The sequence below is a fragment of the Ilumatobacter sp. genome, from assembly GCF_039969435.1.
Lineage (GTDB): Bacteria > Actinomycetota > Acidimicrobiia > Acidimicrobiales > Ilumatobacteraceae > Ilumatobacter_A.
Genome location: NZ_JBDVNU010000006.1, coordinates 115343 through 173013, shown reverse-complemented (window position 1 = coordinate 173013; position 57671 = coordinate 115343). Strand labels below are relative to the sequence as shown.

General features: G+C 68.0%; 51 protein-coding genes and 1 pseudogene (2 of these 52 running past the window's edge). 20 read left to right on the top strand and 32 right to left on the bottom strand.

Features of this window, described 5'->3' with window-relative positions; genetic code table 11:
* Positions 1-1447: the 5' end (the start) of an adenylate/guanylate cyclase domain-containing protein gene (locus tag ABJK40_RS01705; RefSeq protein ID WP_348478593.1), read on the bottom strand. It extends 1997 nt beyond the left edge of the window; only the first 1447 of its 3444 coding nucleotides appear in the window; the start codon lies at positions 1445-1447; its stop codon lies off the left edge, out of view.
* A gap of 260 nt (positions 1448-1707) precedes the next feature.
* Between ABJK40_RS01705 and ABJK40_RS01700 the strand changes: the two genes are divergently transcribed.
* The 3 genes from ABJK40_RS01700 to ABJK40_RS01690 are packed head-to-tail and all read left to right on the top strand — an operon-like array spanning position 1708 to position 5535.
* Positions 1708-2499 carry an ABC transporter ATP-binding protein gene (locus tag ABJK40_RS01700; RefSeq protein ID WP_348478595.1) on the top strand — a complete coding sequence of 264 codons (792 nt, stop codon included), beginning with the start codon at positions 1708-1710 and terminating at the stop codon, positions 2497-2499.
* Between the two features lie 4 nt (positions 2500-2503).
* Positions 2504-5080 carry an FtsX-like permease family protein gene (locus tag ABJK40_RS01695; RefSeq protein ID WP_348478596.1) on the top strand — a complete coding sequence of 859 codons (2577 nt, stop codon included), beginning with the start codon at positions 2504-2506 and terminating at the stop codon, positions 5078-5080.
* A 53-nt stretch (positions 5081-5133) separates the two neighbouring features.
* A complete protein-coding gene (locus ABJK40_RS01690; protein ID WP_348478597.1) occupies positions 5134-5535 on the top strand; it encodes a pyridoxamine 5'-phosphate oxidase family protein in 402 nt (133 codons plus the stop codon).
* Positions 5536-5624: 89 nt separating this feature from the next.
* Here the strand turns inward: ABJK40_RS01690 and ABJK40_RS01685 are convergent, their stop codons facing one another.
* Positions 5625-6617: a 2-oxoglutarate and iron-dependent oxygenase domain-containing protein gene (locus tag ABJK40_RS01685; RefSeq protein ID WP_348478598.1), complete on the bottom strand. Its 993-nt coding sequence runs from the start codon at positions 6615-6617 to the stop codon at positions 5625-5627.
* A gap of 158 nt (positions 6618-6775) precedes the next feature.
* A complete protein-coding gene (locus tag ABJK40_RS01680; RefSeq protein WP_348478599.1) occupies positions 6776-7774 on the bottom strand; it encodes a pyridoxal-phosphate dependent enzyme in 999 nt (332 codons plus the stop codon).
* Between the two features lie 106 nt (positions 7775-7880).
* Here ABJK40_RS01680 and ung point away from each other — a divergent pair, with 106 nt between their 5' ends.
* Complete coding sequence (ung, locus tag ABJK40_RS01675; protein WP_348478600.1) at positions 7881-8603, top strand: uracil-DNA glycosylase; 723 nt, start codon at positions 7881-7883, stop codon at positions 8601-8603.
* Between the two features lie 28 nt (positions 8604-8631).
* Positions 8632-9507, top strand: a complete 876-nt coding sequence (locus ABJK40_RS01670; protein ID WP_348478601.1) for a YihY/virulence factor BrkB family protein — start codon at positions 8632-8634, stop codon at positions 9505-9507.
* Positions 9508-9561: 54 nt separating this feature from the next.
* On the opposite strand, the gene ABJK40_RS01665 is transcribed toward ABJK40_RS01670, so the two are convergent.
* From ABJK40_RS01665 to ABJK40_RS01655, 3 genes are all read right to left on the bottom strand, one after another.
* On the bottom strand, positions 9562-10083 hold the full coding sequence (locus ABJK40_RS01665) for an SRPBCC domain-containing protein (protein ID WP_348478602.1): 522 nt from the start codon (positions 10081-10083) through the stop codon (positions 9562-9564).
* Complete coding sequence (locus tag ABJK40_RS01660) at positions 10080-10451, bottom strand: metalloregulator ArsR/SmtB family transcription factor (RefSeq protein WP_348478603.1); 372 nt, start codon at positions 10449-10451, stop codon at positions 10080-10082. The genes ABJK40_RS01665 and ABJK40_RS01660 overlap by 4 nt, the downstream gene beginning before the upstream one ends.
* 175 nt (positions 10452-10626) lie before the next feature.
* A complete protein-coding gene (locus ABJK40_RS01655) occupies positions 10627-11880 on the bottom strand; it encodes a bifunctional alpha/beta hydrolase/OsmC family protein (RefSeq protein WP_348478604.1) in 1254 nt (417 codons plus the stop codon).
* 56 nt (positions 11881-11936) lie between these two features.
* On the opposite strand from ABJK40_RS01655, the gene ABJK40_RS01650 reads away from it, so the two are divergent.
* The 3 genes from ABJK40_RS01650 (at position 11937) to ABJK40_RS01640 (ending at position 15228) form a co-directional block, all read left to right on the top strand.
* Positions 11937-13793: a sodium:proton antiporter gene (locus ABJK40_RS01650; RefSeq protein WP_348478605.1), complete on the top strand. Its 1857-nt coding sequence runs from the start codon at positions 11937-11939 to the stop codon at positions 13791-13793.
* A gap of 120 nt (positions 13794-13913) precedes the next feature.
* Complete coding sequence (locus tag ABJK40_RS01645) at positions 13914-14300, top strand: gamma-glutamylcyclotransferase (RefSeq protein ID WP_348478606.1); 387 nt, start codon at positions 13914-13916, stop codon at positions 14298-14300.
* Between the two features lie 46 nt (positions 14301-14346).
* Complete coding sequence (locus tag ABJK40_RS01640) at positions 14347-15228, top strand: TIGR03620 family F420-dependent LLM class oxidoreductase (protein WP_348478607.1); 882 nt, start codon at positions 14347-14349, stop codon at positions 15226-15228.
* Between the two features lie 8 nt (positions 15229-15236).
* Here ABJK40_RS01640 and ABJK40_RS01635 read toward each other — a convergent pair whose 3' ends face one another.
* Positions 15237-17420 carry a hypothetical protein gene (locus tag ABJK40_RS01635; protein ID WP_348478609.1) on the bottom strand — a complete coding sequence of 728 codons (2184 nt, stop codon included), beginning with the start codon at positions 17418-17420 and terminating at the stop codon, positions 15237-15239.
* Between the two features lie 226 nt (positions 17421-17646).
* Here ABJK40_RS01635 and ABJK40_RS01630 point away from each other — a divergent pair, with 226 nt between their 5' ends.
* Genes ABJK40_RS01630 through ABJK40_RS01610 form a run of 5 tightly spaced genes read left to right on the top strand, consistent with a single transcriptional unit; the run spans position 17647 to position 22456 of the window.
* Positions 17647-18738, top strand: coding sequence for an iron-siderophore ABC transporter substrate-binding protein (locus tag ABJK40_RS01630; protein ID WP_348478610.1), 1092 nt, complete (start codon positions 17647-17649; stop codon positions 18736-18738).
* A complete protein-coding gene (locus ABJK40_RS01625; protein WP_348478611.1) occupies positions 18735-19862 on the top strand; it encodes an iron ABC transporter permease in 1128 nt (375 codons plus the stop codon). Before ABJK40_RS01630 ends, ABJK40_RS01625 begins: the two co-directional genes overlap by 4 nt.
* Before the next feature lie 29 nt (positions 19863-19891).
* A complete protein-coding gene (locus ABJK40_RS01620) occupies positions 19892-20947 on the top strand; it encodes an iron chelate uptake ABC transporter family permease subunit (RefSeq protein WP_348478758.1) in 1056 nt (351 codons plus the stop codon).
* Positions 20944-21801, top strand: a complete 858-nt coding sequence (locus tag ABJK40_RS01615) for an ABC transporter ATP-binding protein (protein WP_348478612.1) — start codon at positions 20944-20946, stop codon at positions 21799-21801. The genes ABJK40_RS01620 and ABJK40_RS01615 overlap by 4 nt, the downstream gene beginning before the upstream one ends.
* Before the next feature lie 13 nt (positions 21802-21814).
* Positions 21815-22456, top strand: a complete 642-nt coding sequence (locus tag ABJK40_RS01610) for an MSMEG_1061 family FMN-dependent PPOX-type flavoprotein (RefSeq protein WP_348478613.1) — start codon at positions 21815-21817, stop codon at positions 22454-22456.
* Position 22457: 1 nt separating this feature from the next.
* On the opposite strand, the pseudogene ABJK40_RS01605 reads toward ABJK40_RS01610, so the two are convergent.
* The 18 genes and pseudogenes from ABJK40_RS01605 to ABJK40_RS01520 all read right to left on the bottom strand — a co-directional run.
* Positions 22458-22562, bottom strand: a pseudogene (locus tag ABJK40_RS01605) (pyridoxamine 5'-phosphate oxidase family protein); the annotation flags it as partial.
* Positions 22563-22602: 40 nt separating this feature from the next.
* Positions 22603-23241: a disulfide bond formation protein B gene (locus tag ABJK40_RS01600; RefSeq protein ID WP_348510127.1), complete on the bottom strand. Its 639-nt coding sequence runs from the start codon at positions 23239-23241 to the stop codon at positions 22603-22605.
* A 49-nt stretch (positions 23242-23290) separates the two neighbouring features.
* Entirely contained in the window at positions 23291-25246 is a 1956-nt protein-coding gene (gene acs / locus ABJK40_RS01595) for an acetate--CoA ligase (RefSeq protein WP_348478615.1), read from the bottom strand.
* Between the two features lie 96 nt (positions 25247-25342).
* Positions 25343-27148 (bottom strand): hypothetical protein, encoded by a 1806-nt coding sequence (locus tag ABJK40_RS01590; protein WP_348478617.1) that lies wholly within the window; start codon positions 27146-27148, stop codon positions 25343-25345.
* Between the two features lie 5 nt (positions 27149-27153).
* The gene (locus tag ABJK40_RS01585) at positions 27154-29199 is read right to left on the bottom strand and encodes a hypothetical protein (protein ID WP_348478618.1); all 2046 of its coding nucleotides are present in this window, start codon (positions 29197-29199) and stop codon (positions 27154-27156) included.
* A 78-nt stretch (positions 29200-29277) separates the two neighbouring features.
* On the bottom strand, positions 29278-30261 hold the full coding sequence (locus ABJK40_RS01580) for an SAM-dependent methyltransferase (RefSeq protein ID WP_348510126.1): 984 nt from the start codon (positions 30259-30261) through the stop codon (positions 29278-29280).
* Positions 30262-30374: 113 nt separating this feature from the next.
* Complete coding sequence (locus tag ABJK40_RS01575; protein ID WP_348478620.1) at positions 30375-31904, bottom strand: NADH-quinone oxidoreductase subunit N; 1530 nt, start codon at positions 31902-31904, stop codon at positions 30375-30377.
* Between the two features lie 7 nt (positions 31905-31911).
* The gene (locus ABJK40_RS01570) at positions 31912-33546 is read right to left on the bottom strand and encodes an NADH-quinone oxidoreductase subunit M (RefSeq protein ID WP_348478621.1); all 1635 of its coding nucleotides are present in this window, start codon (positions 33544-33546) and stop codon (positions 31912-31914) included.
* 45 nt (positions 33547-33591) lie between these two features.
* A complete protein-coding gene (locus ABJK40_RS01565) occupies positions 33592-36249 on the bottom strand; it encodes an NADH-quinone oxidoreductase subunit L (protein WP_348478622.1) in 2658 nt (885 codons plus the stop codon).
* 4 nt (positions 36250-36253) lie between these two features.
* The gene (nuoK, locus tag ABJK40_RS01560; protein ID WP_348478624.1) at positions 36254-36553 is read right to left on the bottom strand and encodes an NADH-quinone oxidoreductase subunit NuoK; all 300 of its coding nucleotides are present in this window, start codon (positions 36551-36553) and stop codon (positions 36254-36256) included.
* Positions 36554-36559: 6 nt separating this feature from the next.
* Positions 36560-37165: an NADH-quinone oxidoreductase subunit J gene (locus ABJK40_RS01555; RefSeq protein WP_348478625.1), complete on the bottom strand. Its 606-nt coding sequence runs from the start codon at positions 37163-37165 to the stop codon at positions 36560-36562.
* Between the two features lie 70 nt (positions 37166-37235).
* Positions 37236-37715 (bottom strand): 4Fe-4S binding protein, encoded by a 480-nt coding sequence (locus ABJK40_RS01550; RefSeq protein WP_348478627.1) that lies wholly within the window; start codon positions 37713-37715, stop codon positions 37236-37238.
* Positions 37715-38770, bottom strand: a complete 1056-nt coding sequence (locus tag ABJK40_RS01545; protein ID WP_348478628.1) for a complex I subunit 1 family protein — start codon at positions 38768-38770, stop codon at positions 37715-37717. The genes ABJK40_RS01550 and ABJK40_RS01545 overlap by 1 nt, the downstream gene beginning before the upstream one ends.
* Positions 38767-39930, bottom strand: a complete 1164-nt coding sequence (locus ABJK40_RS01540; protein WP_348478629.1) for an NADH-quinone oxidoreductase subunit D 1 — start codon at positions 39928-39930, stop codon at positions 38767-38769. Before ABJK40_RS01540 ends, ABJK40_RS01545 begins: the two co-directional genes overlap by 4 nt.
* Positions 39931-39935: 5 nt before the next feature.
* Complete coding sequence (locus ABJK40_RS01535; protein ID WP_348478631.1) at positions 39936-40955, bottom strand: NADH-quinone oxidoreductase subunit C; 1020 nt, start codon at positions 40953-40955, stop codon at positions 39936-39938.
* The gene (locus ABJK40_RS01530; protein WP_348478632.1) at positions 40948-41592 is read right to left on the bottom strand and encodes an NADH-quinone oxidoreductase subunit B family protein; all 645 of its coding nucleotides are present in this window, start codon (positions 41590-41592) and stop codon (positions 40948-40950) included. Before ABJK40_RS01530 ends, ABJK40_RS01535 begins: the two co-directional genes overlap by 8 nt.
* Positions 41593-41628: 36 nt before the next feature.
* Positions 41629-41994 (bottom strand): NADH-quinone oxidoreductase subunit A, encoded by a 366-nt coding sequence (locus ABJK40_RS01525; RefSeq protein ID WP_348478633.1) that lies wholly within the window; start codon positions 41992-41994, stop codon positions 41629-41631.
* Positions 41995-42242: 248 nt separating this feature from the next.
* Positions 42243-42992 carry an IclR family transcriptional regulator gene (locus ABJK40_RS01520; protein ID WP_348478634.1) on the bottom strand — a complete coding sequence of 250 codons (750 nt, stop codon included), beginning with the start codon at positions 42990-42992 and terminating at the stop codon, positions 42243-42245.
* A gap of 166 nt (positions 42993-43158) precedes the next feature.
* Here ABJK40_RS01520 and ABJK40_RS01515 point away from each other — a divergent pair, with 166 nt between their 5' ends.
* The 6 genes from ABJK40_RS01515 to ABJK40_RS01490 all read left to right on the top strand — a co-directional run bounded on the left by ABJK40_RS01515 (position 43159) and on the right by ABJK40_RS01490 (position 50088).
* A complete protein-coding gene (locus ABJK40_RS01515) occupies positions 43159-43908 on the top strand; it encodes a B12-binding domain-containing protein (RefSeq protein ID WP_348478759.1) in 750 nt (249 codons plus the stop codon).
* 16 nt (positions 43909-43924) lie between these two features.
* A complete protein-coding gene (locus ABJK40_RS01510) occupies positions 43925-44752 on the top strand; it encodes a DUF1638 domain-containing protein (protein WP_348478635.1) in 828 nt (275 codons plus the stop codon).
* A complete protein-coding gene (locus ABJK40_RS01505; protein ID WP_348478636.1) occupies positions 44749-45348 on the top strand; it encodes a virulence factor in 600 nt (199 codons plus the stop codon). Before ABJK40_RS01510 ends, ABJK40_RS01505 begins: the two co-directional genes overlap by 4 nt.
* The gene (locus ABJK40_RS01500) at positions 45345-46274 is read left to right on the top strand and encodes a dihydropteroate synthase (RefSeq protein ID WP_348478637.1); all 930 of its coding nucleotides are present in this window, start codon (positions 45345-45347) and stop codon (positions 46272-46274) included. Before ABJK40_RS01505 ends, ABJK40_RS01500 begins: the two co-directional genes overlap by 4 nt.
* The gene (locus tag ABJK40_RS01495; protein WP_348478638.1) at positions 46271-48349 is read left to right on the top strand and encodes an ASKHA domain-containing protein; all 2079 of its coding nucleotides are present in this window, start codon (positions 46271-46273) and stop codon (positions 48347-48349) included. The genes ABJK40_RS01500 and ABJK40_RS01495 overlap by 4 nt, the downstream gene beginning before the upstream one ends.
* A gap of 170 nt (positions 48350-48519) precedes the next feature.
* The gene (locus ABJK40_RS01490; RefSeq protein WP_348478639.1) at positions 48520-50088 is read left to right on the top strand and encodes a trimethylamine methyltransferase family protein; all 1569 of its coding nucleotides are present in this window, start codon (positions 48520-48522) and stop codon (positions 50086-50088) included.
* 25 nt (positions 50089-50113) lie between these two features.
* Here ABJK40_RS01490 and ABJK40_RS01485 read toward each other — a convergent pair whose 3' ends face one another.
* Together ABJK40_RS01485 and ABJK40_RS01480 are read right to left on the bottom strand one after the other, a co-directional pair.
* Positions 50114-50245, bottom strand: a complete 132-nt coding sequence (locus ABJK40_RS01485; protein WP_348478640.1) for a hypothetical protein — start codon at positions 50243-50245, stop codon at positions 50114-50116.
* 153 nt (positions 50246-50398) lie between these two features.
* On the bottom strand, positions 50399-50641 hold the full coding sequence (locus tag ABJK40_RS01480) for a hypothetical protein (RefSeq protein ID WP_348478641.1): 243 nt from the start codon (positions 50639-50641) through the stop codon (positions 50399-50401).
* Positions 50642-50803: 162 nt separating this feature from the next.
* Between ABJK40_RS01480 and udp the strand changes: the two genes are divergently transcribed.
* Positions 50804-51565, top strand: coding sequence for a uridine phosphorylase (gene udp / locus ABJK40_RS01475; RefSeq protein ID WP_348478642.1), 762 nt, complete (start codon positions 50804-50806; stop codon positions 51563-51565).
* A 124-nt stretch (positions 51566-51689) separates the two neighbouring features.
* Here udp and ABJK40_RS01470 read toward each other — a convergent pair whose 3' ends face one another.
* The 5 genes from ABJK40_RS01470 to ABJK40_RS01450 all read right to left on the bottom strand — a co-directional run.
* Complete coding sequence (locus tag ABJK40_RS01470) at positions 51690-52955, bottom strand: hypothetical protein (RefSeq protein ID WP_348478643.1); 1266 nt, start codon at positions 52953-52955, stop codon at positions 51690-51692.
* A 30-nt stretch (positions 52956-52985) separates the two neighbouring features.
* Complete coding sequence (locus tag ABJK40_RS01465; RefSeq protein ID WP_348478644.1) at positions 52986-53930, bottom strand: hypothetical protein; 945 nt, start codon at positions 53928-53930, stop codon at positions 52986-52988.
* Entirely contained in the window at positions 53927-56002 is a 2076-nt protein-coding gene (locus ABJK40_RS01460) for a hypothetical protein (RefSeq protein ID WP_348478645.1), read from the bottom strand. The genes ABJK40_RS01465 and ABJK40_RS01460 overlap by 4 nt, the downstream gene beginning before the upstream one ends.
* 73 nt (positions 56003-56075) lie before the next feature.
* Positions 56076-56525: a hypothetical protein gene (locus tag ABJK40_RS01455; protein ID WP_348510125.1), complete on the bottom strand. Its 450-nt coding sequence runs from the start codon at positions 56523-56525 to the stop codon at positions 56076-56078.
* Positions 56506-57671: the 3' portion of an FHA domain-containing protein gene (locus tag ABJK40_RS01450; protein ID WP_348478649.1), read on the bottom strand. It continues 1039 nt past the right edge of the window; the window shows 1166 of its 2205 coding nt (coding positions 1040-2205); the start codon falls outside the window, past its right edge; it ends in the stop codon at positions 56506-56508. The genes ABJK40_RS01455 and ABJK40_RS01450 overlap by 20 nt, the downstream gene beginning before the upstream one ends.

Sequence of the window (57671 nt, the reverse complement as noted above, 5' to 3'; positions counted from 1 at the left end):
GTTGGGTGAGGAAGAGCGGGTTGCCGCCGCTGCGCTCGAAGAGTTGATCGTTGAGCGCCGGTGTCACGTCGTCGCCGAGCACCGAGGCGAGCAGGGCGTCGGACTCGGTGCGGGTGAGCGGGTCGAGCGGCATCCGGACGGTGATCGGGTGGTCGTTCGGGAGCGGCCAGTCGATCTCGGCGTCGTCGCGCTGCGCCGTGATCAACAGCACCGGTCGGTCCATGAGCGATCGCGACAGCCGGCCGAGCAGTTCGAGCAGTAGCGGGTCGGCCCACTGCAGGTCGTCGATCCACACCACGACCGGCGCTCCGGCCGAGCGACGATGGAGTCCCTCGACGACGACCTGCATCAGGATCTCGCGCGCCTGGCCGGGAGCGACTCGATCGAGTTCGGACGGATGACCGAACAGGTGCATCGCCCCTTCGACGAACCGACGCAGCCGTGGGTCGGCGGGATCGAATCCGTAGAGCTCGAGCCCCTTCTCCTCGACGATCTGGCGAAGCACGGGCGCCGGGGCAGCGTGGTCCGAGCCCATCAGCTTGAACAGCGCGTGGGCGATCGGCGCCCACACGTTGTTCTCGCCGTACGGTGCGCAGACGCCCGCGAACACCACGGCGTGATGACTGGGGAATCGTGCCAGCGCTTCGTTGACGAGGCGGGTCTTGCCGCTCCCGGCCTCGCCGGACACCGACACCACGGCGCCGCTCCCGTCGGCGACCAAGCCCATCACGGACGACAGCAGCTCACGCTGGGAGTTGCGCCCGACGAACGGCAGGACGTGGCGTGACGACATCGGCATCGACCGGTCGAGGCGGCCGGTGATCCGCCAGATCCGCTCGGTCTGTTCACGACCCCGGAGATCCGCCTCGGCGACCATGACGCGTTCGATCGCCGGTGACAGTTGCGCCTCGGTGCTCGAACCCACGTAGATCCCGCCGGGGGGCGCCATCGACTGGAGACGGGCGGCCACGTTCACGACGTCGCCCATCGCCGTGTAGTCGTCGCCACCCGACACGCGGCCCACCACGACCTCGCCCGTGTTCACCCCGATCCGCAGTCGGACCTGGTGTTCGAGGTCGGTCTGATCGTCGATGAACTCGGCGAGGCGATGATGCATCTCGATCGCGGCACGGACCGCTCGATCGGGGTCGTCCTCGTGCGCGACGGGGGCACCGAACAGAGCGAGGATCCCGTCACCGAGCACCTTGTCCACGGCGCCGCCGAAGCGTTCGATCTCGACGATCAGTTGCGCGAACGCCCCGTCGACCAGACGCTTCACTCGCTCGGGGTCGAGGTGCTCGGACAGCGTGGTGTACCCCACGAGGTCGGCGAACACCATCGTGACGACGCGTCGCTCCTCGACCGCGTACGGGCGGACCTCGTGACCACAGAACGAACAGAAACGCGCACCCTCGGCGAGGGGCTGGGAGCACGCGACGCAGCTCATCACCGGGTGAGCGTAGGCGACGTCACCCGAACGGGGGACGTCCGACACCGCCCGTCGGCGGTCGTCGACGGACCGTCGTCCCCATCCGGCCCAGGGATGTCGCGACCCGCCGACGTCGATGTGACATCGGGCCCACCAGTCCGTCGGAGGCCGGTCGATCACGTGCCCGACCTGGACAATCGTTCGCCCGGCGGATCGCTCGGGATCAAATCGTCGCAATGGTGGATGACGCGCGACTCCGCAGCGGGCAAGCTGTGGCGATGAACACCGAACTCGCGCCCCCGCCTCCTCCTGCCGACGCCTCGGCATCGCCCGCCGGACCGTCCGGCACGGCAGCCGCCGGAGCCGTCGACGCCACCAAGATCTACGGCATCGGCGATGCCGAGGTGCGCGCCCTCGACGGAGTGACCGTGTCGTTCGAGACCGGCAGGTTCACCGCCATCATGGGTCCGTCGGGCTCGGGCAAGTCGACGCTGCTGCACTGCCTCGCCGGGCTCGATTCGCTCACCTCCGGGGCGACCTTCGTCGGCGACACCTATCTCGCCTCCCTCGACGACAAGGCCCTCACCGAACTGCGTCGCACCAAGGTCGGCTTCGTGTTCCAGGCCTACAACCTGATCCCCACGCTCACCGCCGAGGAGAACATCCTGCTGCCGATGATGCTCGGCGGCGACGACGGCGACGCCGAGTGGATCGACAACGTGATCACCACCGTCGGGCTGAAGGACCGCATCCACCACCGGCCCAGCCAGTTGTCGGGCGGGCAGCAGCAGCGGGTCGCCGTCGCTCGGGCGCTCGCGTCGAGACCCCAGATCATCTTCGCCGACGAGCCGACCGGCAACCTCGACTCCACCACCGGCGCCGAGATCCTCGACTTCATGCGACGCGCCGTCAAGGAGTTCGGCCAGACCATCGTGATGGTCACCCACGACCCCGTCGCCGCCTCGTACGCGGATCGCGTGATCTTCGTCGCCGACGGCCAGATCGACGGCGAGCTGCTCGATCCGACCGCCGAGCAGATCCTCGAACGCATGATCCAGATCGGGAACTGAACGAATGGCCGGCTCCACCTCGCTCATCGCACGCAAGAGCATCCGAGCTCGCCTCGGGCGGACCATCGCCATCGTCTTCGCCGTCGTGGCCGGCGTGTCCTTCGTGTCGGGATCGTTCGTCCTCGCGGACAGCCTGACGCGATCGTTCGACGGCCTGATCGAGGACCTCGTCCAGGACGTCGACCTCCAGGTCCGTGGCACCAACGCGTTCGAAGGTGACTCCTTCGGCGGCGACCAGACCTCACCGCCGATCCCCATCGACCTGGCCGACGAGATCCGAGGCATCGACGGGATTGCCGTGATCGAGCCCGATTTCACCGCGAACGCCCAGATCCTGGACGACGAGGGCGATCCGATCGTGGTCACCGGCCCGATGTTCGGCACGCAGTACCAGCCCGACACGCTCGCGGGGATCGAACTCAAGAGCGGCGTGGCGCCCGAGGGGCCCGACAAGTTGGTGCTCGACAAGGCCACCGCGGACCGTGAGGGGTTCGCGCTGGGCGACGACGTCAGCTACTCGACCGACACCGGGATCTACACCGGCGAGCTGGTCGGCACCGTGGGCACACCCGACAGCGACAGTTTCCTCGGCGCATCGATCGTCGCGCTCGACCTCGAGACGGCGCTCGATCACTTCGGTGCTCAGGGCCTCGTGGATCAGATCAACGTCGGGCTCGCCGAAGGAGCCGACATCGACTCCGTCCAGGCCGCCATCTCCGCCACGATCGGCGACGAGTACGAGATCGTCGACCGGAACTTCCTGATCGAGGAGTTCCAGGACCAGATCGGCGAGTTCATCGGCTTCTTCCAGACCGGGCTGCTGATCTTCGCCTTCATCACGGCGTTCGTCGCTGCGTTCATCATCAACAACGTGTTCCAGATCACCATCGGTCAGCGTCTACGCGAACTTGCGCTCCTCCGTGCCATCGGGGCCTCCGGCAAGCAGGTCCGCCGGATGATCACGATCGAGGCGTTCGGCATCGGCGTGGTCGGCACGATCATCGGCATCGTCGCCGGGATCGGCGTCGCGCAACTGATCGTCGCAGCCTTCAACGCGATCGGGGCGGGCTTCCCATCGCCGGGCATCGTGATGAAGCCGCGCACCATCGTCATCTGCGCCGTCGTCGGCATCGGGGTCACGATGCTCTCCGTGATCGTCCCGTCGCGGCGCGCTGCGAAGATTCCGCCGGTCGCCGCCATGCGCCCCGAGATCGGGTTCGCCGCGATCCGTTCGCGACGCCTCGTCGTGGGCACGGTGATGACCGTGGTCGGCGTGGTCGGCCTCCTCGTCGGGCTGTTCGTGTCGCCCGGCGGCACGTTCGGGTTGATCGTTCTCGCCGGCGGCGGCGCCCTGTTGCTGTTCCTCGGTGTCGCGAGCGTCTCGGCGACCGTCGCCACACCCGTCACCCGCGTGATCGGCTGGCCGATCGCCAAGCTGTTCAAGACCCCGGGACGGCTCGCTCGGGACAACGTCGCACGGGCGCCGCGCCGCACGTCGTCGAGTGCGGCAGCGCTGATGATCGGCGTCGCACTCGTGAGTGCCGCGGCCGTGTTCGCGTCGTCGCTCCGTGAGACACTCTCGGCGACTCTCGAGAGCTCCGTCACGTCGGACTACATCGTCACCTCGTCGGGTGGAGGCGGTGGCGGTCCGGGTGGGGGCGGCTTCCCGCCCGCCGTGGTCGAAGCGCTCGCCGCGCTGCCCGAGATCGACGCGGCGACACCGTTCCGCAGTCTCGATGCGTCCGTCGACGGCGATCCGAAGAGCCTCATCGCCGTCGACCCCCAAGCGGCTTCGAGGCTGGTCGACTTCGGCAACGTGGAGGGCGACTTCGCCGACCTCACGGTCGATTCGCTCGCCGTCCAGGAGGAAGCGGCCGACACCGCCGGTTTGGCGTTCGGTGACACCGTCCCCGTCACGTTCCAGAGCGGCGAGACGCGTGACCTGCGGATCGACTTCATCTTCGCCGACAGCGCTCTCGGTTCGAACTGGTTCGTCGGACTCGACCTGTTCGACGAGGTGAGCACCGACCGTCCGAGCGATCAGTTCGCGTTCGCCGCCCTCGCCGACGGCGTCGACCCGGAGGTCGGAGACGAGGCGGTCCGAGCCGTCGCCGAGGAGTTCCCGCAGGTCAGCATCCAGTCCAACGCCGAGTTCCTGCAGGACCAGGAGGACCAGATCAACCAGTTGCTGTTCATCATCGCGATCCTGCTGTTCTTCGCGATCGTCATCGCCGTGATCGGAATCTCGATCACGTTGGCCCTCGGTGTGTTCGAGCGGACGCGCGAGATCGGGCTCCTCCGCGCCGTCGGGATGAATCGTCGTCAGGTGCGCCGATCGGTGCGCTGGGAGGCGGTGATCGTGTCGGTGTTCGGCGCGCTGATCGGGGTGGTCCTCGGCACGTTCCTCGGCGTCGTGCTCAGCTCCGCGGTTCCCGACAACGTGATCAGCGAACTCGCGTTCAGTCCGGGGATCATCGTGCTGATCCTCGTCGGCGCCGTCATCGCCGGGCTCCTCGCCGCCTTGTACCCGATGATCAAGGCCTCGAACATGAACGTCCTCGAAGCGATCTCCACCGAGTAGTCCGTCTCGATCCTCTCCGGCGTGTCTCGTCCGTGCTCGGGTAGACAGGGAGAATGGCTCTGGACCCCGACCGACTCGACGACGACGTGATCACCTTCCTGCGCGAGCGCCACCTCGCGACACTGACGACCTTGCGAGACGACGGCTCCCCGCACGTGGTGGCCGTCGGGTTCAGCTACGACGTCGACGCCAAGGTCGCCCGGGTGATCACCTGGGCCGCCTCCCAGAAGGCCGTCAACGCCGGTCGCATGCAGGAAGCCGGGCAGCGGGCGGTGGTGTGCCAGGTCGACGGCGGCCGCTGGTTGGCCCTCGAGGGACCCGTGCGATTGGTGACCGATCCCGACGGCGTGCAGCCGGGCGTCGACGGCTACGCCGAGCGGTATCAGCAACCCAAGGAGCGCGACGATCGCGCCGTCGTGGAGATCGACGTCGACCGCATCCTCGGCCGCGGCTGAGCCTGGTGTCGGTCAACCGGCGTGACAGACGCGGGGCGAACGGTGTCAGACACCGAATGCAACGCCGTTCGACAGACGCGGTGTGGTGATCAGCCGACTCGGCGGGCGGTTTCGACGAGGTTGATCTCGTAGAGGACCTCGTCGAGCGCGTCGGCGGCCGAGATCGCGCTGTAGCGCTGCGGGGTCTCGGGCGTGCAGCAGGTGGACACCGGGTTGAGGATGGTCCACGGGCGTGGGTGGCAGAACTGGACGACGCTGTACCTCTCGCCCTCGTAGCCGGGTGCGGCGACGACGCGGTGCCAGCCACTCGGGATCGTGCCGTTCGTGAGGCGCTCGAGCATCAGACCCGTGTTGACGATCACTCCGCCGTCCGGCGGGATCGCGTCCTGCCACTCCCCGTTGACCTCGACCTGGAGGCCGGGGGCGGTCGACCGCGGCAGGGCGGTGATCAGGTTGATGTCGGCATGGGCGCCTGCCCAGACGTGACCGGGTTCGCCGTCGGCGCCGAGGGCCACGTCGAGTTCGCTCATCGCCGGGTAGCGGATCGCCCGCGTGAGCGTGGGGCCGTCCTGCACCATGTCGTCGAAGAACGTCTCGTGGCAGCCGATCCCCTCGGCGATCACGCGCAGGAAGCGACGCTGCAGGTCGGCGATCGTGTCGTGGAACGTGTACAGGACCTGGGTGATGCCGGGCACGATCGCCTCGGGCAGCACCTGGTCGGGATAGGCCGCGGTGAACTTGCGCTTGAGCGGATGCCCCTCCACGATCGGCGTGGACCAGTTGAGCATCTCCTTCCAGTCCGGCTTGTCGCTCGACGCAGCAGTCTCCACGAGCAGACCCGTGTAGCCGGTCTGCCCACTCGCACCGGCGGCGGTGGCCGTCTGCTTCTCCTCGGCCGACTTCTCGAAGAATTCGCGGAGCATGGCGTAGGCGGTGTCGAGCAGGTCGTCGGACACGTCGTGGCTCGTGTACACGAAGCCGGTGGCCAGGCTGCGGGTGACGCCGTCGACGACGGCACGTCGTTGCGCTCCCGACCCGGTCTCGAAGGCCAACAGGTCGACATCGAGGATCTCGTCAGTCATGGTTCTGAGCCTACGAGTCCTGTGGCCCCTCGCTCGGCGCGACCACGCCGACCGCCACATCGCTTCCCCCGCGACCCTGCGTCTGCGGCGTCGGTCGTCCAGACGTGAGCGACACCCCGTCCCAGAGCGGGGCGATCCTCACGGCGCAGCGGCGCTGGTCAGGCGAAGAGGGCGGGCCAACCGCCGGTGTGGATGAACACGACGTCGTCGTCGGCCCCCCACCGATCGGAGGCGACGAGTCCCAACAGGCCGGACAGACCCTTGCCGGAGTACACCGCATCCATCAACCAACCGCCCGTGGTGGCGGCCCAGGCGATCGCCGCCGTTCCCGCCTCGGTCGGTACGGCGTAGTCGTCGCCCATCCAGTTCGGGTCGACCTCGACGTCGTCGGGGTCGACGGTCGCATCGAGGTCCATCAGTGCGAGCGCATCGTTCGCGAGCGACGCCACGTCGGGCAGGCCGAGGTTCACTCCTTTGGCCACGCCGATCGCGACGACGTCGGGCGCCGAGTCAAGCGTGAGTCGACCCGAGGCGATCAACGCCGCGCGACCCGCGAGCAGACCAGCGTGCGTCCCTCCGGAGGACGACGTGAACACGATCGCCCGGGGCATCGACCCCTGTGCCTCGAACTGGTCGATCAGTTCCTCGAACGCCAGCGCGTACCCGAGCGCACCGACGGCGGTACTGCCGCCGATCGGGATCGAATACGGAGCGAGGCCCTCGGCGGCGAGCGAATCGGTCAGCGCCTCGCGCACCACCTCGAGCTCACCCCAGTGACTCTCGGCGGCGCCGGTGTGGTGCATCTGCGCACCGAACATCTCCGACAGCAACTGGTTCCCACGTCGGGGTTCGCCGACCGCGGGGGCGTCACCGGACAACACGAGGTGGACCTCGAGCCCCAGGCGAGCACCCGCCGCCGCGGTCATCCGACAGTGGTTCGACTGCGACGCCCCGACGGTGAGCAGCGCCTTGGACCCTCGCGCGACGGCATCGCCGCACAGGAACTCCAGCTTGCGCGCCTTGTTGCCCCCACCGCCGAGTCCGGTGAGATCGTCGCGTTTGATCCACACTCGCGGACCGCCAACGGTCGGCCGACCGGCATCCTCGATGGGAGTGGGCAGCGTGGCGAGGCGGGCTCGTTCCAGGTGGTCGAACACGCCGTCATCGTAGAAGCAGTGCGGCGACGCTCCGACAGCGTCCGTGGACAATGGCCGGATCCGGCGTCATGGTGCTCCGACGATGGTCGTGGCAGGCTGGTCCACGATGACGACGACGGACTGGAACCCGGTGTTGCGCGGAGAGTTCGACGAGCCGTACTGGCGCGAACTGCAGGCCTTCGTGACGAGTGAGCGAGCCGCACACACCGTCTACCCGCCACGCGACGAAGTGTTCGCGGCGCTGCATCTCACGCCACTGGCCGACGTGCGGGTGGTCATCCTCGGACAGGACCCGTACCACGGTCCCCGCCAGGCACACGGACTCGCGTTCTCGGTCCGTCGCGGTGTCCGGATCCCTCCATCGCTGCGCAACATCCATCAGGAACTCCGCGACGACGTCGGTGTCGAGCCACCCGACCACGGCAACCTCGAGGCGTGGGCCCGACGCGGGGTGCTGCTGCTCAACACGTCGCTCACCGTGCGCGCCGGTCAGGCCGCCTCGCACTCCGGCAAGGGGTGGGAGACGTTCACGGACCGCGTCATCTCGACCGTCGCCTCCAGTGACCAGTCGATGGTGTTCATCCTGTGGGGCAACCACGCACGCCAGAAGAAGTCGCTGATCGTCGCGTCGGCAGCCGGCGACGATCCCGACCGACACTCGGTCATCGAGTCGACGCATCCATCGCCGTTCGCCGCTCGCAACGGCTTCTTCGGCAGCCGACCGTTCAGTCGGGCCAACGAGGCGCTCGTCGCCGCCGGGCGCACACCGGTCGACTGGAGCCTCGACGCCGACCCGGCCAGCGGGTCCGAGTCGAACCCGGTGGCGTGACCCGCCCCGTGTCGGGTACACACTGACCATGGCGTGGACGACGAGCGACACCGTGATGACCTACCGCGAGCGGTATCGAGCCGTCGATGTGTTCGCCGAGATGATGGACGGGTGGCGCCGGCACCTCTCGGGTCGGAACGCATCCCTGCTGGCCTTCTTCACGTTCCTCTCGATCTTCCCGCTGATGCTCGCGGCGGTCACGATCCTCGGCTATCTGCTGGAAGGTGACCCCGAACTACGCCAGCGCATCGTCGACAGCGCCGCATCGGAGATCCCGGTCATCGGTGACGACTTCAAGGAGGTCGGCGCGATCCAGGGCAGTGTGCTCGGACTCGCGGTCGGGCTCGGCGGCGCACTGTGGTCGTCGACGAAGGCGTTCGTCGGCCTCCAGGGCGCGCTCGACGACACGTGGGAGATCCCGGTCGACGACCGTGCAGGAATGCCTGCCCAGCGAGGCAAGGCGTTGCTCGGCCTGGCGATCATCAGCGCCTCACAGATCGGCAGCCTCGTGGTCGCCAGCATCATCAGCGAAGCCGGACTCCCCGTGATCGGCACGATCGCTCTGATCGCCGTGACGGTCGTGATCAACATCCTGGTGATCGCCTCGATGTACCGCTTCCTCACGTCCTACACCCCGACCTGGAGCGACGTCTGGCTCGGCGCGATCATCGCCGGCATCGTCTTCACCGTGCTCCAGCAGTTCGGCCCGCGACTCGTCAAGCAGTTCGCCGAGGGTCCGGATGCGTTCGCCGTGATCAACACCGTGATCGGATTGATCACGTGGCTCAGCCTGGTCGGCATCACCGTGATCATGTGCGCCGAGTTGAACGCCGCCCGCAAACGACTCGGTGACGGCACCCACGTGCAACGTGGAGCGGAGATGAACATCGCGATCCGCAACTGACGGGTCGCGCGTGTCCGCGACATCCGCGATTCCCGGGGGACGTCGCGCGACGACTCAGGAGTCGGCGAGCAGCTCGCGGTATTCGTCGACGTGGCCACCCGGCTCGTGCGAGACGAAGGGTTCCGGATCGTCGGTGTCGACGAGTGCGACCAGGAGGTCGAGGCACGCGTGGTAGCCGTCGGCGGTGAGCTCGACCCCTGCGGTCGTGTCCACGACCCAGGTGGTGAACACGAGCCGCGTCGCGTCGTCGCCATCGGGATGCAACTCGAAGATCAGCGTGTCGCGGTCCCACTGCCACGAGAACGTGTGCGGTGGGTCCCACGTGAGGATCCGACCGGGCATCGTCCGATCGACGATCTCGTACTTCTCGGCCACATCGGGCCAGAATCGGACCTCGACCTCGGCACCCTCGCGTCGTGCGCCGACGATGTCGGCCGGCATCCAGTGGCGAAGCTGGTCGGAGTCGGTCAGCGCACGCCACACCCGGTCCGGTGGATGGGCCAGGCGGCGCTCGAATCTCAGACCGACCGTGTCGCCGTCGTGCAGGATCTCGCCGAGGGGATGTGCGGATGTCATGGCTGGTCTCCATCGTGGTCGGGGTGGTCGGGGTGGTCGGGGTGATGAAGGTCGGCGGACCGATCGTCGGGATTCTGGTCGAGGAACGCTTCCAGTGCGTCGAGCCGGGACGCCCAGACCCGACGGAACGGCAGGAGCCAGACCTCGAGCTCGGCCAATGGCTCGGGGAGGAGGTGGTAGATCCGCCGATTCGCGTCGACCCGCGCCTCGACGAGGCCGGCTTCGCGCAGCAGGCGCAGGTGTTTCGAGACGGTGGGTTGGCCGACGTCGAGGGCATCGACGATCTGACCCGCCGACCGGTCTTCCTCGAGGAGCAACGAGAGGATCGCCCGCCGGTTCGGCTCGGCCACGGCCGCAAATATCGTCACTCGACAATATTGCCAGACAGCGATCCCGCCGTCAACCCGGACTCACGGCCACGGCCACGGCCCGCTGCCCGGCTTCGGTCCGATGGGTGATGAAGCCGGCGTGAGCGGTCATGGGTCCGTTCCACTGCCCGACTCAGACGCGATCGACCGGGCCCGGGAACCCGGCGAGGCGGGTTCAGGCGAGTCTGGTCGAGATCGCGCGGGCGTTCTCGAGGGTGCGGTGCACGGGGCACCTGTCGGCGATGTCCAGGAGTTTCGCCCGATCGTCGTCGGTCAGGTCGGGTCCGTCGAGGGTGATCACGCGCTCGAACCGGTCGATCATGCCGGCGCGTCCCGCCGTCGACCCGTCGTCCACGCACGCCACGCAGTCGTCGGCATGGATCCTGTCGTGACGTACGTCGACGGTGACCCGGTCGAGCGGCAGCTTCTTGCGGTCGGCGTACATCCGCAGCGTCATCGACGTGCACGCACCGAGCGCCGCAGACAGGAAGTCGTACGGCGAGGGCCCGGCGTCGAACCCGCCGATCGACACCGGCTCGTCGGCCAGGAACCGGTGGTGGCCGACCACGACGTGGTTGAGGAATGGACCCTGGGACGTCTCGGCGACCACGACCCCCGCCCCCGCCGTCGGTGCGTCGAGCGCTCCGCTCTCGTCGCGGACGTACCGTGACGCGAACGCCGCGATCGCCGCGGCAGCGAACTCGGCGTCGGCCGATCCGGTGAGCAGGTGATCGGCTCCGTCGAGCGAGATGAAACTCTTCGGGTGGCGCGCCGCGGTGAAGATCTCGGTCGCGTTGTCGATGCCGACCGTGTCGTCGATGGGCGAATGCATCACGAGCAACGGCGCGCGCATCGCCGCCACGCGTTCGGTCACCGCATGCGTCGCGAGGTCGTCGAGGAACTGTTGGCGGATCGTGAAGGGCCGCCCGGCGAGCGACACGCACGCTTCACCCTCGGCTGCGATCCGGTCCGCATCGTCGTCGAACAGGGCGGTCAGGTGCTGGGTGTTCGACGGAGCGGCGATCGTGGCCACGGCACGCACCTCGTCGATGTCACCGGCGACGGCGAGGACGGCCGCGCCCCCGAGCGAGTGCCCCACCAGCAACTGAGGCGCGGCATGCTCGGAGCGCAGCCACTCGACGGCTGCCAGGAGGTCCTCGGTGTTGGACGAGAAGTTCGTGTTGGCGAATTCGCCCTCGCTCGACCCGAGGCCCGTGAAGTCGAAACGCAGCACTCCGAACCCGGCCGCAGCGAGGGACGCAGCGATGCGGCCGGCCGAGCGCAGGTCCTTGCCGCACGTGAAACAGTGCGCGAACAGCGCGAAGGCGATCGGCGGCCCCGCGGGCAGGTCGAGGCGAGCGGCGAGTTTGCCTCCCTGGCTGCCGGGGAACGCCACACGCTGCACGCGGGCCGGGTTCGTCGGTGTCATGCCGTGACCGTATCCAGCCCCCCACTACCCTCTCCGCCGATGGCGGAATCGAGTTCATGAGTCCAGTCTCCGCCAACGCGCTGCTCGCCGCCGGCGAATCGACCGTCGGTCCCACGCTCGCGTTGATCGTCGGCGCCGGGATGCTCGCCCAGTGGGTGGCGTGGCGCACGCAGATTCCCGGCATCATCGCCCTGCTCGTCGCGGGCCTCGCCCTCGGCCCCGTCACGGGGATCCTCGAGCCCGACGAACTGCTCGGCGACACCCTCTTCCCGCTCGTCTCGCTCTCGGTCGCACTCATCCTGTTCGAAGGTGGGCTCGACCTGCCGCCGCGAGAACTCCGCAACACCGGCACCGCGGTTCGGCGGCTGATCACCATCGGCGCCGTCGTGACCGGCGTGGTCGGCTGGTACAGCGCCAAGGAGATCTTCGGGCTGCCCGACCAGGTGGCGATCGTGCTCTCCGCGGTCCTCGTCGTCACCGGCCCGACCGTCGTGGGCCCGCTGCTGCAGTTCGTACGACCGGCCGGAACGGTCGGACCGATCCTGCGTGCGGAGGGCGTGCTGATCGATCCGGTCGGTGCCACGGCCGCCCTCGTCTGCTTCGAGGTCGTCCTGATCACCGAGACCGACGAGGCAGTGCTCACCATCGCCGGCATCGTCGGCCTCACCCTGCTCGCCGGCGTCGGGTTCGGGCTCGCCACCGCGTTCCTGCTCGACAACGCACTCAAGCGGTTCCTCATCCCGGACCAACTCGCGGTCCCCGCCACCTTCGCATTCGTCGTCGGCAGCTACGTGGCCAGCAACGAGATCCAGGAGGAGTCCGGACTGCTCGCCGTCACGGTGGTCGGCATCTACCTCGCCCGACGCGAGAGTTCCACGATCCGCTCCGTGCTCGAGTTCAACGAGAGCTTGCGCACTCTGCTCATCTCCGTGCTGTTCATCCTGCTCGCCGCTCGGATCGAGGCCGAAGCGCTCCAGGACGTCGCACTCCCCTCGCTCGCGTTCATCGCCGTGTTGGTGTTCATCGCCCGCCCGCTGACGGTGCTCGTGTCGACGGTCCGCACGTCACTCACCTGGCGTGAGCGCGTCTTCCTGACCACCATGGCGCCCCGCGGCATCGTGGCCGCGGCGGTGTCGGCGATCTTCGCACTGCGTCTCGAAGAGGAAGGCGTGGAGGGCGCTGACAAGATCGTGCCGATCGTGTTCCTCGTCATCATCGGCACGATCGTGATCTACGGCTTCGTCGCCGGTCCCGCTGCCCGCTTGCTCGGACTCGCGGAGTCACGGGCCAACGGCGTCCTCATCGTCGGGTCGCACGCGTCGGCTCGGGAGATCGCCACCGAACTCAAGGAGCGACAGATCAAGACGCTGCTCATCGACACCGACCCGTACAACGTCACCCGGGCGATCTCCAAGGGTCTCACGGCCCGGCGGATGAGTGCTCTCGCCGAGGAGGCCACCGAGAGTCTCGACCTCCGCGGAATCGGGCGACTGTTGGCCATCACCTCGAACGACGAGGTCAACGCGCTGTCGACCGGGCGGTTCGCCCGCGTGTTCGGACGGCGCGAGGTGTTCCAACTCGCTCCCGGCAAGCGCCGGGCGGGTCACAGCGCCGTGCCCGACGAATACCTCGGCCGGATCATCGGGATCGACGGGCTCACGTACACGACACTCGACGAACGGACCCGTCAGGGTTGGAAGGTCGTGGGAACGGCGGCGCGGCCACTGGTGGCGCACGCCTTGGAGGACGGGACGTTCCTGCCTCTGATCCGGATCGATGACGACCAGATGGCGTTCATCTGTCGCAATGATCCGCTGCCCGAGGCAGGCGACGTGATCGGGCTCGCGTCGCCGACACTGCAGCGCGAACTCGAAGCGGAGGCCGCCCTGCTGGAGACCGACGCCGACGCCTGATCCGTCTGCTGACCCCTGCATGTCGGCATCGGCGACGCAGTACGCGGTCCCGGGCTCACGACGGTCGCGCCGGCGCGCAGGAGCGTGCCGTTCATCCCGATCGCACGCCAGACTCAGGCGGTGAACGAGCGGGTGAATCATGTCTTCGTCTACGGGACGCTGCGCCCCGGTGAGGTGCGATGGCCGTTCCTGGAGCGGTTCGTGGTCGACGAGGGCTGGGACGACACGATCGTCGGGCGACTGTTCGACACCGGTCTGGACTACCCCGCTGCCTTGCTCGACGACCGCGCCGAGCCGGGCGGCACGATCGTCGGACGGACCTATGCACTGCTCGACGCGACACTCGAGCAGTGTCTGCGGGTCCTCGACGTGGAGGAGGACACGGTCGGCGGCCGGTACCGCCGGACCGTCGTGACCACGGCACGCGGGACGACGGCCTACGTGTACGAGTACGGCGAGGGACTCGATCTGGTCCCGATCGTCAGCGGCGACTGGCTCACCCGCTGACCCGGCCGGTTGAGACTCCGCTCCCCTCGGGTCGTACTGTGCCTCCATGGCTGTTCGCGACGATCTCTCGACCCCCGGCGTGTGGTACTTCACCGACGCGATGAGTGCCGGAGAAGCCGCCGACACGGCCGGCTTCATCGAGTCGCTCGGCTACTCGACGTTCTGGCTCCCCGACACCGTCGGCCGCGACCCCTTCGCACACATCGCGTGGCTCGCGTCGCAGACCGACACGCTCAACTACGCGACGGGCATCGCGAACATCTTCCATCGTCACCCCGGACCGATGAAGCAGGTGACGAACACCCTCGCCGAACAGACCGGCGGACGGTTCATGCTCGGCCTCGGCGTGAGCCACGGGCCGATGGTCGCAGGCCTGCGCGGCCTCGACTACTCCAAGCCGCTCACCCAGATGCGCGAGTACCTCGCCGCGATGGAGTCCCAGCCGTTCCGCGGTCCCGAGATCCCGGACGTGCCGATCGTGCTCGCCGCCCTCGGACCCAAGATGCTCGAACTCGCGGGCACGGCATCCGACGGCGCACACCCGTACTGGACCACCCCGGAACACACCGCCTCGGCGCGCGAGATCATGGGTCCCGACGCGTTGCTGTGCGTCGAGCAGAAGGTCTGTCTGTCCACCGACGCCGACGCCGCACGGACCGCTGCGAAGACCGCCGTCGCGATCTACGCCGACCTCCCGAACTACCGGAACAACTGGCTCCGTCTCGGGTTCACCGAGGACGAGATCCAACATCGTGACGACCGGTTCATCGACGCGGTCGTCGTGTGGGGTGACGAGGACCGCGTTCGCGCCGGGATCCAGGCGCACTACGACGCCGGAGCCGACCACGTGTGCATCCAGCCGCTGTCCGTCGACGGCCCCACGACGCTCGACCGTCGGGCTCTCGAAGCACTCGCTCCGAACGCCTGACCGGAGGGTCAGCCCGGCGCGGGGACCGAGGCGAACACGTCGTTCGCCGCGGACCGGGCCGCTGCGGCGAGGTCGGTCGGGCTCGTGCCGGCAGGAAGCTGCGCAACGGCGGCCGCACTGGGGCTCGCCCCGACCTGTTCCACCGCTGCGGCCACGTCGGCATCGGTGCCACCCGCCGCGACGACGAGATTGGTCACGGCGAGTTCGACCGAGCGCCAGGCGATCAACTCTCGTGCCGCACCGAAGCCGATGTTCGACACGTAGGAGCCGGCCGGGTCGCACGAGCGCAACTGCACACCTCCGTCGGCGAGGGCCGTGACCGTGGCGCCGAGTTCGGGTGCTGCGGTGGCGACCCACCCGCCGAGATCGGCTTGGAGGATCGCATCGGTGGCTGCATCCGCCGTGGCGAACGTGGCGACGGCGCAGCGTCCGTTCGCGCCGTCGACCATCTGCAGCCCGGCGCCGCGCAACTGGACCGACATGCGGTAGGCCGTCGGCGCATCGACGTGGCTGGCGAAGGCGAGGTACCAGAACGACCGGTCGGTGACGACCGCAGGCCCGACCGGCGTGTCACCCGTGACGGCCGACGTGCTCGCGATCGCGGAGATCGGAGCAACGGTGAGTGGCCCCGGACCCGACGTGGCGGTTCCGGCCAGCGGATTGGCAGCGACGTCGTCGTACGGCGGGAGCAGTTGCTCGAACACGACCGGAGCGGTCAGGCGATAGTCGAGCACGACGGGGAGGAAGGCGAGCGTCGCGAGGTCCGACGCGGGCAACGGCGCACCGTTCGAGACCGTCTGCTCGATCCGCGCGGACTGTTGGCGAACATGGGCCTCGGTGAGTGCAGCGTCGTCGAGCGTCCGCACGAGTTCGTCGGTCGAGAAGGCGTACTCCTGGTCCAACGCCGCGGTGACCATGGCGCGGGTGATCAACGCCGACCGGTCGGATCGTGTGAACGACTCGTCGTAGTAGACCTGACCGTCGGTCGCCGAGTACAGCACGGGAGACACGTCGGAGATCAACGACTGGAGGGTCGCATCGTCGGTCGAGTCGGGTCCGGCGAGCCCGAGCGCTCGCCACATCGCGAGATTCGACGCGGTGTCGCCGAGGACCTGCGAGGCGACCATCGCACGGTGGATCGGCGTCGGCTGTGCCGTGAGCACGACGGGTTCGACGAACTCGACGCCGCGAGCCGCCTCGATCGGCTCGGCGAACTCGAGGGCCGCTGCCTCCCAGTCGGCCGGGAAGAGGAACGGCCGACCGAAGATCACCGCGGCTGACCCGAGCGTCGCCACGATCAGGAAGAAGAATCCGATCCGGGCGATGCTCCCCGATCGGTCCTTGCGTTGGGGACGCACGACGGGGGTCGGCTGGAAGAGCTCGCCGGCGGGCGGGCGCGGAGCGACGACCGGCGGGAGGCTGAGCGCCTGGTTCGGTTGGGTGGAGGGGATGAGCGACGGGGCCGGTTGGAAGAGCTGTCCGTCGTCGGCGACCGGAGCCGACGCAGTGGCGGCCACCTCGACCGGTGCACCGACGGGCGTCGCGGAGACGGCCACAGGGTCCGGGATGGTCGGGGCCGGTGTCGACGCGTGGTCGACCACGGGCTGGATCGTCGTCGACGACGTCGTCGGTGGCGCGCCGATCACCGCGATCTGTGACGTGACGGACGAGGAGGGTGTCGCTTCCACGATCTCGGGGAGCGGTTCGGCGGCAGGCGGACCCGTCGGAGTGACGGGAAGGGCCTCTGTGAGACCGCCGGTCAGGGTGGCGCCCGGCACCCGGGCGACGATCGGGATGGTCGGCGCGGTCGACGTCGCGATCGGCTGGGAGGTGTGATCGAGGAGGTCGTCGAAGTCCGGGACGCTCAGCGCCCCGACGACCGGGCGCACCTCGGGCAACGGTGGGGCGGCGGGCATGTCCGTCGACGGCCCGGGGGGTGGCACGAGCGGCGTCGGTCCGACGGGAGGCGGGGTCGCGGTCAGGGGCGGCGTGCTGAACGCGACCGCCACGACGGGGGACGCAGCAGCGATCGGTGCCGGCGGTGCGGTGTGCACGTCGGCCTCGGTCGCACCGGCCTCCTGCGTGGCGGTGACCGACTCACGATCGGCCACGTCCGAGGGTCGATCGCGCACGACCGAACTCCACGACATGCTCGGCATCTGCGAGCGTTCGTCACCTTCGAGCAGAGCCATACGGGGATCTTCGGCACACCTCGACGGCGACTTGAACGATCCTCCGCGAACCTCGTGCCCACCTCCGCGACGCCTCCGGATCCGCACTCCGCCACCGTCGACGCACCGCCGAGTTGAACTCTCCAATCGGCGATGTTAGGTTTGCCTACCATCAATGATGAGGGCCGCTCACCGAGTCCGGCCCGCCCAACCCCCCCGACATCAGAATCAGAAGGACCTCTCGACCATGTCTCCATTCAGAAAGCTGACGGCCGTGTCCGCAGTCGTCCTCCTCGCTGCATGCGGATCGGACGACTCCTCGTCCGACTCCGTCGAATCCGCCACGACCATCGCGTCGGCGACTTCCTCCGAGGCGGGAGCGGCAGCGTCCGATGAACCCTTGGGTGCGGACAGCTCGTGGACGCCGATCACGATCGAGACGGCACTCGGCTCCGCCACGCTCGACGAACGGCCCGAGCGCGTGGCAACGGTCAACTGGGCGAACCACGAGGTGCCACTCGCACTCGGTGTCGTCCCGGTCGGCATGGCTGCCGCCAACTTCGGAGACGACGACGGGGACGGTCTCCTGCCCTGGGTGACCGAGCGCCTCGAGGAACTCGGCGCCGAGACACCGGTCCTGTTCGACGAGACCGACGGGATCGACTTCGAAGCCGTTGCCGACACCGAGCCCGACGTGATCCTCGCTGCGTACTCGGGCCTGACCCAGGAGGACTTCGACACCCTGAGCGAGATCGCTCCCGTCGTCGCCTACCCGCAGGCCGCCTGGTCCACGCCGTGGCGGGAGATGATCGAACTGAACAGTGCCGCCATGGGGATGGCCGAAGAAGGAGACCAACTCGTCGCCGACCTCGAGCAGCAGATCGCGGATGCCGTCGCCGAGTACCCGCAGATCCAGGGCATGCAGACGATGTTCGCCGGACACCTCGACCCGACCGACCTGAGTGAGGTCGGCTTCTACACCGGCAACGACACGAGGGTGCAGTTCTTCGAGGACCTCGGCTTGGAGATCGCCGATGTCGTCCAGGAAGCGACGGCGAACACCGACCAGTTCTCGATGTCGCAGAGCACCGAACAGATCCAGGTTTTCGACGAGGTCGACCTCATCGTCGGCTACGGCGACGAGGACGGCGAACTGATCACCACGCTCCAGGCCGACCCGCTCGCGTCGAAGATCCCCGCACTCCAGCGTGGCTCCGTGGTGTTCTTCAACGGAAGCACCCCCTTGGCCACCGCGGCGAACCCGACTCCGCTGTCGCTGTCCTACGTGCTCGACGACTACGTCGAGATGCTCGCTGCCGCCGCCGACAAGGTCGGATGAGCACGGGCGGACCTCGCGTCGCTGCGACCCCCGGGTCGCAGCGGCCCGGGGCGTCGGTCGCACTCCTCGAACACGGGTCCGGGACGGCACTCGAGGTCCGGGGCGAGGTCGAGGTGGAGGTGCAACGGCGACCGCTTCGGGTGAGAGTCGTCTGGCTGCACGTCGCGATCGGCGCGGTGATCCTCGCCATGGTCGCGTCGGTGGCCATCGGCTCCAGGTCCGTGAGCTGGCCCGACATCTGGAATGCACTCGGCGGCGCACAGGACACCCTCGGCGAGGCGGCCGTGACGAAGCGGATCCCGCGCACCCTGCTCGCGGTGCTCGTCGGGGCCGCACTCGCCGTGGCCGGCGCGGTGATGCAGGGCGTCACCCGCAACCCTCTGGCCGATCCCGGAATCCTCGGGGTCAACACCGGCGCATCCCTGGCCGTGGTGATCGGCATCGCGTACTTCCAGCTCACGTCGCCGACCAGCTTCATCTGGGTCGCCATCGGTGGCTCCGCTGCCGCCGCGGTGTTCGTGTACGCCGTGGGGTCACTCGGCCGCGGCGGCGCGACTCCGCTCAAGCTGGCACTCGCCGGTGCCGCGACCTCGGCGACGTTCGCGTCACTGGTCAGTGCCGTCGTGCTCGGCCGCAACGACATCGCGGGCGGGGTCACGTCGTGGCAGATCGGCGGAGTCGGTGGCGCGACCTACGACAAACTCGGCTTCCTCGCCCCCGTCCTCGGGGTCGGATTCCTGGTCTGCCTGCTGTCGGCGCGCGGGCTGAACTCGCTCGCCCTCGGTGATGACCTCGCCGCCGGACTCGGCCAGAACGTCGCACTGACGCGGGCGGTCGCAGCGTTCGGCGCCGTCGTCCTGTGCGGCGCGTCGACGGCGATCGCCGGCCCGATCGTGTTCGTCGGGCTCGTGGTGCCGCATGCGTGTCGGATGCTCTTCGGCGCCGACTACCGCTGGATCCTCCCCCTGTCCGCCGTGATCGGTGCAGCGCTCCTCACGACCGCCGATGTGGTGGGCCGGATCGTCGCCCGACCCGAGGAGATCGACGTCGGGATCCTCACCGCGTTCCTCGGCGCCCCCGTCTTCATCCACATCGTGCGGCGTCAGAAGGTGCGCGAGCTGTGAGCGTGATCGACATCGCCGCCGCGCGACCGATGCAGCGGGCGAACGCCGACGACGTCGCCACCGTCGCGGAGTCCGTCGCCCGCGCCCGCGTCAGGCGGAAGCTGCGGCGACGCGTGGTGACCACGGTCCTGGCGATCGGCATCGTCTCGGTGTTCGCCGTCACCCTGATGGTCGGCAACACGATCTACTCACCGTCGGAGGTACTCCGCGTCGTCCTCGGCGACGAGGTGCAGGGAGCGTCGTTCACGGTGGGGCGCCTCCGTCTCCCTCGCGCCGTGCTGGGGATCGCCGCCGGAGCGTGCTTCGGTTTCGGTGGCGTGACGTTCCAGACGATGCTGCGCAATCCGTTGGCCAGCCCCGACGTGATCGGCATCACGTCGGGCTCGGGGGCCGCCGCCGCGTTCGCGATCGTGATGTTGTCGCTCGGTGCGACCCAGGTCTCGATCGTCGCGATCGCGGCCGGGCTCGCGGTCGCACTGCTCGTCTACGTCCTCTCGTTCAAGGACGGGGTCGGCGGAACCCGCCTGATCCTGATCGGCATCGGCATCTCGGCGATGCTGAACAGCGTCACGTCCTACGTGTTGTCGAGGGCGGCCGAGTGGGACCTCCAACAGGCCACCCGATGGCTCGCCGGCAGTCTCAACGGCGCATCGTGGACCGCCACGTTGCCCGTGCTCGCGGCGATGGTGCTGTTCGTTCCCACATTGTTGGTGCAGTCCCGCAACCTGACGATGACGCAACTGGGCGACGACGCGGCGGGCGCGCTCGGGGTGCGTGTGGAACGCACGAGGATCATCACCATCGTCGCGGCAGTGGGACTGATCTCGTTCGCCACCGCGGCGTGTGGTCCGATCGCCTTCGTCGCCTTCCTGGCCGGCCCGATCGCGGCGCGGGTGGTCGGCACGAGCGGGTCGCTGCTCGTGCCGTCGGCTCTCGTCGGTGCGCTCCTCGTTCTCGTCGCCGACCTCCTCGCCCAGTTCGCATTCGACACCCGCTACCCGGTCGGGGTCGTCACGGGCGTGCTCGGCGCGCCGTATCTCGTCTACCTCATCGTCCGCACCAACCGCGCAGGAGGCTCGCTGTGACCACTCCCGGATCGAACACCCACTCGCTGGAGGTGGTCGACCTGCGCCTCGGCTACGGGGACCGCCAGGTCATCGACTCGCTCGACCTCGTCGTCCCTCCCGGGCAGATGACGGCGATCGTCGGCCCGAACGCATGCGGCAAGTCCACGCTCCTGCGCTCGATGTCCCGGTTGCTCGCACCTCGGACCGGCCAGGTGCTGCTCGACGGCAAACAGGTCCATCGGATGCCGGCCAAGGAACTGGCGCGGACCCTCGGCCTGCTGCCGCAGTCACCGATCGCGCCGGAAGGCATCACGGTCGCCGATCTGGTGGGTCGTGGTCGACACCCGCACCAGTCGATCTTCTGCCGATGGAGCCTGGACGACGACACCGCCGTCGCCGCGGCGCTCCAGGCGACCGAGACCGTCGATCTCGCCGAACGGCCGGTCGACGAGTTGTCCGGAGGACAGCGACAACGAGTGTGGATCGCCATGGCGCTCGCACAGCAGACCGACCTGCTGCTCCTCGACGAGCCGACGACCTTCCTCGACGTCAGCCATCAGATCGAGGTGCTCGACCTGCTCACCGACCTGAATCACGTCCGTGGGACCACGGTGGTCATGGTGCTGCACGACCTCAACATGGCGGCGCGCTACGCCGACCACCTGATCGCACTGAGCGACGGCCGACTCCACGCGGCCGGCGACCCCGCCGACGTCCTGACGGCCGAGACGATCCGCGCGGTGTTCGGCCTCGAGAGTCGGGTGATCGTCGACCCCACGTCGAATAAGCCGCTGATGCTGCCGATCGGCCGCCACCACTCCACGTCCAGAACGGACGGTCGATGGGCATCGACCACCAATCCCCGCGAATGAGAGGATGACGACCATGGACACCGAGTACCAGATCACCGATCACACGCAGTTGCGCACCGTCTACCGGAGACCGGGGCAGGTGGTGCTCGACAAGGTGATCGACCACGTCGACGACGGCGCCGCGGAGTTCATCGCCCGTTCGCCGTTCATGGCGTTGGCCACCTCGGCCGAGGGACGCGCCGACTCCTCACCGCGTGGCGGGCCTCCCGGTTTCGTCCGCGTGCTCGACGAGCACCGGATCGCGTGGGGGGATCTCACCGGCAACAACCGACTCGATTCGTTCGTCAACATCGTCGAACGACCGGAGGTCGGCCTGATGTTCATGATCCCCGGCGTGCTCGAGACCCTGCGCCTCCGTGGCACCGCAGCGCTCGTTCGGGATCCGCAGGTCCTCGCGGCGTGCGCGATCGGCGACCGGACCCCGAAGGCCGCGGTCGTGGTGGCCGTCGCCGAGTGCTACGTCCAGTGCGGGGCGGCGCTTCGGCGCAGCAACCTGTGGGACGCCGACACCTGGCCCGACGCCGCACACCGTCCGTCGGGCGCGGCGATCCTCCGCGAACACGCCGGCCTCGACGTCGAGGTCGAAGCGATCGAAGCCAACCTCGCCGACTACTACGACAACCACATCTGGGTCGTCGGCGGACGCGACGACTGACCGGTCGCCCGGGGTTCGCGAACGCGCCGGACATCAGGGTGATCCGACCGGAGTTGCGCAGGTGGGCTGCGGTCTCGGCTCCCGAACCCGTCAGGTCCAGGTACGCGAACGCGACCTCGATGTGTCCGTGAGCGACGACGCCGTGCTCACGCCGACATCGAGGCGCCGCGATCGACGCCCGTGTCGATGTCGGTGTCGCCTCGGCGTCGCAGGGTGGCGCAGACGACGAGGATCGAGGTGAACGCGACGAACGCCATGAACGGAAGCGTCACGAACCCGAACTTCTCGAACCACACCAGGTTGCAGGGAACGGTCATCGAACACGCTCCGCTCTCCAGGTCGGGGATCCGCTCGACCAGCCAGTGGTACGCGGAGATCGGTGCACCGATGGCGGCGAGGACGGCCACGTACGCGACGGGATCCTCGCGTCGTGCCAAGGCGGTGAGCGCGACGATCGCGATCGGGTACATCGCGATCCGCTGATACCAGCACAGGGTGCACGGCACGTAGTGGGCGACCTCGGAGAAGTAGAGGCTGCCCACCATCGCCGAACCGGCGATCGCGAGGACGATGAGGGTCCGATGGCGGGCGACACGTGCGATCGCTCGACGGACGCCTCGATGCGATCGGAGCACGACGGAGATCACGGCGAGGGCCACGGCGGCAACCGCCGTCGCCAGCGCCAGAACCGCACAGACCAGTTGGATCGACTCGGTGACGGTCACGCCCGCGCCCCCGCCCCGCGCGACGTCGACGTCATCGCCATCCGCTCTACGGTGCTGCACTCCACGACCATGAGGTCGTCGGTCGTGCACGAAGAGTTCCCGACATCGATCAGTCCGCTGCGCCCTCGGCTGCCTTCGCCTGGAGTTCGGCGACGATCGAGGAGTCGGCGAGCGTCGTGGTGTCGCCGATGTTGCGTCCTTCGGCCACGTCACGCAGCAGACGACGCATGATCTTGCCCGACCGGGTCTTGGGGAGATCGGGAGTGATGAACACGCGCTTGGGTCGTGCGATCGCACCGATCTCGGAGGCGACGTGTGCGCGCAGTGCGGCTTCGTCGGTGTCCTCTCCTCCACGCAGGATGACGTACGCGAACACGGCCTGGCCGGTCGTGTCGTCGGCGGCTCCGACGACCGCCGCCTCGGCGACCGCGGGGTGCGACACCAGTGCGGACTCGACCTCGGTCGTGGAGATGCGGTGGCCCGACACGTTCATCACGTCGTCGACGCGACCCAGCAGCCACAGGTAGCCCTCGTCGTCGAGCTTCGCGCCGTCACCGGCGAAGTACCGGTCGGGGAAACGCGACCAGTAGGTCTCCCGGAACCGCTCCGGGTCGCCCCAGATCCCGCGGAGCATCCCGGGCCAGGGCCTCGTCAGCGTGAGGTACCCGCCCCCGACCGGTACGACGTTCGCATCGTCGTCGACCAGTTCCGCCGAGATTCCCGGGAGGGGGAACGTGGCCGAGCCCGGCTTCGTGGTGGTGGCACCGGGGAGCGGGCTGATCATGATGCCGCCCGTTTCGGTCTGCCACCAGGTGTCGACGATCGGGCAGACCCCCCGGCCGATCACCTCGTGGTACCACATCCACGCCTCGGGATTGATCGGCTCGCCGACCGTGCCGAGCAGACGCAGCGACGACAGGTCGTGCTTCGCGGGCTCCTGCGCCCCCCACTTCATGAAGGTGCGGATCGCCGTGGGCGCCGTGTAGAAGATCGTGACGCCGTACTGCTCGACGATCTCCCACAGCCGGTCGTTGTCCGGGTGGTTCGGCACCCCTTCGTACATCACCTGGGTGCAGCCATTGGAGAGCGGCCCGTAGACGATGTAGCTGTGGCCGGTGATCCACCCGACGTCGGCGGTGCACCAGTACACGTCGGTCTCGGGCTGCAGGTCGAACACGTACTTGTGCGTGTAGGTGACGTGGGTGAGATAGCCGCCCGTGGTGTGCATGATGCCCTTGGGCTTGCCGGTGGTGCCCGAGGTGTAGAGCAGGAAGAGCAGGTGCTCCGCGTCCATGGGTTCGGCGGGGCAGTCGGTGGACGTACCGTCCATCAGGTCGTGGTACCAGTGATCGCGTCCCTCGGCCATGGTGACGTCGTTGCCGCCGCGCTTGACGACCACGACGTGCTCGATCGACGTCGTCTTGTCGCACGCCTCGTCCACGGCGGGCTTGAGGGCGAAGACCTCGCCTCGGCGGTACCCGCCGTCGGCCGTGACGACCACCTTGGCCTCGGCGTCGTCGATGCGGTCGGCGAGCGACTGGCTGGAGAACCCACCGAACACGACACTGTGCGGAGCGCCGATGCGGGCACATGCGAGCATGGCCACGGCGGCCTCGGGGATCATCGGCATGTAGATCATCACGCGGTCACCCTGCGCGACGCCCAGACCCTTCAACACGTTCGCGAACTGCGACACCTCGTCGAGCAGGTCCTGGTACGTGATGGTGCGGCGGTCGCCCGGTTCACCCTCCCAGTGGAAGGCCACCTTGTCGCCCTTGCCGGCGAGGACGTGGCGGTCGAGGCAGTTGTACGACACGTTGAGCGTGCCGCCCTCGAACCACTTCGCGTCCGGCAACTGCCAGTCAAGCGTCGTGTGCCATTCGGTGTCCCAGTGGACCAGTTCGCTCGCCTGGCGCGCCCAGAACGATTCGTCGTCCTGCGCCGCCTCGTCGTACAGGTCGGTGCCCGCGACGAGCGTCGTTTCCTTGAAGGCGTCGGACGGGACGAACCGTCGCTGCTCGTTCGCGAGTGCTTCGATTCCCGATGTGTGCTCGTTCTCGGCCATGTGTCGGATGGTAGATCACCCCCGCACGGCGATCCTCAGGCGCGAGGATCGGACCGTGTCTCGGCATCGCCGAGCCGATTCCGGGAGACGACCGGGTCAGGCCGGGAGGCCCGTGAGCAGCGAGACCACCTGGTCGGTCGGTGCGACCGCCCGTGCTTCGGCGACCTGGTTGCCGTCGCAGTCGCGAACCTCGATGTCGACCTCGGCGAGCGGAGCCGGGATGGTGAAGGTCTCGGTCGGGAGCAGCGGATCGTCGACGCCGTTCTCGTCCAGGAAGAAGTACGGCGAGTAGAAGCGGGTGAGCAGCGGGCTGAATCCGACCTCGCAGAGTTCCGCGTCGGTGTCGTTGACGAAGGTCAGAACGGTCTCGGCCCGGCCGACGGTGAAGCTCTGGACCCGAGACGACGCTTCGGGGGTGTCGAGGTACGCCTGGTAGGAACCGACGTCGAACGCCTCACCTCCGGGTGTGATGCAGGTACCGACCACGCCCTGATCGTCGGAGACGACGGGCAGAACGGCGATGACCGCCTCGTTGAACTCCCACACCATGTCGCCCTCGAACCGGCCCGGGACGACGAAACCGGCACACATGGTCAGGGATCGATCGAGCGTGGCGATGCGCCCCACGTCGCTGTTGAGCGCGATGTCCGTGATGGCCGCGACCTGCTCGGGGCTGGGTGGGAGTGGGCGATCGAAGGACTCGAGGCGACCGAAGGATTCGACGAGTTCATCGGGTGTGGTCGCAGGGATCGACGACGTCACCGCGCCCGCGGCCATCCCGACGTTGTCGGCCGTGGGCGTGAAGGTGAACTCCTGGAGGACGTTGCCGTCGCAGTCGACCGACTGCGCTGCGAGTTCGACGTCGGCCACGCCGATGACGATCTCCTCGCCGTCCGCGAGCGGCGGGTTGAACTCGAACACGGAGAACGACAGAGCCGGCGCAGGTGCGACGTCGAACTCGCAGATCGGGCCGCCGGTGTCGTTGACGACCACCTGGTCGACGGTCGCTGCGCCCACCGTGAATGCTTCCTTCGACGAGGTGTTGTCGCGCACGTCGACGAACTCGACCTCGTAGGTGCCGGGCGCCAACGGCGCACCTGCGCCCACGAGGCAGTGACCGGCCGATGCGGTGTCGAGCCGCATGGGACCCGAGTTCGCGAACTCGACGCCGTCGAGGTACCAGACCGCCGACGCCTCGACGGGCTCGAGGACGACCACCCCGGCGCACAGCGTGTTGACCTCGTCGGCCGTGGAGATGGGTGGGGTGTCGGTGGAGGCGAGCAACTCCTCGATGCGGGCGACCTGTTGCGTGTCGTCGAGCAGTTCGGCCTCCGCTGCGATCACGACGTCCTCGGAGCCGACCGACCCGGGCGCAGGACGCAGGGTCGTGGTGGGTTCGACCACGACGGCCGAGATCGTTTCGGGCGGGGCGGTCACGTCGACCGTGTCGACGGTCGTCGGGTCCGGCGCGTCGTTCGTCGCGTCGGTCGTCGCGGACCGACCGGTGGAACCGGCTGCGACCCGCGGTTCGTCGGCTCCGTCGTCTCCCTGCGTCAACACGAAACCGATCGCACCCCCGAGCGCGAGCACCACGGCGACGAGCGACGCGACGAGCCAACCTCCGGACCGTCGGTGGCCGGCGCCGGTGCCGGAACCGTCGCCCGGGCCTCCCGGCGTCGCATGGATCGAACCGAGCTCGGTCGACGCCGGCGTGACGCCTCCCGGGACGAACGGGCCGGGTGGACCGGGTCGGGGCGCGGTCGACGCAGGGTCGGGTGGCGGACCAGGGCGTCCCCGATCCAGTGTTCCGTCGGGGTCGTAGACCGGGCCGTTCGTGATCTCGCCCGTCCGCGGCGGCGCCGGGCGGCGGCCGTCGTCGTCGTGGAAGAACGGATCGGTCATCGCACTCAGGGCATTCCGTTACTGAGATTCAACGTCTGGTCGGTCGGTGGGATCTCGGTCGCCTCGGACACCTGGTTGCCGTCGCAGTCGAACGCACGGATGTCGTTCTCGATGAACGGTGCCACGATCGTGAACGACTCGCCGGGAGCGACCGACTCCTCGAAGTCCGTCGAATCGGCGAAGTCGTAGAACGTGTACCAGTTCGTGAGGTTCGGACTGAACCCGACGCGACACACGGCGACGCCCGTGTCGTTGCGGAACGCCAGCTGCGTCTGCGCCCGGTTGACGGTGAAGGTCTCGACCTCGGACAGGAACTCTCCGCGCTGCAGGTACACCTGATACGCACCCTCGTCGAACACCGGGCCACCCGGTGGGATGCAGCGGCCCACACGACCACCCGGAGTCGAGACCGGGAAGCGTGCGATCACCGCACGGTTGAACTCCCACACCATCTCACCCTCGAGCGGTCCGGCGATGTCCCATGCGGCGCACAGCGCGAGCGACGGATCCTGGGTGGCGATTCGCAGCGATGTCTCCGGGTCGAGGAGCAGGTCGATCACCACCTGCTCGTCGGGTGAGCCGTTCGGCACGGCGATGTCGAGTGAGCCGATCTCGCCGTCGACGTCACCGAGTTCACCGTCGGTGATCTGCGGCGGCGGTGGCGGAGCAGTGGTGGTCGGCGGGATGCCCGCGCCCGACTCGAGGCTGATCGGATCGGGACCGGGCGTCACGAAGAAGCTCTCCGACGCCACGTCGTCACAGCCGACGCTGCGGACCTCGTGTTCGACGTCGGCGAGCTGGATCAGGATCGACTCGCCGTCGACGAGGGGACCACCGCCGTCGACCTCGAAGGGCTGGAAGAAGCCGGCAGTGGTCGGAGCGAGTTCGACCGAACACAGGTCGGCGCCGGTGTCGTTCACGAACGACTGGTCGACGGTCTCGACCCCGACGGAGAAGAGGGCGACGCCCGACATCGCACCGGCGGCGTCGGTGAACGACACCTCGTACGCACCCGGCGCCAACGGCTGGCCGCTGTTGTTGATGCAGTTCCCGTCAGCAGGGGTGGCGAACACCCGCTCCGTTCCCTCGGAGAGCGTGACGTTGTCGACCGACCAGGACACGGTCGCCGACACCGGCATGTCCACCGGGATCGCCGCGCAGAGGTTGAGCACCGGATCCGCCGACGCCACGGGGTTGTTGCCCTCGTTGAGCCCGATCCGCTGGATCGTGGCGTCGAGGTCGGCTTCGGCGATCACCTCGGGGAACGCCTCGACGCTCACGAAGAGGCCGTCGACGGAACCGTCGGCGACCACCGGAGCGGTCGTGGTCGTCTCGGGCGGCGCCGTCGTGACCGGGACGGTGCTCTCCACGGTCACGTCGGGGACGGTGTCCTCCTCGGGGACCGTGTCCTCGTCGCGGTCACGGTCGTCGTCGGTCGTCACCGGGTCGGTGTCCTCGTCGCCGCCACCCTGCAGGGCCACGAAACCGAGGGCTCCCACGAGGGCGACGACGAGCGCGATCAACCCGCCGACGAGCAGCCCGCTCTTCTTCTTCCTGGGTTCACCGGCGTTGCCGGGTGCACCACCGTACGGCGGCCCTCCGGCCGGGGGTTGGCCGCCGCCACCCGGTCCTCCGGGCGCGTAGGCCCCCGGAGGAGGACCACCCGCGACGCCGGGCGCCTGTGTCGGCGGATACTGGTTCGGCGGATACTGGGCGGGCGACTGGCCGGGAGAGTACGGACCCGGTGGAGGGTTCTGAGCGGTGGAGGGAAACGGCCCGACCCGCGAACCCGGGGGCGAACCGACCGGACCGCCGGGCCGGAAGGCCACCGTCGCGTCGGCCGGAGGTGTGTTCGCTGCAGGCCGCTCGACGGTCTGGGGGTCGGGCGGCCGCGATGCCCGCTCCGGCGTGGGGTCGGGTGAGCGATCGGTTGACTCCGCGGTGCCCGGTGTCCTGGCGTCGTCGCCCGTGTGGTGCTGGCCTGTCGAACGTTCGTCGAATCGGGGGGGCACTGCGGGCGATGGCCTGTCGGGCTGCGTCGGCTCGGTCATGCAGGAAATATACGCGTCAGGCGGTAACCAGGCGCCAACATTGCGATGGGGACATGTCCCCGTCTGGCGAGGTCGTTCTCACGCCCTCCATTCGGCCACCAGGAATCCGCCGAGTCCGTGCACGTCGAGGAGCGCCTCCGCCTCGGCCACACGACTGCGCATCCGCATCGCCTCGAGGCCGGGACGTGCGGCCTGCTCGGTCCAGATCCGCCGACCTTCGTCCACCAGCTCGGTGATTCCCCGGAGCTGGAGGAACTGTGCCTGCGTCCTCGTCGAGTCCGGCTCACGGAGCTGATCGAACGGCACGTCGGTCGTGATGTCCTGCGTCCCCGGATCGCGCAGGTAGTGATCCCCCCGCGCATTGCCCCGGTACGTGCGCAGCCAGTCGCGCCAGGGTCGCGTGGCGAGTTCGGCCGTGCGGGCCACGCCGTAGTCGATGACCAGCAGGGAACCGGATCGCAGCCGGGCGACGGAGTCGTCGACCCACGCGGCCGCTCGGTCGACGATCGGGACACGAGCACCGAGCGACGTCGTCGACGGGAGCACCGGCGGCGGCGGGTCGAGACGATCCCCGAGCACTTCGGTGAACGCGCCGTCGTCTCCGGCTCCGACGAGGGCCTCGCGCCAGCCCTGGTCGTACACGGCGAGACGGAACGGGAGGTTGTCGAGCAGCTCGTTGGCGACGATCACACCGTCGAAGGGCCCGCTCGGCATCTCCGCGACGGACTCGACGCCCTCCGGATGACGTTCGCGCTGCACCGCCGACACCTCCACTGCGACGTAGCGCATCGCATCGGAACAGTCGGGACGGGCGAGGAGTACGGAGCGGGCGAGTGTTCCCGGCCCCGCGCCGGCGTCGACCACGGTGAACACCTCGGGTTCACCGATCCGGCGCCACTCCGCGTCGAGATGCCGGGCGAGCACCGCTCCGAATAGTGGCCCGACCTCGGGCGAGGTGAGGAAGTCGCCACGCCGCCCGGCCGAACCCGACCGGGTGTAGAACCCGCTCGGCCCGTAGAGAGCCTCGGCCATGAACTGCTCGAACGGAACCGGCTGCGCCACGCCGCCAGTCTGCACGTCATCCATTCGGTGTCAGACACCGTTTGACAGACTCATCCATCCGGTGTCTGACACCGAATGGATTGCCGTGCCGTCGAGGCCGAGGCTGACGATGCTCAGGAGGCGAGGGCGCCGGCGAGGTCCTGCAGTTCGCCGAAGCCGGCGACGAGACGCGGGTACACACCCACGGCGAGGGTGCCGATGACGGTGATCGCGAGTGCCGCGATGATCGGCTGGGGCGGGTTGATCGGTGCGGTGTTGCCGTCGGGCGCGTCGTCGACCCACACGGTGCGCAGCACCTTGAAGTAGTACGCCGCCGAGATCACGGTGTTGGCCGCTGCGATCGAGGCCAGCACGTACGCCGACGTGGTGCTCGCGTCGAGCACCGCCTTGAAGGCGTTGAACTTGGCGAACCAGCCACCCAGCGGCGGGATGCCGGCGAGCGACGCCATGAACACGGTCATCGCCACGGCCATTCCCGGCGCGTAGTTGAACAGTCCACCGAACGACGAGATCTCACCGGAGTTGGTCTTGCGGCTGACCGCGATCACCACGGCGAACGCACCGAGGTTCATGAAGGCGTAGACGAGGAGGTACACGACCACGGCATTGAGGGCGGAACCCGAGGCGTTCGCGTCGCCGGCGAACGCCAGCGGCATCAGGATGAATCCACCCTGGCTGACCGAGGAGTAGGCGAGCATGCGCACGATGTTGGTCTGGCGCAGCGCGAGCACGTTGCCGACGGTCATCGTCAGCGCCGCCATGACCCACAGCATCGGGCCGTAGACGTCGCTGGCGTTCGGGAAGGCCACGTAGATCAGCGTCACGAGCGCCACGAACCCGGCCGCCTTCGACGCCACCGACAGGAATGCGGTGACCGGCGTGGGGGCTCCCTCGTAGGTGTCGGGCGCCCAGGAGTGGAACGGCACGGCGGAGATCTTGAACGCGAAGCCGATCAGCACGAACACGATGCCCACGACTTCGAGGGCGAGGAGGTCACCGTTCGTGAGTTGCGCGCCGATCTCGGAGAGTTTGGTGGTCCCCGTGGTGCCGTAGAGGTACGACATGCCGAACAGCATGATCCCGGACGCGAACACGCCGAGCAGGTAGTACTTCACGCCTGCTTCGTTCGACACCGACGAGCGCTTGCGCCACGCCGCCATCATGTACGCCGGGATCGAGAGGAGTTCGAGCGACACGAAGATGCTGATGAGGTCACGTGACGACGTCATCACCACCATGCCGAGCACGGAACACAGCATCAGGATGTAGAACTCGCCCTGGTAGTAGCCGCCTTCCTCGAGTTCGTTCTGACTCATCAGGATGATGACGTACGCGACGAGGAGGAAGAAGGCCTTGAGCACCAGTGCGTACTCGTCGACCACGTAGCGACCGTCGAACAGTTCGCGTGGCACACCGTCGAGTTCCAGACCGAGGGTGACGACGGGGATGAACGCGGCCAGCAGGACGAATCCCGACAGGGTGGCGATGGTCCACTTCTTGGAGTCGGCGAGGTTGAGGTCGATCAGCAGCACCAGGTTGATGCCGATCACGAGGATCAGTTCGGGCGCGATGGCGTGCCAGTCGATGTCGGGCGCGACCCATTCCTCGGCCTGGGCCAGAACGGTCGAGAGCAGTGCGATCACTGGTCGGTCACCGAGCGATTCCGGCGTTGATGGTGTCGACGAGCGCCGTGACGGCCGGGTCGAGGACCTGGAACATCAGTTGCGGATACACGCCGAACACCACGATCGCGATGAGGAACGGGGTCCAGGCGATCCACTCGGTCGGCTGCACGTCCCTGATCACCTCGTGTCCGTCGTGGTCGTCGTTCGCTGCGCTGCTGAGCGAGTGGGCCACACCGGTGCCGTGACCCTGCTCGACCTCGGACTGGCCCTTGAACTCGTCGCCGACCTCACCGAAAGCCGTGCGCTGGTAGAGCCAGAGCAGGTAGGCGGCGGCGAGAACGGTGCCGACGGCTGCCACGACCATCAGCGTGCGGAACAGTTCCTCGCTGAGCGCTTCGTTCGGGTTGTAGGCCGACAGGATCGCGGGGAACTCGCCCCAGAAGCCCGCGAGTCCGGGCAGACCGAGCGAGGCCATGGCGGAGAAGCCGAGGATCCAGCCCATCTTCGGCATCTGCAAGAGCATGCCGCTGAGTCGCTTGATCTCGAGCGTGTGGTAGCGGTGCTTGACCGACCCGGCGACGAAGAAGAGCATGCCGGTGATCAGGCCGTGGGCGACCATGCCGAACAGTGCGGCGTTGATGCCGAACGTGGTGAGCGTCGAGATGCCGAGCATCACGAATCCCATGTGCGCCACCGACGAGAAGGCGATCAGGCGCTTCATGTCGGTCTGTGCGAGGCAGCCGAGCGAGCCGTAGATGATGCCGATCACGGCGAGGATGCCGATGACCGGCGCCCACTCCTCGGCACCCTTGGGGAGCATCGGCAGGGCGATGCGCACGAACCCGTACGTACCCAACTTCAGCAGGATGGCGGCGAGGATGACCGAGCCCTGCGTGGGTGCCTGGGTGTGCGCGTCGGGCAGCCAGGTGTGGAACGGGAACATCGGGACCTTGACGGCGAAGCCGAGGAACATGCCGGCGAAGATCCACACCTGCACGTCGCCGGGAACCTGCGCCCCGAACTCGTAGAGGTGGGCGAACCCGAAGCTCTGGACACCGGCGATGTCACCGGCCTGGAAGAAGAGCGCGAGGAACGCGACGAGCATGAACGCCGAACCGAACATCGTGTAGAGGAAGAACTTGAGCGAGGCGTACTTGCGCTGCTCGCCGCCCCACACGCCGATCATGAAGTACATCGGCAGCAGCACGACCTCGAAGAACACGAAGAACAGGATCAGGTCCTGGGCGATGAAGGTGCCCGCCATGCCGGTCTGCAGGATCAGCATCAGCGAGTAGAACGCCTTGGCGTTGCCTGCGTCGGGCATGTTGTCCCACGAGTAGATCATCACCAGGAAGGTGACGCACATCGACAGGAAGTACAGCGGGAGGCTGATGCCGTCGAGGCCAACTGCGTAGTTCGACGAGATGACCTCGATCCACTCCGCGTCGACGAAGAACTGCAGGTTCTCGCTCTGGCCGTAGTCGAACAGCACCAGCGTGGCGATGCCGAACGCCAACGTGAGGCCGGCGAACGCGATGCCGATGACCTTCGGTGTGCGCTCGTCGTCCTTGCTGGTTCCGAACATGATGAACAGCGCGCCCAGCAGCGGCAGGAAGGTGCCGACGCTGAGGAGCCAGTTGTGGTCGGTGAGGTTGTTCATGATCTCTGTTTCCGTTGCTTCGAGAGGTGTGCGTCGATCGTGATGTCAGTTGACGTTGAGGATGACGAGGACGATGGCACCGACGGCGGCAGCGCCGAAGATGAGTGCGCCGTACTGGTTGACCTTGCCGGACTGGGTGCTCTGCAGGCCGTGCCCCGTCTCGGAGGCGACGGTGCCCGACCCGTTGACGGCTCCGTCGACCAACTTCTGGTCCACATTGTCGTAGAGCCACTGCCCGGTGCGCTTGCCACCCTCGCCGACGGCGTTGACGGTGCCGTCGAGGACGTTCTGGTTGACCCAGTACGCGGCCTTGGAGATCGGACCGGCGACGCCGCGCACGATGACCTTCTCGTACAGGTCGTCGAGGTAGTACTTGTTCACCAGGAACTTGTGACCGGCTCGGGCGACGGGGTTGCGGTCGGTGAGCCCGACGAGGGCCGGAGTGCGCTTCTTGTAGAAGGCCACGCAGAACGCGATCGCCACGGCATAGCCCGCAGCGACGACGGCCAGCGAGAGCAACAACTTGCCGAGGGTCGGCACGGCGTGTGTGACGGCCGGGAAGTAGCACACCGCCCCTTCGGCCGGCGTGGAGAACCCACAACCGACCTTCGCTCCACCTTCGGTCTCGGCTTCGGCTTCGAGCGTTCCGATCGACACAGGCCCTGCTGATTCGCCCGGTCCGCCGGCTTCGACGGCCTCGTCGTCGGAGTGCTCGCCCGCCGCCGAGTGATCCTCGCCGCCGTGGGAAGCGTCGGGGTCGAGTGCGACGGGGACCGCCCGCGGCTCCACGTACTTCTTGATGACCTCGACACCTTCGCCGAGGTTCAGCCCCAGGGCGTCACCGGCGAGCGGGGTGGGGTTCGCGAAGCCGGAGGTGAGTGCGAGGAAGGCGAGGATGACGATCGGGACGATGATCAGCTTGCCGGACTCGTGCGGCCCGTGGTCGTCTCCGTGCCCCCCTCCGTGGGCGTCGTGCGCATCGTGGACGTCACCGTGATCGGCGTGGGCGTTGGCCGCCGCGCTGAGCGACTGCGGCTTCGCGTGTCCGTGGTCGTCTGCACGTCCGAGACCGCCACCGGCCATCGCCAGTGCGGGCTCGTGCTCCTCGACGGTGAGGTCGTGGTCGTCGGCGTGATCATCGTGGTGCTCGCCGGCGGCGGCGCCCCGGGGTTCACCGAAGAACGTGAGGTACGTGGCACGGGTCATGTACATCGCCGTGAGCGCTGCGCCACCGAGGCCGACCCAGAACAGGAACGTGTAGCCGTTGTTGCCGACGTTGTCGATGATCTCGTCCTTCGACCAGAACCCGGCGAACGGGATCACGCCGGTCAGTGCGAGCGTGGAGATGCACCACGCGGTGAAGGTGACAGGCATGTGCTTGCGCAGTCCACCCATGTCCTTCTTCATGTCGAAGGAGTGGTGGGAACCGGAGTGGCTGATGGAACCCGCACACAGGAAGAGGCAACACTTGAAGAAGGCGTGCGTGAACACGTGGAAGATCGCCGGGAGCCATGCGCCCGTGCCGAGGCCGAGCATCATGTAGCCCAGCTGCGACACGGTCGAGTAGGCGAGGACCTTCTTGATGTCGTCCTGCACGAAGGCCAGCAGTGCGGCGATGACGATCGTGATCGCACCGATGATCGCGATGAAGCTGAGCCCACCGTTGGCGATGTTGAAACCCTCCCAGAAGACCGGGTAGATCCGGGCCACGAGGAACACGCCGGCCACGACCATGGTGGAGGAGTGCAGCAGCGACGACACCGGGGTGGGCCCGGCCATCGCGTCGGGCAACCACGTGTGCAACGGGAACTGGCCCGACTTGCCGATGCAGGCGATGAACAGCGCTGACGCCGCCACCACGATGGCGGCTCCGCTCGCGGACGGATCACCCGACAGCGCCCAGGCCTGGATGGCCGAGATGTCGAAGCCCGAGGCACCGGGCAGGTTCGCGGTGATCCAGTCCTGGGAGGAGAAGTAGATGATCGCCGTGCCCACGAGCAGGCCGATGTCGCCGACGCGCACGGTGAAGAACGCCTTGAGCGCCGAGTGGCTGTTGTAGGAGTCCTCCCACCAGTGCCCGATCAGCATGAACGAGCACAGACCCATGATCTCCCAGCCCAGGATGAGCTGGACCATGTTCTCGGACATGACCATGACCAACATGCCCGCGGAGAAGAGGGTGAGAGCTGCGAAGAACTGTGTGTAGCGACGGTCGCCACGCACGTAGTCGAGACTGAAGATCTGCACGAGCAGCGAGATGAACGCCACCAGCCAGAGCAGCAGGACCGACAGGCCGTCGGCGTGGGATCCGATGCCGAACTCGAGGCCCGAGTTCTGCCACCAGGTCCACGACGAGATCACCGGCTGGATGAACGGTTCCGCTTCGCCGCCCTCGGCCACACGTGGAACGGAGCGACCGAAGGTCTGCATCAGACCGATCGCCTCCTCTCCCCCGTGCGATGCCTCGGCGGAGTCGACTCGCGCCATCCACTGCCACGCGGCACCCGAGGCGACCACGAGCGATGCGGCCATCGAGGCGAGGCCGATCTCGGACCCGCCCCTCGGCATCTTCTTGCCGAAGAACAGGATGAGTGCGAAGCCGATCGCCGGGATCAACGCTGCGAGCCAGAGGTTCTCGAGGAACCACCCGGACGTGAGCTCGATCGCGCCTTGGACTTCGTTGCTTGCTTCTGCTGCCAGCACCGGGTCAGCCCTTCAGTTCCGAGAGTTCGTCCAGCGAGATCGACCGGCGGTTGCGGTAGATCAACAGGACCATGGCGAGGCCGACGCCGACTTCGGCGGCAGCGATCGCGATGACGAACAGTGCGAACACCTGCCCGTCGACGTCGTCGTTCATCAGCGCGAACGCGATGAGGTTGAGGTTGACCGCGTTGAGCACGAGTTCGATCGACATCAACACCATCACCGCGTTGCGGCGGGCGATGACGCCGAAGACACCGATGCAGAACAGGACGGCGGCGAGCAGCAGGAAGTTGGCGGCGAGCATCTGCGATCAGTCTTTCCGGGCCAGGACGATGGCGCCGATGGCGGCGGCGAGCAGCACGAAGGTCATGCCGAAGAACGGGGCGAGGTACTGGAACAGCACGCGGTCGGCGATGTCGACGGTGGCCTCGTTGTTGGCGCCGGTGAGCGGGGCTTCGGCGAGCGTGTCGTCGCCGAACGCGTCGAGCACGACGTAGGAGAGCAGACCGAACAGCACGACGCCGACCGGGATGCCCACCTGCCAGCCCTGGTTGTTCAGGCCGTCCTCGGCACCGATCTGGGCGCGGGTGAGCATGATGCCGAACAGGAACAGCACCATCACGGCACCGATGTAGACCATCACCTGCGACACGGCCACGAACTCGGCTGCGGCGAGGATGTACTGCGCGGCCACGCCGCCGAGGACGATCACGAGCCAGAGCGCGGCGTGCACGACGTTCTTGGTGGTCACGACGCACAACGCCGCGAAGATCATCACGGCAGCGATCAGCCCGAAGCCGATGTTCTGCGCGACGTTGACGTTCCCGTCGGACACCGACTGGGCCAGCAGCGACACGGCGGTCACAGCGTCGCTCCCGGAGTCGGACACCAACGCGTCGCGATCGGTGTCAGACACCGATCGCCCCCGACCGGTGTCGCGATCGGTGTCTGACACCGATCGCCCCGCCCGATGTACGAGGCCCGGGTCACTTGCCCGCTCCCACTTCGAGTTCGGGTGCCTCGGGCACGGTCTCCATCCACTCGCCGAGCTTCGACTTGTCGTGGAGCAGGTCGGCGATCTTGGGCTCGGAGTACTCGTACTCGGGGCTCCAGAACAGCGCGTCGAACGGGCAGACCTCGACGCAGATGCCGCAGTACATGCACAGGGCGTAGTCGATGTCGAAGCGGTCGAGATGGTTCACCTGACGCGGCTTGCCACCGGCACGTCGCGGCGGTGCGAGCTGCTTGTGGCCTTCGATGTAGATGCACCAGTCCGGGCAGCTGCGCGAGCACAGCATGCAGGCGGTGCAGTTGTCCTCGTGCAGCGCGATCACACCACGCGCGCGGATGGGCGGAGCTTCCTTCTCGTGCGGATACTGGGTGGTGTCGGCACCATCCTTCAGCGTCCGTCCGAGCGTGCCCATCGTGATACCGAGGCCCTTGATCATTCCTGGGATTTTCGGCATCAGAAGACCACCTTGAGAATTGCCGTGACGGCGACGTTGGCGAGCGAGAGCGGGATGAGGAACTTCCAGGCGAAGGTCTGGAGTTGATCCTCGCGGAAGCGGGGCGAGCTGAAGCGGACCCACATGATCACGAGCACGAGGCCGAACATCTTCGTCGTGAGGATCAGCGGGCCGACGATGTTCATCCACCAGTCGACGTCGTCGAGGTTGCTCCAGCCGAACCAGTCGAACGGTACGCCCCATCCGCCGAGGAACATCACCGACGCGATGAACGCGAACACCCCGGCGGTGGCGAACTCGGCGATGAAGAACATCAGGAAGCGGAAGCCGGAGTACTCGGTCATGTAGCCGGAGACGAGTTCGGACTCGGCGATCGGCATGTCGAACGGCGGCTGGGTGAGTTCGGCCTGCACGGCGATCATGAAGATCAGGAACCCGACGCCCTGGGTCAGGATGAACGGGTTGCCGAGGCCGCCCCATCCGAAGATCTCGCCCGTGTTCTGCGCCACGACGATGGTCTGCAGGTTCATCGATCCGGCCTGGATGACCACGCCGAGCGTGGCGAGCACCATCGGCAGCTCGTAGGCGATCAGCTGACCGGCGGCTCGCAGGCCACCGAGCAACGAGTACTTGTTCGCACTCGACCAACCGGCCATGAGGATGCCGAGCACGCTGACCGAACCGACGGCCAGGAAGTAGAACACCCCGGCGTCGAGGTCGGTGAAGAATGCCTCGGGTCCGAACGGCACCACCACGATCAGCAGGAACGTGGACAGCAGCACCACGACCGGCGCCATCTTGAAGATGGTCTTGTCGGCGTTGTCGGGCTGGATGTCCTCCTTCTGGAGCCACTTGCCCACCTCGGCGAGGAGCTGCATCGAGCCGTACGGACCGGCTTCCATCGGCCCGAGACGACTCTGCATGAACGACATCATCTTGAACAGGAACAGGTAGACGATGCCGCCCGCCGGGAGCAGGACGGCCACGAGCCCTCCGACGACACGGAAGATCGACTGACCCCAGTACGGGATCTCGACAGCGAGCGTGTTGATCATCGGTCGATGTCACCCAGGATGAAGTAGAGGCTGGACAGGATGGTCACGATGTCGGGCACGTAGACGCCCTTGAGCACCCACGACGCGATCGACATGTTGCTGAAGCTCGCCGAGCGGATCTTGACGCGGAACGGACCGAGGTCACCTTTCGAGACGACGTAGTAGCCCATTTCGCCGAGCGGGTTCTCGGTGGAGACGTACGCCTCGCCCTCGGGCACCTTGATGATGCGCGGGACCTTGGTCATCACCGGGCCGGCCGGGATCTGGTCGAGCAACTGCAGCACGATCTTGCAGGACTCGCGCGTCTCCTGCAGACGGACCCAGCAGCGTGCCCACGAGTCACCGTCGGGATGTGTCCAGACCTTCCAGTCGCACAGGTCGTACGACAGTGCGATGTCCTGGTCTCGACGCAGGTCGTAGTCGACGCCGCTGGCACGCAGGTTGGCGCCCGACAGGCCGTACTCCTTGGCGATCTCGGCGGGGATCACGCCGATCCCACGCATGCGGCTCTGGAAGATCTCGTTCCCGAACAGCAGCGATTCGTTCTCGTCGCAGAAGCCGATCAGCTTCTTCATGACCTGCTTGGTCTCGTCGATCCAGCCCTTCGGCAGGTCGTCCTTGAGGCCACCGATGCGGTCGAAGTTCGGGTGGAACCGGCCGCCGGTGGCGCCTTCGATCAGGTTCAGGACGTACTCACGGTCGCGGAAGGCGAGGAACACCGGGGTGACGGCACCCATCTGCACGCCGAGGTCGCCGAGGAAGAGCGACACGTTCGCGATGCGGCTCAGCTCGAACAGGATCGTGCGGATCACCTGGGCGCGTGGTGGCGCCTCGATGTCCATCAGCTTCTCGGCGGCGAGGATGAACGGAACCTCGTTGGCGAAGCTCCCGAGCCAGTCGATCCGGTTGATCAGGGTGGTGACCTGCGGGAACGTGCGGACCTCGGTGAGCTTCTCGTAGCCCCGGTGCATGTAGCCCGCCGAGGGCTCGGCCCAGATGACCTGCTCCCCGTCGAGACGGGCGATGATCCGCAGCGTGCCGTGCGTGGCCGGGTGCTGCGGACCGATGTTGAGGGTCATGCCCTCGGTCTCGAGCTCCACGTTCAGACGCGCATCGGCGGCCTGGGAGGCGATGTACGACAGCTGTTGGCGGTCACTCATCATCGTCATGATCCGGCCTCTTCCTGCGGGTCGGCGTCGGCGGTGGAGGCACCCTCGGCGACGTCGAGTGGGTCGGCTGCCGATTCGGGAGCGTCGTCGTGGGTGGCGGCGGGCTCGGAGGACTCCGGCGTGTCGTCCGCATCTGCGTCGGCGTCGGCGGCTGCATCTGCGTCGTCGCTTCCTGCGTCGGAGTGTTCGCTGTCGGCTCCGGCGTCGGCTGCACCGACCTCGGTCGCTTCGTCGCCGGTGGCGGCGGCGTCGGCCATCGTCAGGTCGGGGTCGGACGGCGGTTCACCGGTCAACTCCTCGGTGGCGACGGGGTCGATCCTGCCGGCCTCGTCGGTGACGGGCAGGGGTTCGTCGGCGATCTCCTCGGCCTTCTCCGGCATCGGTTCCACGTCGACGATGCCGGGCCACGGCTTGACCATGCGCGCGAGCAGGGGGAAGTCCTTGCGGAGCGGATGGCCCTCGAAGTCGGTCGGCAGGTACATGTTGCGCAGGTCGGGGTGGTTGTTGAACCCGATGCCGAACATCTCGTGGCACTCGCGCTCGTGCCAGTTCGCGCCGGCGAACGACCCGGTCCAGGAGTCGACGACGGGCGTGTCGTCGTCGACGTCGGCCTTGATCGTGATGCCGACGTGGCGGTTGAGGTCGGTGAGGCGAGCCAGGACCTGGAAGCGGGTGTCGCCGCCGCAGACGCCCTGCTTGATCGTCATGTCGATCGGTTCCTTCTCGACGGTCGGATCGTCCTCGCCCTTCCCGTACGGAGACGGCATCCAGTCGATGGCGGACAACCACGAGAAGAACGTGAAGCCCGCTGCCTTGAGCGCCGCACCAGTGGCCGCCCACGACTCGGTGGACACACGGACCGTGAGGTCGTCGTTCGGGACGATGTGCGAATCGATCAGCGCGTCGCCGATCCGGTTGCGGAGGTCGTCGACCACGGCTTCGCGCACGCCGTCGCCGGGCAGCGCCAGGGGCGCGTCGTCCTCGGTCGCAACGGCGGACTGTGTGTCGTCACTCAATGGGGCCACCGCCCACGACGATCGGCTCGGGCCGGTCACGCTGGGGGATCGGCTGCGGGTCCGTCGAGATGTCGTGCGTGGTCCGTCCGGTGGGCTCGCCGGCGCTCAACTCACCGCGTTCCGCGGCTCGCTTGGCCTGGAGGGTCTGGAACTCGTCGCCCTTCCACTTGGCCTGCATGTCCTCGTTCTTGATCCGCTGCTGGAGCAGCACGATGCCTTCGAGCAGTGCTTCGGGCCGAGGCGGGCAACCCGGGACGTAGACGTCGATCGGGATGATCTGATCGATGCCCTTGGTGACGCTGTAGCTGTCCCAGTACGGGCCGCCGCAGTTGGCGCACGAGCCCATCGAGATCGCGTACTTGGGCTCGGGCATCTGCTCCCAGAGGCGCTTCACGGCCGGAGCCATCTTGTCGGTGACGGTGCCCGAGACGCAGACGAAGTCGGCCTGGCGAGGGCTGGCCGGGAGCGGGATGACACCGAGGCGCATGACGTCGTAGCGCGGCGACGCGAATGCAGCACCCATCTCGATCGCGCAGCAGGCGAGACCCCACTGGTACACCCAGAGGCTGTACGAGCGGCTCATGTTGAACAGCTTGGTGAGCGGAGCGGGCATCCGCCCCTTGTCGATCAGACCCATGTCAGCTCACTCCGTTCGGAATCGTCATCTCGATCATCAGACCCATCGCAGCAGGCCTCGCTTCCAGGCGTAGACCAGTCCGTCGAGCAACAGCACGATGAAGATCAGCATCACGACGAGGCCGAACGTGCCGTACCGCTCGAGGTTCGCGGCCCACGGGAAGAGGAACACGGCTTCGACGTCGAAGATCACGAAGAGCAGAGCGAAGACGTAGTAGCGGATCTGGCTCTGCGACCAGCCCATCCCGACCGGGTCGACGCCCGATTCGTACGCGATGTACTTCTCCGCGGACGGGAACGTGGGGCGAATCGCCGCGGCGAGCCCGAGCAGCAGCCCACCCACGGCGAGGGCGGCGACCGCGAACCACACGACGTTCAGATAGTCACGAAGGAAATCCGACATACGGGCCCCGAAGATACCAGGGGTCGTGAAATCCGTCCCAACTCCTCCCGCTGCGATTTCGGGCGCATGTCACGTTGTGGGTCCGCCGTCCCCCGGCGTCGGCGCTCACGGGCGCGTTGCGTGCGTCGTGAGGATGGTCGTGCGGACGGTCGGCCCGATCCACGTTCCCGGACGCGACGCACCCGTCTCGTCCGACCTCGGCCGACGGTGTCGCGCACCCCACGGTCGAGGGGTGGCGATGTCGGACCTCAGCCGTTGGCGAGGCGCTCGCTCAACTGCATCGCGGCTTCGCTCACGAGCTTGGCCACGCGGTGCTCGTCGCCGTCGTCGGGGAAGCGGAACGACGGACCCTGGAGGTAGAGCGCCCCCTCCCACTCGCCGTTCGGGCCACGGAAGGCAGCGGCGACGGCGTTCACGCCGGCGTCGAGGTCTTCTCTCGACACGACCACGCCGTCCGACCCGACCCGGCCGATCCGCCGTCGCAGCAGCTCGACGTCGATGGGCTCGCCATTCGCCGCAGACGCCCGAGCGACGTACTCCTCCACTGCCTGGGTCGACATCTTCGAGAGCATCGCGATGCCGCTCGGGATCGAGTGGAGCGGGAACGACTGGCCGGTCTGGTCGGCGAGCAACACCAACGCGTCTCCGTCGTCGTCGACGTTGTCGACCCAGTAGGCCGAGTCGCCCTCACGGATCGTGAAGCCTGCGCTCCCACCCGTGAGCATCGCGAGTTCCTCGATGAAGGGACGGATCACCGAACGCAGCCCGGCACTCGGATTCGCACTCGCCCCGAGCATCGCCAACGCCGGGCCGATCGCGTATCCGCCACCGACCTCGACCTGCTCCACTGCGCCCTCGGCTTCGAGCGCCGCCAGCAGACGCGAGACGGTCGACTTCGGGAGTTCTGCGCGTTCCGCGATGTCCGTCACCCCGAGCGGTCCGCGTGCAAGGACTCGCAGTACGGAGAAGGCCCGTTCGATCGATTGCACTCCGGACATGTGCTGCGCTCCCTGTCGGCTGTAGCGTGACGGCACGCCGCTCAGAGGAGTCGACCCAGATGGGTCTGGCGTGCTGTTTCACTATACGGTACAGTTCCGCATGACGGAACAGCCGGACTGTTCGTCACTCGATCGAACAGCGGCTCTCCACCTCTGGGGGTTCACGATGACTGACGTCGACAACGACGGACACGGCGATGAGCAGGACGAAGCGATCGATCTCGCGCTGCTGAGCGACGAGGATCTCATGCTGCAGATGCACGACGACCTCTACGACGGCTTGAAGGACGAGATCGCCGAAGGCACCACGATCCTGCTGGACCGCGGCTGGAGCCCCGCCAGGGTGCTCAACGACGCGCTCGTGGAGGGCATGCGCATCGTCGGCATCGACTTCCGCGACGGCATCCTCTTCGTTCCCGAGGTCCTGCTCTCGGCGAACGCGATGAAGGCCGGCATGGCGATCCTGCGGCCGCTGCTCGCCGAGACCGGTGCCGAGTCGGTCGGCAAGGTCGTGATCGGCACCGTCAAGGGCGACATCCACGACATCGGCAAGAACCTCGTGGCGATGATGCTCGAAGGCGCCGGGTTCGAGGTGATCGACCTCGGGATCAACACCGACGTCGAGCAGTTCCTCGCTGCGCTCGACGAGCACAAGCCCGACATCCTCGGGATGTCGGCGCTGCTGACCACGACGATGCCGTACATGAAGGTCGTGATCGACACCCTCGAGGAGAAGGGTCGGCGCGCGGATCAGATCATCCTCGTCGGCGGCGCTCCGCTGAACCAGGAGTTCGGCGACGCGATCGGTGCCGACGGCTACTGCCGCGACGCGGCCGTCGCGTCGGAGATGGCGAAGGAACTCGTCCTCGCGCGCCGCGGCAATCCGGAACCCGCCGGCCCGTCGGTCCACGCCTGACCGGATGGTCGCAACCGTGGACGCCGTGGCACCGGTCGAGTCGCGCACGCTCGTCATCGCGTGTGGTGCGCTCGCCCGCGAGCTGCTCGCCATCGTCCGGATGAACGGTCTCGACTCGGTGACGGTCGAGTGCCTGCCCGCCGCCCTGCACAACCGGCCCAGCGAGATCCCCGACGCCGTCCGCGCCCGCATCCACCGCGCCCGCAACCCGCATCCGGGCGCCGGCGCAGATGTGCGAGTGATGGACCGTGACATCGCGGTCGAGGGCTCACACCTGCTCCACACGCCGGACGACGTCGACCCCATCGACGACCATCTGCGAGTCGTCGACCCCGACATCGCGGTCGAGGGCCCACACCTGATCCACACGCCGGACGAGGCCGGGACGACCTACGACTCGATCTTCGTCGCGTACGCCGACTGCGGGACGGGCGGGCTGCTCCAGAAGGTGTGCGCGGAGGAAGGCGTCGAGATGCTCGACGGGGCGCACTGCTACGAGTTCTTCGCCACGGCTCCTCGCTTCGCCGAGATCCAGGACGCCGAGATCGGCTCCTTCTACCTGACCGACTTCCTCGCTCGTCACTTCGAGCGGATGGTGTGGCAGGGGCTGGGGTTGGATCGCCACCCCGAACTGCTGCCCATGTACTTCGGCAACTACACCCGCCTCGTGTACCTCGCGCAGACCGACGACCCCGAGCTGCTCGCACTCGCCCAGGCCGGCGCCGACCGACTCGGCCTGACGATGCTCGTGGAACGAACCGGCTACGGAGAACTGGAGGAGACCATGGTGGAACTCGGAACGACCGGAGCCGCCGCAGGCCGAGCGGGAGGTGAGCCTCGATGAACGATGCGCAGAACGACCCGTCCGGCGACAGCGCGAGCGACTCCGTCGACCTCACCGCCGAAGGTGTCGGTCTGGGACCCGATCAGGGTGAGATGCGCGAGCGTCGCACCGCCGGTCGCAGCGGGCGCCGCCGCGGTGGCGGGGCGCCGACCCTGGCGACGATCTCCTGGCGCGACATCCCCGCGCAACTCACCGCACGGGGAGGCAACGACCAGCACAAGGTGCTGTTGCACGCACGGTTCCAGCATGCGATCGACCGCGCCGCCGCCGTGGCCGGGTTGACCTCGACGCACGACTACGTCCAGCAGTGGCGCACCGATTCCGCACCGCTCGCAACCGGCGACGTCGCCGCACAACTCGATCAGCAGTGCGCGGAACTCGAAGCGGAGTACCCGCGCGATCGCCTCGAGGCACTCGTGGCGAACGGCGGGCTGGACCCCGCCAAGGGCGACGGTCGCGCGGCAGGCGTCTGCGATCCCGCCGACGAAGTCGACCACTCCGCCCCCACACTCGAAGACCTCGGAGCCGCCCCGGACTCCGAGCAGCACGACGACCCGACCACCGCACGCCCGGCCAACGAAATGGACACCCCGTGACCGACACCATCATCAGCTCCGCCACCAGAGAAGTCGTGATCGGATTCCACCGTCCGTTCGTCATGATCGGTGAGCGGATCAACCCGACCGGACGCAAGTTGCTCGCTGCCGAGATGAAGGACGGCAACTTCGACCGCGTGGCCGCCGATGCCATCGCCCAGGTCGCTGCCGGCGCGCAGATGCTCGACGTCAACGCCGGCATCCCACTCGCCGACGAACCGGCCCTGCTCGCCCAGGCGATCCAGCTCGTGCAGTCCGTGACCGACGTGCCGCTGTCGATCGACTCCTCGATCGTCGAGGCGCTCGAGGCCGGGTGCGCCGTGTACCAGGGCAAGCCGTTGATCAACTCGGTCACCGGCGAGGACGAACAGATGGAGCGCGTGCTCCCGCTCGTCAAGAAGTACGGCGCTGCGGTGGTCGCCATCTCCAACGACGAGACGGGCATCTCCGAGGACCCCGACGTCCGCTTCGAGGTCGCCCGCAAGATCGTCAACCGCGCCGCCGACCACGGGATCCCGTCGTCCGACGTCGTGGTCGACCCGCTCGTCATGCCGATCGGCGCGATGGGCCAGGCGGGGCGTCAGGTCTTCGCCCTGCTTCGTCGACTGCAGAGCGAACTGAAGGTCAACACGACCTGTGGTGCGGCAAACGTCAGCTTCGGACTCCCCAACCGGCACGTGATCACCGGGACGTTCATCTCCATGGCGATCGCGAACGGGATGACCTCGGCGATCATGAGCCCGCTGCACACCGAGATCAAGAGCGCCGTGAAGGCTGCCGACGTGCTGATGGGCCACGATCAGGACTGCGGCTCCTGGATCTCCGAGAACCGCGAGGGCGGCCAGGCCGCGAGCGGTTCCGCCGAGGCCGGCGGCGGCGCACCGAAGCGTCGGGGCGGTCGACGCGCCCGCATCGAAGGATCGTGAGCCCGGTGCCCGGCGACGCGCCGGTGAAGGTGCGGCGCGTGGTGTTCGCCCCGTCGGGGCTGAGTGCGACCGTCGAGGACGGCACCACCCTGCTCGACGCAGCACGCACCGCCGGAGCCGACCTCGACTCCACCTGCGGCGGGCGCGGGCTGTGTGGGCGGTGCCAGGTCGTGCCCTCGATCGGCAACTTCAGCAAGTGGCAGATCGATTCGCGTCCCGACGCGATCACAGGATGGACCGCCACCGAGACGGACTACACCGGCCGGAGACCGATCACCGACGGCCAGCGGTTGGGATGCGCCGCCCAGGTGTGTGGCGACCTGGTGGTCGAGATCCCCGCAGCCAGTCAGGTCCACAAGCAGGTCGTCCGCAAGTCCGTCGACGTCGGTGACATCGAGATCGATCCGTTGGTCCGGCTGCACTACCTGGAGTTGGAGAAGGCCGAGCTCGGCTCGGAGTTGCGTGGCCTCGCCGAGCAGATCGGCGCGGCACTGCTCGCCGACTACGACGTCACGATCACCCGGATCGACACCCACGTGTTGCCGTTGATCGCCGACGCCGTCAGAGGCGGCGACGAAGCGATCACCGTGGCCGTGCGGTACGGCCACGAGGTGTGCGCCGTCTACCCCGGCTACGTCGACCGAGCCTTCGGCGTGGCGGTCGACGTCGGTTCGACCACGGTCGCAGGCCACCTGGTCGACCTGTCGACCGGTGAGGTGCTCGCGAGCAACGGCGTGATGAACCCGCAGATCCGATTCGGCGACGACCTGATGTCGCGGGTGTCGTACGTGATGATGAACCCGGGCGGCGAGGTCGAGTTGACCCGGTCCATCCGCACCGCACTCGATGCGATGGTCGGCGAACTCCTCACCGATGCGGCCGACACCGTGGACACCCTGCGCCCGATCGACCGCCGGTCGATCCTCGACATGACGATCGTCGGCAACCCGATCATGCACCACGTGATCCTCGGCATCGACCCCACCCCACTCGGCCAGGCCCCGTTCCTGCTGGCGACGGACAGCGCCGTGACCGTGCGGGCGACCGACCTGGGGATCGACGCACCGTTCGCCTCGGCCTACCTGCTCCCCTGCATCGCCGGTCACGTGGGCGCCGACACCGCCGGGGCGATCCTCGCCGAAGGCCCGCACCGCAGCGAGGAACTGCAGTTGCTCGTCGACGTCGGCACGAACGCGGAGATCGTGTTCGGCAACTCGTCGCACGTGCTCGCTGCGTCCTCCCCCACCGGCCCGGCGTTCGAAGGAGCGCAGATCTCGGCGGGCCAGCGGGCGACCGCCGGTGCGATCGAACGGGTGCGGATCGACCGGGACACGCTCGAACCTCGTCTGCGGGTGATCGGTGCAGACGTGTGGTCCGACGACGCCGAGTTCACGATGCAGACGATGAAGCTCGACATCTCGGGCATCTGCGGTTCGGGCATCATCGAGGTGATGGGCGAGATGTACCTCGCCGGACTGATCGACGTCGACGGAACGATCCGCTCGGACGGACCGGAGCGGACCGATCGGATCTTCGCCGACGGACGCACCTACTCGTACCGCCTGTGGGGCGACTCGGAGGATCCGACGCAGAACATCAACGTCACCCAGGACGACGTGCGCGCGATCCAGTTGGCGAAGGCCGCACTGCGCGCCGGGATCGACCTGCTGTGCGAACATGCCGGACACACGGATCCCGAGGCGATCGGTTCGGTCCGTCTCGCCGGAGCGTTCGGTGCCCACATCGACCCGCTGTACGCCAAGGTGCTCGGCCTCGTGCCCGACGTCCCCGTCGCCCTGGTGTCGTCGGTCGGCAACGCAGCGGGGGCCGGTGCCGTGCGTGCCCTGGTGTCGGCGGCGCAGCGCGCCGAGATCGAGTCGGCGGTGCGGCGAGTCGAGAAGATCGAGACCGCCACCGAGGCCCGGTTCCAGGAACTGTTCGTCAACGCGATGGGCTTCCCGCACACCACCGAACCCACTCCGAACCTCGCGACCGAGACGGTTCTGCCGGTCGCCCAGGAGCGCGCGGCGAGTGCCGGTGCCCGCCGGCGAACGGGTCGCCGCCGGCCCCGCTGACACCGGAGCACGGCTCGTGTCGGTGATCGTCACCACCACGCCGGGACGACTGGCCGTCGGTTCACCCCCGAGGTGAGCCGTTCTGTAATATGGAACAGTTCCGAATGACGGAACACCGCATGCAGGTTCGTGCCCGGCACGAGCCTGCTCGATCGGCACGGGAGTCGCTGATGACTGGAGAACGAGCCGACGACCGACGAAGCGGACGGCGCAGTGGCGGACGCGCCGGTCGAGCCGCCACGCGGGCCGCGGCGGCGGCACCGGTGCCGGGGTACCTGAACCGACGGATCCGGCCCTACGAGTTGGTCATGGACGACGAACTCGAGCAGATCGAACACAACGCCGACACCATCCTCGAGCAGATCGGCATCGAGTTCCGCGGCTACCCCACCGCACTCGAACGCTGGAAGCAGGCCGGTGCCGACGTCGACGGGATCCGCGTCCGATTCCCCCGCGGCCTGTGCCGCACGATCGTGCAGCGCTCGGCGCCACGCCAGTACACCCAGCACGCCCGCAATCCTGCGAACAACGTCGAGATCGGCGGGAACAACACGGTCTTCGCCCCGAACTACGGGTCGCCGTTCGTGTACGACCAGGACAACGGTCGGCGCTACGCCACCATCGAGGACTTCGAGAACGTCGTCAAACTGGCCTACATGGCACCGCACATCCACCATTCGGGCGGCACGGTCTGCGAGCCGGTCGACGTGCCGGTCAACAAGCGTCACCTCGACATGGTGTACGCGCACCTCAAGTACAGCGACAAGGCCTTCATGGGTTCGGTCACGGCGGGCGAGCGTGCCGCAGATTCGATCGAGATGGCGCGGATCGGATTCGGCGGCGACCTGCGCGACGCATCCGGTGTGGAGCGCACCGTGATGTCATCGCTGATCAACGCGTCGTCGCCGCTGGTGTGGGACGACACGATGCTCGCCGCGGCCGAGACCTACGCGCTCGCGAACCAGGCCTGCGTGATCTCACCGTTCATCCTGTCGGGAGCGATGGCACCGACGACCGCCGCCGCCGTGGCCGCGCAGACGCTGGCCGAGGCGCTCGCCGGCATGGCCTTCTGCCAACTCGTACGGCCTGGTGCGCCCGTGGTCTTCGGTTCGTTCGCGTCGTCGATGTCGATGGCCACCGGTGCTCCCACGTTCGGCACACCGGAACCGGCGATCGTGCTCTACACCGTCGCTGCGCTCGCTCGCCGACTCGGCGTGCCGTTCCGTTCGGGCGGAGCGCTCACCGCATCGAAGCTGCCCGACGCGCAGGCGGCGTACGAGTCGGCGTCCACGATCATCCCGACCCTCATGGCGGGAGTGAACTTCGTGCTCCACGCCGCCGGGTGGATGGAGGGTGGCCTCGCGTTCGGGTACGAGAAGTTCATGATGGACGCCGACCAACTCGGCATGATGATGAAACTCGGACAGGGCCTCGACATGAGCGAGAACGGCCAGGGGTTGGACGCCTTTCTCACCCACACGCCCGGTGAGCACTTCCTCGGCACGGCCCACACGTTCGCCAACTTCGAGACTGCGTTCTACCGCTCGACGATCGCCGACAACTCGAGCTTCGAGCAGTGGACCGAGGACGGTGCGACCACGGCAGCCGACCGGGCGAACACGGCGTGGAAGTCGGCACTGGCGAGCTACGAGCCACCGGCGCTCGACGACGCGATCGATGCGGAATTGCTCGACTACGTCGGTCGGCGCAAGGCCGAGATGCCCGACGCGATCGGCTGACCGAGGGCCACGCGGCGCGCGGCGATCACACGCTCTCGCGCTCGACGGGGCCCGAGCTGAGGATGCCGGCGAGCTCGGCGTCGTTCCGTCGGTCGAACTCCGCATCGCTCGGGATGCCGACCGCCATCGTCGCCATCAGTCCGGCGGGCAAGACCACCTCGGTGCAGCGTTCCCGCCGGGCGCCCCGGCGAGGCCGTCGACGCCCTGACGGGTCCAGTTCGTCCACGACACGTCGTTGCCGGTCGGCAGCGGGTGAGCGCCGACCACATCATCAGGTGCTCGACCGCCATCGTCACGCACATCAGCACGATCAGCACCGGGAGGTACGGGGCGTACCTTCGCAACGTTCCCGCCGTGTGGACACGATCGCGAAGTTCCCGGGCACCGACAGCAGCACCAGGTACAGGTAGAGGTACTGACCGGTGACGATCGGCAGGACGAACGCCACGGCGAACACGAGCGGGTAGAGCAGGATCTGGAGGTCGCCGAGGATCGACGACGGCAGCTCGTAGAAGCCCAGCGTCCGGTTCCCCGTCCGACGGTCGAAGACCACCGGCAACAGGTCGTCGTCGGCCGGTCGCAGAACGCGGAGTGATGTCCATCGCCCGACGTGCTCGCTCGCTCATCGTGACGTGGAACCGCGATCGGTGTGCTGCGACGACACGACGCTCGGGACGGCCCGGCAGGAAATCACCAGGTTGGTAGCGTCGCTCGGATGAGTGATGTGTTCCACCTCGGGCTGGCCGGCGAACAACTGCAGGGTGCCGCACTGGCGATCGTTCCAGGCGACCCGAAGCGGGTGGCTCGGATCGCGGGACTGCTCGACCGACCGGTCGAACTCGCCTCGACACGTGAGTTCACATCGATGCTGGGCTGGCTCGACGACGTGCCGATCGTCGTGTGCTCGACGGGGATCGGTGGGCCGTCGACGTCGATCGCCGTCGAGGAACTGGCTCAACTCGGTGTTCGCACGTTCCTGCGCGTCGGAACGACCGGTGCCATCCAGCCGGGCATCGACCCCGGCGACGTGATCGTGACCACGGGTGCGGTCCGACTCGACGGGGCCAGCCTGCACTTCGCACCGCTCGAGTTCCCCGCGGTGGCCGACTTCGAGTGCACGCGTGCGCTCGTCGACGCGGCGCGAGGTACCGACGCGACGGTCCATGTGGGGGTGACCGCATCATCGGACACCTTCTACCCCGGTCAGGAGCGGTACGACACCGTGTCGGGCCACGTGGCCCGACGGTTCCGGGGCAGCCTCGCCGAGTGGCGCGCGCTGGGCGTGCTGAACTACGAGATGGAGTCGTCCACGCTGTTCACGATGTGCGCCACCAACGGTTGGCGTGCCGGTTGCGTCGCCGGCGTCCTCGTCAACCGCAACGTCGACGAAACCCCCGACGAGGGAGCCTCGGCGCGTGTCGAGTCGACGTCGATCGGCATCGTCGTCGACGCCGCCCGACGGCTCACGAAGGGCTAGCGAGCCGGCTCCCCACCGGTCGACCCTCGACTGTGGAACGGGAGGTGTGGAGTGGGTCAGACCCCTGCCACACCCCGCCCACGAGACAGGTCGTTCTCCGGTGCGGTGAGGATCAGGTCGCGGCTCAGCAGCGGATCGTGTGATCCGGCGGATCGAACGTGCTGATGCGGCGGACGTACGCATCGGCCGGGCCGGAGGCGATCGCGTCGCACGCCTCCCGCTGCGTGGCGTACGGGCCGAACACGACGCCGTAGATGTCGGCGCCGTTCGAGAACTCCTGGCGCAGCGACGGGCAGGCCTTGGTCCAGATGTAGTTGGTGCCCGGATAGCGCCCGAGCAGCTCCTCGACGACGGGCGCATAGGGCTGCTCACCGATGGCCGAACCGACGAACGTGATGTATCGACCGTCGCACGCCTCGTCGAGGATCGGTTGGGTCAGTCCGAGGTCGCCCGGCCCGCGGGTCGGTGCGGGAGAGGCCGTCGGGGTGGGCACCGGAGGCGACGTCGGTGCCGGGATCGATGCAACGGTGGGTGGAGCCACGACGACGTCGGACGGCACCGTGGTGGCACCTGGGTCGGGAAGGGCCGGGTCCGGCGCTGCCGGGCCGGCGACGACGGTCTCCGGCACGGCCGGGACCGCCACGGTGTCGGTGGGAACGGTGTCGGTGGGAACGGTGTCGGGCGCGAGCGTGTCGGCGACGTCGACGAGACCCGTGTCGGGAGGAACCGCGACGGGAGGGGGCTCGGTCGGCGTCGGCAGGGCGGGCGGGGTGGACGTCGTGGTGGGCAGGTCGTCCGTGCCGGCGATCTCGTCGCCACCCGAACCCGACGACAGCAGGATGAACACACCGCCCACGATCACCACCGCGGCGACCGCGAGCGTGGCGATCATCACGCTGGTGGAGCGTGACGAACCGGTGAGCGGTGCCGACGCAGGCGTCGCCATAACCGCCGCACCGACTCCGTACGGCACGGTGGACGGAGGGATGCCTGATCCCCCCGGTGGGCGAGCCGTGGGTACCAGGATCTCGGTCGGGTGTCCCGACGGCGAGGACGCAGGGCCCCAACCGGAGTCGGACGCCGACGGTGGCGGAGCGACGGTGGTGGGTCCGGGCACGACCGGGGCGGGAGGCGGACCCGTGACCGGCCCGGTCTCACCGAAGGTCGGAGCATCCACGGACTCGCTCGTGCGTGTCCCGTCGCCTCCCGGCGCCACGCCGGGCGCCGATCGGGCATCCGGGATGCCGTCGGGCGCTCGATCGGGTTCGGGGTCGGTTCCACCCGCCACGAGCGATTCGATGCCGCCCGCCTCGGGCATCGCGACCCCGCACGTGCCGCAGTAGCGGGCGTCGCCGTGGTTGCGCTCTCCGCACCGATCGCACTGCCTCATGTCGGCTCGTCCCGTCCCGCCCCTGTCACGTCACCGGTTCCGGATGTACCGGTAGTCGAAGATCTGGAGGAACCCGTCGGGGCGGACGTTGACGTCGACCTCGACGAGCTCGAACGAGGTCGGATCCCCGTCGGCCTGCCCGTACGCCATGTCGACGGCGAGCGACTGGAACCCGGCGCTGCCGCCCACCGACTCGACGCGCTGCACGTCGGCGAAGGACACGCTGCGCCAGAACCCGACGAACTGGTCGAAGCCGTTCGGGTAGTCGGCCTGGTCGGAGGTCGACAGGAGATTCCACGCCGTCGTGTGGTCGCCGCCCACCGCGACGGCGACGTAGTTCCGGAAGAATCCCTCGGCCTGTTCGAACGTCAGCGCCGACGCCCCTGCCGGGGCGGGAACGGGGGCAGGCGACGGCGCCGCCGTGGGAGTCGGGGCGATCACGGGCGCAGCCGTCACCGGCGCAGCGGTGACCGGCGCAGCGGTGACCGGCGGAGCGACCGGTGATGTGGGGGCGGGTGTGGTGGCAGCAAGCGTGGCCGGCACGTCCGCGACGGTCGTGAGCGCGTCGACCGCCGCAGATTCGGTCGTCGCGACCTGCGGAGTCGCCGTGCCGGGAGGTGCCGTTGCGTCGGACTCGGCATCGAGTGTCGTGTCGGGCTCCGGCGTGCCGTCGACCGTTCCGACCGCGCCGACGTCGACGACCGAATCGGACGACCTGACGTCACCGCTCCCGTCGGTGTCGACGAGGAACAGCAATGCGCCACCGACGATCAACACGGCGGCGACGGCGCTCGCGCCGATCACGTATCCCGTGGCGCCGGCGCCCTTCGCGGCCCCCACCGCCGTCGCATGCAGATGCGAGGGCGGTGTGGCCGCGCCTGCGCCCATCGACGATCCGCAGTTGGTGCAGTACGTCGCGTGCGCCGCGTTCACCGTGTCGCACGACGGGCAGCGGGCGCCTCCGTGATCGGTCACGCGGGTGTCGGCGAGATCTGGTAGCTGGTGTCGTCGTCGCCGCTGGTGTTCACGACGATCAACTCGTAGGTGCCGGGCGGGAAGTCGTAGGTGTCGGTGTCGACCAACAGGTCGAAGTCGTCTCGGATCCGCCACTCGATCCCCTCACCGGTCACGTCGATCCGAATCTGCTGTTGGGCCTCGACTTCGAGTTCGAAGATGCGGACGTCGCCGGGGCCGAAGTCACCGGTGATCCGCGTGGGGAACGGCAGGGCCTGACGACCGGCTTGACGGATCCGCAGCGTGGTGCTGCCCTCACCGCTCGGCAGGCACGGGAGCAGGCCGCAGTCCTCGTCGACGTCGATCTCGGAGTACGTGACGACACGCGCGACCCCGTCGACCTCGGCTTCGAACTCGCTGCCGAACTGTGGTTGCAGTGAGCCGAATTCGCCGTCGGCGAAGATCGCGATGTCGGCGTCCTCGCTGGCCGTGACGTTGTACACCTCGCCCTCTTCGATCGGGAACTCGTTGACGGCGTACAACTGGCCGTCGAAGTCGATCTCGATGTCGCTGCCCGGCTCGACGACCGTTGCGTCGTCGCGCTGAGCGCTGTCGGTCACGAAGAGCAGAGTCTGGCGATCGTCGATCACCGTCAGGAATCGGCCGAGCACATCGGTGACGGTGGGGACCAAGCGCACCCGCCGGCCACCGTCCTCGTCGACGGTGTCGAGCCACAGGGTCGTGTCGAGATCGGTGGCCGTGGGCAGGTCGAGCAGGTCGAGCAGGCATTCGTCGGTGACGGTCTCGCCGTTGTCACGGACCCGGAGGCAGTCGCCCTCGATCGTGACCGTGGCCGAGTCGTCGGGGTCGCCGGTCACCTGCAGTTCGACCTGTTGGAGCTCGACACGGCCCGAGCCGATGTCCTCGGCGTCGACGGTCAACTCGTAGCTGATGTCGCCGGTGTCGATCTCGGCGAAGCCGTCGTCGATCGCATCGCGGAATGCGAGAGCGACCCGGCCCTCACCCCCGCCGAGTGCTGCGGCGAGTGCGTCGGCGTCCGGGTCGTTGATCACGTCGACGAGTGCCTGGACCGCGTCGACCGGCGACTCGGCACCGGGGTCCCGGTCGCCACCGATCTGGTCGTACTCGCCCGGGGGAAGATCTGCGGCCTGCACGATGTAGTGACCGATGGTGAGCATCGGGCTCATGTACCACTGGCCGTCGAGTTCGATGACGATGATCTCGATGTCACCGCTGTCGGTCGGGAACGAGTCGTCGAGGTCACGGCTGTCGAACGAGATGTCCTCGTCGCCGAAGGCATCGTTCATGGCGTCGTTGCCCGACGTCTCGACGTCGCCCGACACCTGGAAGGAGACGATGGCGGCACGGTCGCCCTCCATCGACACGTCGATCCGGTCGGCCGTGATGTCGATGGCGACGTCGATCGCGGACCCGTCGTCCTGGTTCTCGTCGAGGAGCGTGTCGAGACCGAGGTCCTCGATGTACCGAGACCCGTCCTCGACGAGTTGGTCGACGCCGTCGAGTTCGTCGGGCGCCATGAGATCGACGACGGCCAGCGGGTCCTGTGCGTTGATCGCCGCGACCATCTCGTCGACGACCGCCTCGGGCGACGAAGCGCCGCCCGTCGCGTCTCCGCCGAGCAGGAACCGGAGCGCGAGGAATCCGATCGCGAGCAGCCCGACCACACCGAGGCCCAAGCCGATCAACTTCCCCTTGCCGGAGCCCTTGCCCCCACCGGAGGGCGGTCCACCGACCGGAAGGAACTGGGGCTGCGCGCCGGCGGGCGAGTACGTGCCGGGCGGTGTGCTGCCGGACGGATCGCCAGCGGCGTACTGGGGGACGCCCTGCGGCGGGTACTGGCCTGCGGGGCCGGCCGACGGGACGTTGGAGTACGGCGGTTGTCCGTAGGTCGGCGTCGGCGGCACGCCTGCGACCGTCGCCGACGCATCGCCGCTGTAGTCGGGTTGCCACGGGAGCGCCGGCTCGGGTGACGTGGGTGGCGTCGCGCCGGGCGAACCTTCACTCGGCATGGCGATGTTCTGTGGACCGCCCGAGGGCGGTGCAGCAGACACCGACGTACCGCACTCGGGGCAGAACTCAGCACCCGGGCTCAGGTGGTGTTGGCAGTGTTGGCACGACGACATGTCATTTCCTCACGATGTTCACGAGTTGGACCGCCGACAGTGCGACGGCGGAAGCGAAGACGAACGTTGCAATCGTAGGTCCTGACGACCAGTTGGATGGTGGGATCACGCGACCGAGCAGCCAGAACCCCATCAGACACACCGTCGCCATCGAAGCACGGACCACCAGGACCGCCGGACGCGTCACTGCCGCGGTCGCGATGAACCCGCCGCCGAGGCCGACGAGGGCGTAGACGCCGGCGGCGACCCACACTCCCCAACTCGGCGAGAGCACGCCCGAACGGATGTTGTCGGCGAGTTCGAGTCCCGCGAACCGCGAGCCCGGCCCGCGTCGGAACCAGCGGGTCATCGACGTGGACAACAACGCCACCCCGCACACGACCCACGCCACGGGGACGCCCACGACGAGCAGCCTGGACGGGTGGCCGCCGTCATCCGTAGGCGACGACATCCCCGTCCGCTTCGATCACGACCACGATCTCGCCGACCGTTGCGAGCCCACCGACACCCTCGCTCCAGAACTCGTCGCCCGTGGTCCACTCGTAGGCGGTGACCTGCTCCGCGCTCGGACCCTCGAAGGCCACGAGGGCGTTCGACGCCGGGACGACCACGCTCTGGGCGTCGATGTCGAACCGGTCGTCGCCGGATTCGAGATCGAGGACCAGCGTGTCGCTGCCGGTGTCGACGATCACGACGACACCTCCGTCGGGGTCGAGCACCTGGCCGAGCGAGCCCCGCTCGGACCAGCGCTCGACGGCGTCCTCGCCATCGAGGTCGTAGACCACGACCTCGTCACCCAGTTCCGCGACCAGCGTCGAGGAGTCGACGGACACGAGTCGGGTGACGTCGCCGTCGAGGCGCGGTCCGGGGGACGACTCGCCCGACGCATCGAGGTACTCGATCTCGTCGCCGATCGCGACCAGCAGTCGATCGCCGTCGTAGACGGCCGCCGTCGCTTCGTCGTCGACGTCGACCGGTCCGAACACCGGCTGCAGGTCCTCGTCGTACACCCCGATCTCCTGATCGTCACCGACCAGGAAACCGTTGCGATCGCCGGTCTGGACGGTGCCGCGCACTCGTTCGAGACGCTCGCCGGTCTCGGGGTCGAGCACGCTCAGGCCGTCCTGCGCGACGACCGTCACGCCGCCGTCGCCGGCGAAGGCGGTGCCCTCACCGATCGACTCCCTCCACAGTTCGTCGCCTTCGGAGCGGTCGAGTCCGACCGCATCGCAACTCGTCAGACCGTCGTCGCCGAAGGTGCAGGCCGAGACGACCGCGACATCGCCGTACTCGCCGACGAACGTCACGAATCCCGACTCGTCGAAGTCGACCTCCCAGCGCTCGTCACCGTTCTCACGGTCGAGGCTCGTGAGCGTCGTGGTGGTGTCGGTGTTCGAACCGACGTAGACGGAGGTGTCACCGATTCCGGGCGTCCCGGCGGCGTCGGCGACGTCGGTCGACCACAACTCGTCGATGTCCGTGGGCACCGGAGCGAGTTCGAAACCGGTCCCACCTGCGGAGTCGTCGCCACCGCCCAGCACGCTCACGAGGGCAACACCGATCAGGCCGACCACGACGAGTGCCCCGACGCCGAGCA

Coding starts and splice junctions, on each gene's coding strand:
- ABJK40_RS01685 (WP_348478598.1), bottom strand. CDS start 6,617: ATGACTGACGAGATCCTCGATGTCGACCTGTTGGCCTTCGAGACCGGG.
- ABJK40_RS01490 (WP_348478639.1), top strand. CDS start 48,520: ATGACTGGAGAACGAGCCGACGACCGACGAAGCGGACGGCGCAGTGGC.
- ABJK40_RS01690 (WP_348478597.1), top strand. CDS start 5,134: ATGGCTCTGGACCCCGACCGACTCGACGACGACGTGATCACCTTCCTG.
- ABJK40_RS01590 (WP_348478617.1), bottom strand. CDS start 27,148: ATGACCGATCCGTTCTTCCACGACGACGACGGCCGCCGCCCGGCGCCG.
- udp (WP_348478642.1), top strand. CDS start 50,804: ATGAGTGATGTGTTCCACCTCGGGCTGGCCGGCGAACAACTGCAGGGT.
- ABJK40_RS01695 (WP_348478596.1), top strand. CDS start 2,504: ATGGCCGGCTCCACCTCGCTCATCGCACGCAAGAGCATCCGAGCTCGC.
- ung (WP_348478600.1), top strand. CDS start 7,881: ATGACGACGACGGACTGGAACCCGGTGTTGCGCGGAGAGTTCGACGAG.
- ABJK40_RS01540 (WP_348478629.1), bottom strand. CDS start 39,930: ATGAGTGACCGCCAACAGCTGTCGTACATCGCCTCCCAGGCCGCCGAT.
- ABJK40_RS01670 (WP_348478601.1), top strand. CDS start 8,632: ATGGCGTGGACGACGAGCGACACCGTGATGACCTACCGCGAGCGGTAT.
- ABJK40_RS01585 (WP_348478618.1), bottom strand. CDS start 29,199: ATGACCGAGCCGACGCAGCCCGACAGGCCATCGCCCGCAGTGCCCCCC.
- nuoK (WP_348478624.1), bottom strand. CDS start 36,553: ATGCTCGCCGCCAACTTCCTGCTGCTCGCCGCCGTCCTGTTCTGCATC.
- acs (WP_348478615.1), bottom strand. CDS start 25,246: ATGGCCGAGAACGAGCACACATCGGGAATCGAAGCACTCGCGAACGAG.
- ABJK40_RS01640 (WP_348478607.1), top strand. CDS start 14,347: ATGGCTGTTCGCGACGATCTCTCGACCCCCGGCGTGTGGTACTTCACC.
- ABJK40_RS01665 (WP_348478602.1), bottom strand. CDS start 10,083: ATGACATCCGCACATCCCCTCGGCGAGATCCTGCACGACGGCGACACG.
- ABJK40_RS01650 (WP_348478605.1), top strand. CDS start 11,937: ATGAGTCCAGTCTCCGCCAACGCGCTGCTCGCCGCCGGCGAATCGACC.
- ABJK40_RS01505 (WP_348478636.1), top strand. CDS start 44,749: ATGAACGATGCGCAGAACGACCCGTCCGGCGACAGCGCGAGCGACTCC.
- ABJK40_RS01655 (WP_348478604.1), bottom strand. CDS start 11,880: ATGACACCGACGAACCCGGCCCGCGTGCAGCGTGTGGCGTTCCCCGGC.
- ABJK40_RS01610 (WP_348478613.1), top strand. CDS start 21,815: ATGGACACCGAGTACCAGATCACCGATCACACGCAGTTGCGCACCGTC.
- ABJK40_RS01625 (WP_348478611.1), top strand. CDS start 18,735: ATGAGCACGGGCGGACCTCGCGTCGCTGCGACCCCCGGGTCGCAGCGG.
- ABJK40_RS01700 (WP_348478595.1), top strand. CDS start 1,708: ATGAACACCGAACTCGCGCCCCCGCCTCCTCCTGCCGACGCCTCGGCA.
- ABJK40_RS01630 (WP_348478610.1), top strand. CDS start 17,647: ATGTCTCCATTCAGAAAGCTGACGGCCGTGTCCGCAGTCGTCCTCCTC.
- ABJK40_RS01635 (WP_348478609.1), bottom strand. CDS start 17,420: ATGGCTCTGCTCGAAGGTGACGAACGCTCGCAGATGCCGAGCATGTCG.
- ABJK40_RS01515 (WP_348478759.1), top strand. CDS start 43,159: ATGACTGACGTCGACAACGACGGACACGGCGATGAGCAGGACGAAGCG.
- ABJK40_RS01525 (WP_348478633.1), bottom strand. CDS start 41,994: ATGTCGGATTTCCTTCGTGACTATCTGAACGTCGTGTGGTTCGCGGTC.
- ABJK40_RS01520 (WP_348478634.1), bottom strand. CDS start 42,992: ATGTCCGGAGTGCAATCGATCGAACGGGCCTTCTCCGTACTGCGAGTC.
- ABJK40_RS01530 (WP_348478632.1), bottom strand. CDS start 41,592: ATGGGTCTGATCGACAAGGGGCGGATGCCCGCTCCGCTCACCAAGCTG.
- ABJK40_RS01455 (WP_348510125.1), bottom strand. CDS start 56,525: ATGTCGTCGCCTACGGATGACGGCGGCCACCCGTCCAGGCTGCTCGTC.
- ABJK40_RS01470 (WP_348478643.1), bottom strand. CDS start 52,955: ATGAGGCAGTGCGATCGGTGCGGAGAGCGCAACCACGGCGACGCCCGC.
- ABJK40_RS01545 (WP_348478628.1), bottom strand. CDS start 38,770: ATGATCAACACGCTCGCTGTCGAGATCCCGTACTGGGGTCAGTCGATC.
- ABJK40_RS01570 (WP_348478621.1), bottom strand. CDS start 33,546: ATGAACAACCTCACCGACCACAACTGGCTCCTCAGCGTCGGCACCTTC.
- ABJK40_RS01620 (WP_348478758.1), top strand. CDS start 19,892: ATGCAGCGGGCGAACGCCGACGACGTCGCCACCGTCGCGGAGTCCGTC.
- ABJK40_RS01550 (WP_348478627.1), bottom strand. CDS start 37,715: ATGCCGAAAATCCCAGGAATGATCAAGGGCCTCGGTATCACGATGGGC.